The 56,647-nt window shown below is 59.4% G+C and carries 52 protein-coding genes and 1 pseudogene; 28 read left to right on the top strand and 25 right to left on the bottom strand.

What is annotated here, in order from left to right; all coding sequences use genetic code 11:
* Positions 1 to 289: 289 nt before the first annotated feature.
* The 3 genes and pseudogenes from IMW75_RS03020 to IMW75_RS03010 form a co-directional block, all read left to right on the top strand.
* Positions 290 to 1,126 (top strand): annotated as a pseudogene (locus IMW75_RS03020) (PA0069 family radical SAM protein); the annotation flags it as partial.
* Positions 1,127 to 1,368: 242 nt separating this feature from the next.
* Complete coding sequence (locus tag IMW75_RS03015) at positions 1,369 to 2,100, top strand: carbonic anhydrase (protein WP_045059094.1); 732 nt, start codon at positions 1,369 to 1,371, stop codon at positions 2,098 to 2,100.
* An 87-nt stretch (positions 2,101 to 2,187) separates the two neighbouring features.
* Positions 2,188 to 3,717 (top strand): SulP family inorganic anion transporter, encoded by a 1,530-nt coding sequence (locus IMW75_RS03010; protein WP_045059095.1) that lies wholly within the window; start codon positions 2,188 to 2,190, stop codon positions 3,715 to 3,717.
* 92 nt (positions 3,718 to 3,809) lie between these two features.
* Here IMW75_RS03010 and IMW75_RS03005 read toward each other — a convergent pair whose 3' ends face one another.
* Positions 3,810 to 4,460, bottom strand: coding sequence for a hypothetical protein (locus IMW75_RS03005; protein WP_205891835.1), 651 nt, complete (start codon positions 4,458 to 4,460; stop codon positions 3,810 to 3,812).
* 368 nt (positions 4,461 to 4,828) lie between these two features.
* On the opposite strand from IMW75_RS03005, the gene coxB reads away from it, so the two are divergent.
* The 4 genes from coxB to IMW75_RS02985 all read left to right on the top strand — a co-directional run bounded on the left by coxB (position 4,829) and on the right by IMW75_RS02985 (position 9,168).
* Positions 4,829 to 5,956: a cytochrome c oxidase subunit II gene (gene coxB / locus IMW75_RS03000; RefSeq protein WP_045059097.1), complete on the top strand. Its 1,128-nt coding sequence runs from the start codon at positions 4,829 to 4,831 to the stop codon at positions 5,954 to 5,956.
* An 82-nt stretch (positions 5,957 to 6,038) separates the two neighbouring features.
* Positions 6,039 to 7,625 (top strand): cytochrome c oxidase subunit I, encoded by a 1,587-nt coding sequence (ctaD, locus tag IMW75_RS02995; protein WP_045059098.1) that lies wholly within the window; start codon positions 6,039 to 6,041, stop codon positions 7,623 to 7,625.
* A 78-nt stretch (positions 7,626 to 7,703) separates the two neighbouring features.
* Positions 7,704 to 8,255, top strand: coding sequence for a cytochrome c oxidase assembly protein (locus tag IMW75_RS02990; protein ID WP_205891834.1), 552 nt, complete (start codon positions 7,704 to 7,706; stop codon positions 8,253 to 8,255).
* 25 nt (positions 8,256 to 8,280) lie between these two features.
* Entirely contained in the window at positions 8,281 to 9,168 is an 888-nt protein-coding gene (locus IMW75_RS02985) for a cytochrome c oxidase subunit 3 (RefSeq protein WP_205891833.1), read from the top strand.
* Between the two features lie 4 nt (positions 9,169 to 9,172).
* Here the strand turns inward: IMW75_RS02985 and IMW75_RS02980 are convergent, their stop codons facing one another.
* On the bottom strand, positions 9,173 to 9,376 hold the full coding sequence (locus IMW75_RS02980) for a twin transmembrane helix small protein (protein WP_008064738.1): 204 nt from the start codon (positions 9,374 to 9,376) through the stop codon (positions 9,173 to 9,175).
* A 70-nt stretch (positions 9,377 to 9,446) separates the two neighbouring features.
* Between IMW75_RS02980 and IMW75_RS02975 the strand changes: the two genes are divergently transcribed.
* Genes IMW75_RS02975 through IMW75_RS02955 form a run of 5 tightly spaced genes read left to right on the top strand, consistent with a single transcriptional unit; the run spans position 9,447 to position 13,355 of the window.
* Positions 9,447 to 10,187, top strand: coding sequence for an SURF1 family protein (locus IMW75_RS02975; protein WP_205891832.1), 741 nt, complete (start codon positions 9,447 to 9,449; stop codon positions 10,185 to 10,187).
* Positions 10,153 to 10,746 (top strand): hypothetical protein, encoded by a 594-nt coding sequence (locus IMW75_RS02970; RefSeq protein WP_045059133.1) that lies wholly within the window; start codon positions 10,153 to 10,155, stop codon positions 10,744 to 10,746. Before IMW75_RS02975 ends, IMW75_RS02970 begins: the two co-directional genes overlap by 35 nt.
* 10 nt (positions 10,747 to 10,756) lie before the next feature.
* The gene (locus tag IMW75_RS02965; protein ID WP_045059102.1) at positions 10,757 to 11,836 is read left to right on the top strand and encodes a COX15/CtaA family protein; all 1,080 of its coding nucleotides are present in this window, start codon (positions 10,757 to 10,759) and stop codon (positions 11,834 to 11,836) included.
* Positions 11,824 to 12,723, top strand: a complete 900-nt coding sequence (cyoE, locus tag IMW75_RS02960; protein ID WP_205891831.1) for a heme o synthase — start codon at positions 11,824 to 11,826, stop codon at positions 12,721 to 12,723. Before IMW75_RS02965 ends, cyoE begins: the two co-directional genes overlap by 13 nt.
* Complete coding sequence (locus IMW75_RS02955) at positions 12,720 to 13,355, top strand: SCO family protein (RefSeq protein ID WP_045059104.1); 636 nt, start codon at positions 12,720 to 12,722, stop codon at positions 13,353 to 13,355. The genes cyoE and IMW75_RS02955 overlap by 4 nt, the downstream gene beginning before the upstream one ends.
* A 115-nt stretch (positions 13,356 to 13,470) precedes the next feature.
* Here IMW75_RS02955 and IMW75_RS02950 read toward each other — a convergent pair whose 3' ends face one another.
* The 3 genes from IMW75_RS02950 to IMW75_RS02940 form a co-directional block, all read right to left on the bottom strand.
* Complete coding sequence (locus IMW75_RS02950) at positions 13,471 to 14,241, bottom strand: MetQ/NlpA family ABC transporter substrate-binding protein (RefSeq protein WP_045059105.1); 771 nt, start codon at positions 14,239 to 14,241, stop codon at positions 13,471 to 13,473.
* Positions 14,242 to 14,320: 79 nt separating this feature from the next.
* Entirely contained in the window at positions 14,321 to 14,995 is a 675-nt protein-coding gene (locus IMW75_RS02945) for a methionine ABC transporter permease (RefSeq protein ID WP_045059106.1), read from the bottom strand.
* Positions 14,995 to 16,002: an ATP-binding cassette domain-containing protein gene (locus IMW75_RS02940; RefSeq protein ID WP_205891830.1), complete on the bottom strand. Its 1,008-nt coding sequence runs from the start codon at positions 16,000 to 16,002 to the stop codon at positions 14,995 to 14,997. Before IMW75_RS02940 ends, IMW75_RS02945 begins: the two co-directional genes overlap by 1 nt.
* 262 nt (positions 16,003 to 16,264) lie before the next feature.
* Here IMW75_RS02940 and katE point away from each other — a divergent pair, with 262 nt between their 5' ends.
* Positions 16,265 to 18,403, top strand: coding sequence for a catalase HPII (katE, locus tag IMW75_RS02935; RefSeq protein ID WP_205891829.1), 2,139 nt, complete (start codon positions 16,265 to 16,267; stop codon positions 18,401 to 18,403).
* A 121-nt stretch (positions 18,404 to 18,524) separates the two neighbouring features.
* Here katE and IMW75_RS02930 read toward each other — a convergent pair whose 3' ends face one another.
* From IMW75_RS02930 to zur, 4 genes are read right to left on the bottom strand one after another with little or no spacing between them, the layout of a single operon-like run.
* Complete coding sequence (locus IMW75_RS02930; RefSeq protein ID WP_045059109.1) at positions 18,525 to 19,241, bottom strand: PA5502 family lipoprotein; 717 nt, start codon at positions 19,239 to 19,241, stop codon at positions 18,525 to 18,527.
* Between the two features lie 37 nt (positions 19,242 to 19,278).
* A complete protein-coding gene (gene znuB, locus IMW75_RS02925; RefSeq protein ID WP_045059110.1) occupies positions 19,279 to 20,067 on the bottom strand; it encodes a zinc ABC transporter permease subunit ZnuB in 789 nt (262 codons plus the stop codon).
* Positions 20,060 to 20,845, bottom strand: a complete 786-nt coding sequence (gene znuC, locus IMW75_RS02920) for a zinc ABC transporter ATP-binding protein ZnuC (RefSeq protein WP_205891828.1) — start codon at positions 20,843 to 20,845, stop codon at positions 20,060 to 20,062. Before znuC ends, znuB begins: the two co-directional genes overlap by 8 nt.
* Positions 20,845 to 21,327 carry a zinc uptake transcriptional repressor Zur gene (gene zur, locus IMW75_RS02915; RefSeq protein ID WP_045059112.1) on the bottom strand — a complete coding sequence of 161 codons (483 nt, stop codon included), beginning with the start codon at positions 21,325 to 21,327 and terminating at the stop codon, positions 20,845 to 20,847. Before zur ends, znuC begins: the two co-directional genes overlap by 1 nt.
* A 66-nt stretch (positions 21,328 to 21,393) precedes the next feature.
* Here zur and znuA point away from each other — a divergent pair, with 66 nt between their 5' ends.
* Complete coding sequence (gene znuA / locus IMW75_RS02910) at positions 21,394 to 22,314, top strand: zinc ABC transporter substrate-binding protein ZnuA (protein ID WP_205891827.1); 921 nt, start codon at positions 21,394 to 21,396, stop codon at positions 22,312 to 22,314.
* A 125-nt stretch (positions 22,315 to 22,439) separates the two neighbouring features.
* Here the strand turns inward: znuA and IMW75_RS02905 are convergent, their stop codons facing one another.
* Together IMW75_RS02905 and IMW75_RS02900 are read right to left on the bottom strand one after the other, a co-directional pair.
* A complete protein-coding gene (locus IMW75_RS02905; protein WP_205891826.1) occupies positions 22,440 to 23,390 on the bottom strand; it encodes a homoserine kinase in 951 nt (316 codons plus the stop codon).
* A gap of 58 nt (positions 23,391 to 23,448) precedes the next feature.
* Positions 23,449 to 23,739 carry a DUF2782 domain-containing protein gene (locus IMW75_RS02900; protein ID WP_045059114.1) on the bottom strand — a complete coding sequence of 97 codons (291 nt, stop codon included), beginning with the start codon at positions 23,737 to 23,739 and terminating at the stop codon, positions 23,449 to 23,451.
* A gap of 74 nt (positions 23,740 to 23,813) precedes the next feature.
* On the opposite strand from IMW75_RS02900, the gene polA reads away from it, so the two are divergent.
* On the top strand, positions 23,814 to 26,582 hold the full coding sequence (polA, locus tag IMW75_RS02895; protein WP_045059115.1) for a DNA polymerase I: 2,769 nt from the start codon (positions 23,814 to 23,816) through the stop codon (positions 26,580 to 26,582).
* A gap of 378 nt (positions 26,583 to 26,960) precedes the next feature.
* Here the strand turns inward: polA and yihA are convergent, their stop codons facing one another.
* Complete coding sequence (yihA, locus tag IMW75_RS02890; protein ID WP_045059116.1) at positions 26,961 to 27,605, bottom strand: ribosome biogenesis GTP-binding protein YihA/YsxC; 645 nt, start codon at positions 27,603 to 27,605, stop codon at positions 26,961 to 26,963.
* 191 nt (positions 27,606 to 27,796) lie between these two features.
* On the opposite strand from yihA, the gene IMW75_RS02885 reads away from it, so the two are divergent.
* From IMW75_RS02885 to IMW75_RS02855, 7 genes are all read left to right on the top strand, one after another.
* Positions 27,797 to 28,087, top strand: coding sequence for a c-type cytochrome (locus IMW75_RS02885; protein ID WP_045059117.1), 291 nt, complete (start codon positions 27,797 to 27,799; stop codon positions 28,085 to 28,087).
* Positions 28,088 to 28,133: 46 nt separating this feature from the next.
* Positions 28,134 to 28,745 carry a c-type cytochrome gene (locus IMW75_RS02880; RefSeq protein ID WP_045059118.1) on the top strand — a complete coding sequence of 204 codons (612 nt, stop codon included), beginning with the start codon at positions 28,134 to 28,136 and terminating at the stop codon, positions 28,743 to 28,745.
* A gap of 200 nt (positions 28,746 to 28,945) precedes the next feature.
* A complete protein-coding gene (locus IMW75_RS02875; protein ID WP_045059119.1) occupies positions 28,946 to 29,587 on the top strand; it encodes a thiol:disulfide interchange protein DsbA/DsbL in 642 nt (213 codons plus the stop codon).
* 14 nt (positions 29,588 to 29,601) lie between these two features.
* Positions 29,602 to 30,465, top strand: a complete 864-nt coding sequence (locus tag IMW75_RS02870; RefSeq protein ID WP_045059120.1) for an endonuclease/exonuclease/phosphatase family protein — start codon at positions 29,602 to 29,604, stop codon at positions 30,463 to 30,465.
* 12 nt (positions 30,466 to 30,477) lie between these two features.
* A complete protein-coding gene (locus IMW75_RS02865; protein WP_205891825.1) occupies positions 30,478 to 32,409 on the top strand; it encodes a GGDEF domain-containing protein in 1,932 nt (643 codons plus the stop codon).
* Positions 32,410 to 32,511: 102 nt separating this feature from the next.
* Complete coding sequence (locus IMW75_RS02860) at positions 32,512 to 33,291, top strand: N-acetylmuramoyl-L-alanine amidase (RefSeq protein WP_045059122.1); 780 nt, start codon at positions 32,512 to 32,514, stop codon at positions 33,289 to 33,291.
* Between the two features lie 76 nt (positions 33,292 to 33,367).
* Positions 33,368 to 34,981, top strand: coding sequence for an EAL domain-containing protein (locus IMW75_RS02855; RefSeq protein ID WP_045059123.1), 1,614 nt, complete (start codon positions 33,368 to 33,370; stop codon positions 34,979 to 34,981).
* A gap of 7 nt (positions 34,982 to 34,988) precedes the next feature.
* On the opposite strand, the gene IMW75_RS02850 is transcribed toward IMW75_RS02855, so the two are convergent.
* Positions 34,989 to 36,779, bottom strand: coding sequence for a KinB sensor domain-containing domain (locus IMW75_RS02850; protein ID WP_205891824.1), 1,791 nt, complete (start codon positions 36,777 to 36,779; stop codon positions 34,989 to 34,991).
* 10 nt (positions 36,780 to 36,789) lie between these two features.
* Entirely contained in the window at positions 36,790 to 38,136 is a 1,347-nt protein-coding gene (gene algB, locus IMW75_RS02845; RefSeq protein WP_045059125.1) for a sigma-54-dependent response regulator transcription factor AlgB, read from the bottom strand.
* Positions 38,137 to 38,569: 433 nt separating this feature from the next.
* Here algB and IMW75_RS02840 point away from each other — a divergent pair, with 433 nt between their 5' ends.
* The 5 genes from IMW75_RS02840 to IMW75_RS02820 all read left to right on the top strand — a co-directional run bounded on the left by IMW75_RS02840 (position 38,570) and on the right by IMW75_RS02820 (position 43,115).
* Entirely contained in the window at positions 38,570 to 38,857 is a 288-nt protein-coding gene (locus tag IMW75_RS02840) for a hypothetical protein (RefSeq protein ID WP_122840885.1), read from the top strand.
* Between the two features lie 82 nt (positions 38,858 to 38,939).
* Positions 38,940 to 39,104, top strand: coding sequence for a DUF1328 domain-containing protein (locus IMW75_RS02835; RefSeq protein WP_003177151.1), 165 nt, complete (start codon positions 38,940 to 38,942; stop codon positions 39,102 to 39,104).
* 2 nt (positions 39,105 to 39,106) lie between these two features.
* Entirely contained in the window at positions 39,107 to 39,571 is a 465-nt protein-coding gene (locus IMW75_RS02830) for an inhibitor of vertebrate lysozyme family protein (RefSeq protein ID WP_045059127.1), read from the top strand.
* Between the two features lie 713 nt (positions 39,572 to 40,284).
* Positions 40,285 to 41,616 (top strand): glutamate/aspartate:proton symporter GltP, encoded by a 1,332-nt coding sequence (gene gltP, locus IMW75_RS02825; RefSeq protein ID WP_205891823.1) that lies wholly within the window; start codon positions 40,285 to 40,287, stop codon positions 41,614 to 41,616.
* Positions 41,617 to 41,885: 269 nt separating this feature from the next.
* Positions 41,886 to 43,115: a nucleoside recognition domain-containing protein gene (locus tag IMW75_RS02820; protein ID WP_045059129.1), complete on the top strand. Its 1,230-nt coding sequence runs from the start codon at positions 41,886 to 41,888 to the stop codon at positions 43,113 to 43,115.
* Between the two features lie 128 nt (positions 43,116 to 43,243).
* On the opposite strand, the gene IMW75_RS02815 is transcribed toward IMW75_RS02820, so the two are convergent.
* From IMW75_RS02815 to IMW75_RS02770, 10 genes are all read right to left on the bottom strand, one after another.
* The gene (locus IMW75_RS02815) at positions 43,244 to 43,870 is read right to left on the bottom strand and encodes an ABC-type transport auxiliary lipoprotein family protein (protein ID WP_205891822.1); all 627 of its coding nucleotides are present in this window, start codon (positions 43,868 to 43,870) and stop codon (positions 43,244 to 43,246) included.
* Entirely contained in the window at positions 43,867 to 44,805 is a 939-nt protein-coding gene (locus IMW75_RS02810; protein ID WP_205891821.1) for an MlaD family protein, read from the bottom strand. Before IMW75_RS02810 ends, IMW75_RS02815 begins: the two co-directional genes overlap by 4 nt.
* 1 nt (position 44,806) lies before the next feature.
* Positions 44,807 to 45,610, bottom strand: a complete 804-nt coding sequence (locus tag IMW75_RS02805; RefSeq protein WP_205891820.1) for an ATP-binding cassette domain-containing protein — start codon at positions 45,608 to 45,610, stop codon at positions 44,807 to 44,809.
* Positions 45,607 to 46,755 carry an ABC transporter permease gene (locus IMW75_RS02800; protein ID WP_205891819.1) on the bottom strand — a complete coding sequence of 383 codons (1,149 nt, stop codon included), beginning with the start codon at positions 46,753 to 46,755 and terminating at the stop codon, positions 45,607 to 45,609. Before IMW75_RS02800 ends, IMW75_RS02805 begins: the two co-directional genes overlap by 4 nt.
* Before the next feature lie 54 nt (positions 46,756 to 46,809).
* Positions 46,810 to 47,838, bottom strand: coding sequence for a DUF5924 family protein (locus IMW75_RS02795; protein ID WP_045061644.1), 1,029 nt, complete (start codon positions 47,836 to 47,838; stop codon positions 46,810 to 46,812).
* Between the two features lie 85 nt (positions 47,839 to 47,923).
* The gene (locus IMW75_RS02790; RefSeq protein WP_205891818.1) at positions 47,924 to 49,303 is read right to left on the bottom strand and encodes a M16 family metallopeptidase; all 1,380 of its coding nucleotides are present in this window, start codon (positions 49,301 to 49,303) and stop codon (positions 47,924 to 47,926) included.
* A gap of 176 nt (positions 49,304 to 49,479) precedes the next feature.
* A complete protein-coding gene (locus IMW75_RS02785; protein WP_045061646.1) occupies positions 49,480 to 51,138 on the bottom strand; it encodes a Na/Pi cotransporter family protein in 1,659 nt (552 codons plus the stop codon).
* Positions 51,139 to 51,460: 322 nt separating this feature from the next.
* Complete coding sequence (locus tag IMW75_RS02780; protein WP_045061647.1) at positions 51,461 to 52,228, bottom strand: TerC family protein; 768 nt, start codon at positions 52,226 to 52,228, stop codon at positions 51,461 to 51,463.
* A gap of 84 nt (positions 52,229 to 52,312) precedes the next feature.
* Entirely contained in the window at positions 52,313 to 53,620 is a 1,308-nt protein-coding gene (locus IMW75_RS02775; protein WP_045061648.1) for a CitMHS family transporter, read from the bottom strand.
* Positions 53,621 to 53,945: 325 nt separating this feature from the next.
* Positions 53,946 to 54,272 carry a DOPA 4,5-dioxygenase family protein gene (locus IMW75_RS02770; RefSeq protein ID WP_205891817.1) on the bottom strand — a complete coding sequence of 109 codons (327 nt, stop codon included), beginning with the start codon at positions 54,270 to 54,272 and terminating at the stop codon, positions 53,946 to 53,948.
* A gap of 83 nt (positions 54,273 to 54,355) precedes the next feature.
* Here IMW75_RS02770 and IMW75_RS02765 point away from each other — a divergent pair, with 83 nt between their 5' ends.
* Positions 54,356 to 55,024 (top strand): NAD(P)-dependent oxidoreductase, encoded by a 669-nt coding sequence (locus IMW75_RS02765; RefSeq protein WP_205891816.1) that lies wholly within the window; start codon positions 54,356 to 54,358, stop codon positions 55,022 to 55,024.
* Positions 55,025 to 55,290: 266 nt separating this feature from the next.
* On the opposite strand, the gene IMW75_RS02760 is transcribed toward IMW75_RS02765, so the two are convergent.
* A complete protein-coding gene (locus tag IMW75_RS02760) occupies positions 55,291 to 56,646 on the bottom strand; it encodes a hypothetical protein (RefSeq protein WP_205891815.1) in 1,356 nt (451 codons plus the stop codon).
* Position 56,647: the final 1 nt, after the last annotated feature.

Raw genomic sequence — 56,647 nt, 5'->3', positions numbered from 1 at the left:
GCCAGGCTTCGCCATTCTTGTGCTGGCAAAATAGGAAGTGGGCTAATTGCCACAGATGAAGAAATCGGGAGCATAGCTTCGGGGGATCAGATGGTGGCTTTGAATGTGGGGTTCATGGAGCGGATACGATCTACCTCCAAGCCATGCTTGGACACGAAAGCGTCTATAAGCTCATTCTGGCGTGTTCTGGTGCTGCCATCCTCTTGACGTTTAGATGAGAATCGAACGTAGGGATAACATTTTTTGGTCATTTTTTGAACAGCCAGAGACTATGGAACGTATAGCCTAGCACGTCTGCATTTACTGCTATGCCCGGCCCAGCCATGCGTATTGGGACATGTCGCCCGGACTCGATTTCGAAACCCGGCTGATCGCCAAGACCAATGCCGCCGACGTGCTGGAAGAGCAGCTGTCACGACGGGGCTATCAGTGCGCCCCCATCAACCTGGGTTCCAACACCGACCCGTACCAGCCGATCGAACGCGAACACGGGATTACCCGAAAAACCCTGGAAGTTTTGCTGCGCTACCGCCATCCGGTCACCATCATCACCAAGGGTTCGCTGATTCTTCGAGACCTGGACCTGCTGACCGAACTCGCCCGGCAGCGGCTGGTGGCGGTGATGATCAGCCTGACCACGCTGGACGATGAGCTCAAGCGCATTCTCGAGCCACGCGCCGCAGCACCGAAGGCCCGGCTGCGGGCAATCCGCGTGATGCGTGACGCCGGTATTCCTGTAGGGGTGCTGTGTTCGCCGATGATTCCAATGATCAACGACAGCGAACTCGAAAGCCTGCTTACCGAAGCGCAGGCAGCCGGTGCCCAGAGTGCAGCCTACATGATGTTGCGCCTGCCTCTGGAGGTGGCACCTTTATTCGAGGAATGGCTGGCCGCGCATTATCCTCAGCGAGCTGCGCATGTATTGAGCCTGATCCGCCAAAGCCGTGGAGGGGAGCTGTACGACAGTCGATTCGGCGCTCGAATGCGCGGCGAAGGCCCCTTTGCCGACTTGCTGGCGCAGCGCTTCGCCAAGACCATCAAACGCCTGGGGCTCAATCGTCGGGAAGGTTTTGATCTGGACTGCAGTGCCTTCTGTCCCCCGGGTCGCCAAATGTCGCTGATTTAGGGAGAATTAGCCTATTGTTGAAGCGGAACAAAGCATGTGGCCACCACACCAGTCACGTTTTTTGTGACCTGGAACACATGTTCTAGAGCGGTTGATTCAGTTTGAGTTAAGTTTCGCGGGCTACCTTGTTCATCGAGTGACTGACGGGTCGAGATTTCTTGGCCTGGATGTTTTTAACAGCCACTGGCTTCACATCGGACAACACGGGACAATTCCCCCACTCCGCCCAAGAGGATGAATTTATGAGTGACAAGGATAAACAGCCGCTGGCTGCGTCGGCTTCCGCCCAACCCGAAGCGGAGTCTGCCGATGCAGCGCTGCAGCATATCGTTGATGGCTTCTTGCATTTTCATCACGACGTCTTCCCCCAGCAGGAAGAACTCTTCAAAAAGCTCGCGACGGCACAAAGTCCCCGGGCAATGTTCATCGCTTGCGCCGACTCGCGCATCGTTCCTGAACTGATTACTCAAAGCGCGCCCGGCGATCTGTTTGTGACCCGTAACGTAGGCAACGTCGTGCCACCTTATGGGCAAATGAACGGCGGCGTTTCCACTGCCATCGAATATGCGGTGCTGGCGCTGGGTGTACAGCACATCATCATCTGCGGACATTCCGACTGCGGCGCCATGCGCGCAGTGTTGAACCCCGATAGCCTGGAAAAAATGCCGACGGTCAAAGCCTGGCTGCGGCACGCAGAAGTGGCGAAAACCATGGTTCATGAGAACTGCAACTGCGCCGACGAAAACGAAAGCATGCATGTCCTCACTGAAGAGAACGTGATCGCGCAACTCCAGCACCTGCGCACGCACCCATCCGTGGCTTCGCGCATGGCCAACGGCCAACTGTTCATCCATGGCTGGGTCTACAACATCGAAACCAGCGAAATAAAAGCTTACGACGCGGACAAAGGTTGTTTCCTGCCATTGGATGGCAGCCATCCGATCCCCGTGGCGACGCCCAAAGCGCGCTTCTAACGCCTCCTAAACCCCTGTGTAGCAAAGCCGGCCGCTGAATAAGCAGCCTGGCTTTGCCACGCCTGAAGAAATGTCGGGAGAATCAACATGCGTGCTGCGCAACTCAAAGCTGCACTGCCGCGGGAGCTGCTGGCTTCGGTGGTCGTATTTCTGGTGGCCCTGCCCTTGTGCATGGGTATCGCCATCGCTTCCGGCCTGCCACCCGCCAAAGGCCTGATCACCGGGATCATCGGCGGCCTGGTTGTAGGCTGGCTCGCCGGCTCCCCCTTGCAAGTCAGCGGTCCTGCCGCCGGGCTTGCGGTACTCGTCTTCGAACTCGTGCGTCAGCATGGTATTGCCATGCTGGGGCCGATCCTGCTCTTAGCGGGTTTCCTGCAACTGGTGGCCGGTCGGTTGAAACTGGGCTGCTGGTTTCGGGTGACGGCACCCGCCGTGGTCTACGGCATGCTCGCAGGCATTGGCGTGCTGATCGTATTGTCCCAAGTGCATGTGATGCTCGACGCCGTGCCCAAACCTTCCGGCCTGGACAACCTGGCCACCTTCCCCGCAGCCGTTGCGCAAGCTTTGCCATCGGTGGGCTGGCAGGCTGGTTTGCTCGGCCTGGGGACGATTGCAGTGATGTGGCTGTGGGAAAAATTTCGTCCGCACTCACTGCGCTTCATACCTGGCGCCTTGCTCGGTGTAGGGCTGGCAACCGGGGCCAGCCTGGTGTTGGCCTTGCAGGTCAAACGAGTGGAAGTCCCGGCTAACCTCGCGGAAGCGATCGACTGGCTGAAACCGGCGGACTTGCTCAACCTGGCCGACCCCACCCTGCTGATCGCGGCGTTTGCCGTGGCATTTATCGCCAGCGCCGAAACCTTGCTCTCCGCCGCCGCCGTCGACCGCATGCACAGTGGCCAGCGCTCTGACTTCGATCGGGAGCTGTCTGCCCAAGGTGTGGGCAACATGCTCTGCGGCCTGCTGGGTGCGTTGCCAATGACCGGCGTGATCGTGCGGAGCTCGGCCAACGTGCAAGCCGGCGCGACCACGCGATTGTCGACGATTTTCCACGGGCTATGGTTGCTGGCTTTCGTCCTGTTGCTCTCCAGTGTGCTGCAGAGCATTCCGGTAGCGAGCCTGGCGGGCGTTCTGGTTTACACCGGTTTCAAACTGGTCGACCTCAAGGCGTTTCGCGGCCTGGGGCGTTACGGCAGGATGCCGATGTTCACCTATGCGGCGACCGCATTGGCGATTGTCTTCACCGACCTGCTGACCGGCGTGTTGATCGGCTTTGGCCTGACGCTGGCGAAGCTGGCGTGGAAAGCTTCGCGCTTGAAGATCAGCCTGATCGACCTGCCTGCCGATGGCGAGATGGAGTTGCGCTTGAGCGGTGCCGCGACCTTTCTGAAGGTACCGGCGCTGACGCAGGTGCTGGGGACTATCCCGCCGGGCGCGACTGTGCACGTGCCGCTCAATAACCTGAGCTACATCGATCACTCGTGCCTGGAACTGCTCGAAGAGTGGGGACGAGCCAATGCGGCGAAGGGTTCGAAGCTGCTGATCGAGGCGCGTGGGTTGAAGCGCAGGCTGGAAGGGCGTTTACGGACCACTACTGGCGTAGGGTCTGCAGGGGTCTAAAGCAAAAGATCGCAGCCTTCGGCAGCTCCTACATTGGACCTGCGTGCATTCCGTAGGAGCTGCCGGAGGCTGCGATCTTTCAAGTATTACGGTTAAGCCGCAGGCTGATCCAGGTCCAGGCCCACGCCTAACCGGCGCGACATGCACGGCCAGCGTTTCCACGCGGCGCCAGTGTGCGGGCTGCTGAGCTTCTCGCGATAGGCTTCAACCGACTCCAGTGCAAAACTCTGGTCGTCGAGCATTTCGTCGAGCGCGTGATGCACGGCCTCGTCCAGCTGGTTGGCAAATTCCTCACCGATCAACTGGTGGGCGATCAGGTTGGCAACAGTCATGTCCAATGGGATCAAGGGCTGGCCAAGATGCTTGATGTACAGGTCATTGACCTCTTCGACAAAGCGATGTGCCAGGTACGCTTCATCCAGCAGGCTGTCGAGCCCGATGTGGCCGGCCATGATGGCGGGCGGCTGGAGGAAATACTGCTCGGCGATTTTCAACACTGGGGTGATCTGCGACTGGATACCCGCTTCCTTGGCCACTTCGTTGGCTGCATCCAGCAGGTCAGGCACCTCGTCAATGTAGGCCGCAACAAAACGAGTGAGCACACCCTTGGCGTCCGTCTCCGGCAGCTGGATGGACGGGTGCAGATGTGGCAGTTTGCTTTCCAGCTGACGAGTCAGCAAGCCAGTCTCGCCTTCGTGCTGTTGGGCTTTTTGGATCTGCTCGCGCAATGCGGCGGTGTTCATGAAAACTCCAGGAAACAAGGCAAAGAAATAGGGAAGACATAACTTAGCTGGCGCAGGAAAATTCTTCAGACGCATTTGTCATAATTATTTCACCCTTAAGACATCAAAGTTATATCCATTTGCCACCACTCGTCTGCATCCTTCTCCATTCGTGCCCTTGAGCGCAAGTGCGTCCTGTCACGGTTCATTTACCCCATCGCATTGCGAGGTCTCAGTCGCTGTCTATACTCGGGTTGGAATGGAGTTAGCTGATGACGCCCGACTGCACACGCAGCAAGGCCCGGCAATCAAGTTCGTAGTCTGAAAAGCCGCTCCCTTGCCACTGGTGAAAGCCGGCGGGATAACAAGAACGATAAGGGGAACCCGCAATGATGCGACATCCACACGTCTGGATGGGCCTCCTGTTGTGGTCGATTTTCAGTCAGGCGCAAGCGGCCTGGACTGTGAATATGGCGCCTGGAGCGACTGAAATCAGTCACGCAGTATTTGACCTGCACATGACCATTTTCTGGATTTGTGTAGTGATCGGCATCATCGTCTTCGGCGCCATGTTCTGGTCGATGATCCTCCACCGCCGCTCAACCGGGCAGGTGGCCGCAAAATTTCATGAAAGTACGACCGTAGAAATCCTCTGGACCATCGTGCCCTTCCTGATCCTGGTAGCCATGGCGGTTCCCGCGACTGCAACCCTGATCAAGATGTACGACACCAGTGAGCCGGATATCGATATCCAGGTCACCGGTTATCAGTGGAAGTGGCATTACAAATACCTGGGCCAGGACGTCGAGTTCTTCAGCAACCTGGCCACCCCCGCCGAGCAGATCCACAACAAGGAAACCAAGGGCGAGCACTATTTGCTCGAAGTCGACAAGCCGCTGGTGCTGCCGATTGGCGCCAAGGTGCGTTTCCTGGTGACCTCCGCCGACGTTATCCACTCCTGGTGGGTGCCCGCCTTTGCGGTCAAGCGCGATGCCATTCCCGGTTTCGTCAACGAAGCCTGGACACGCGTCGACAAGCCCGGCATCTACCGCGGTCAGTGCGCCGAGCTGTGCGGCAAGGACCACGGTTTCATGCCGATCGTGGTCGAGGTCAAGGAAAAGGCCGACTATGAAAAATGGCTGGGCGAACGCAAGGCTGAAGCGGCGCAGCTCAAGGAGCTGACCAGCAAGGAATGGACGCTCGACGAACTCAAGGAACGCGGTGACAAGGTCTATCACACCACCTGCGTAGCCTGTCACCAGGCCGAAGGCCAGGGCCTGCCGCCAATGTTCCCGGCACTCAAAGGCTCGAAAATCGCCACCGGACCGAAAGAAGGGCACTTGGGCATTGTCTTCCACGGCAAACCAGGCACCGCCATGGCAGCGTTCGGCAAGCAGCTCTCGGAAGTCGACATAGCAGCGGTCGTGACTTACGAGCGTAACGCCTGGGGCAACAATAAAGGCGACATGGTCACGCCAAAAGAAGTGCTGGAGCTGAAACAGGCGGAAAGCAAATGACCCGGTCTATTGCGTACTCAAGGAACCGGTCGGGGCAGCGTGCCCCGGCCTGCCCAGCCCATCTGTTTGCAGGAGACACGCCATGAGCGCCGTCATCGATGACCATGGTCATGCCGACCACGCCCACGGCCCCGCCAAAGGCCTGATGCGCTGGGTGCTGACCACCAACCACAAGGACATCGGCACACTGTACCTGTGGTTCGCGTTTTCCATGTTCCTGCTTGGCGGTTCGTTCGCGATGGTGATTCGCGCCGAGCTGTTCCAGCCGGGGCTGCAAATCGTCGAACCGGCCTTCTTTAATCAGATGACCACCATGCACGGCCTGGTGATGGTCTTCGGTGCGGTGATGCCGGCATTCGTTGGGCTGGCCAACTGGATGATCCCGTTGATGATCGGCGCGCCGGATATGGCCCTGCCGCGGATGAACAACTTCAGCTTCTGGCTATTGCCAGCTGCGTTCATCCTGCTGGTATCGACCCTGTTCACGCCCGGCGGCGGGCCTAACTTCGGCTGGACGTTCTACGCCCCGCTGTCGACAACCTATGCACCGGAAAGCGTGACTTTCTTCATCTTTGCCATCCACCTGATGGGGATCAGTTCGATCATGGGCGCGATCAACGTGATCGCCACCATCCTCAACCTGCGCGCTCCAGGCATGACGTTGATGAAAATGCCGCTGTTCGTCTGGACCTGGTTGATTACCGCTTTCCTGCTGATTGCGGTGATGCCGGTACTGGCCGGTTGCGTAACGATGATGCTGATGGACATCCACTTCGGCACCAGTTTCTTCAGTGCGGCCGGGGGCGGTGATCCGGTGTTGTTCCAGCACGTGTTCTGGTTCTTTGGGCACCCCGAGGTGTACATCATGATTCTGCCGGCCTTCGGTGCCGTCAGCTCGATCATCCCGACCTTTTCACGCAAGCCTCTGTTCGGTTACACCTCGATGGTCTACGCCACGGCGAGCATCGCGTTCCTGTCGTTCATCGTCTGGGCGCACCACATGTTCGTGGTCGGCATTCCGCTGGTGGGCGAGTTGTTCTTCATGTACGCCACGCTGCTGATCGCGGTACCGACCGGGGTCAAGGTGTTCAACTGGGCCAGCACCATGTGGCAAGGCTCGCTGACCTTCGAGACGCCGATGTTGTTCGCTGTGGCGTTCGTGATCCTGTTCTCCATTGGCGGCTTCTCCGGCTTGATGCTGGCCATCGCTCCGGCGGACTTCCAGTACCAGGACACCTACTTCGTGGTTGCGCATTTCCACTACGTGCTGGTGCCAGGGGCGATTTTCGGGATCTTCGCCTCGGCTTATTACTGGCTGCCGAAATGGACCGGCCACATGTACGACGAAACCCTCGGCAAGCTGCACTTCTGGCTGTCGTTCATCGGCATGAACATGGCCTTCTTCCCGATGCACTTCGTGGGGCTGGCAGGCATGCCGCGGCGGATTCCGGACTACAACCTGCAGTTCGCCGACTTCAACATGGTGTCGTCGATTGGTGCATTCATGTTCGGCACCACTCAGCTGTTCTTCCTGTTCATCGTGATCAAGACGATTCGCGGCGGCCCGCCAGCACCGGCCAAACCATGGGATGGCGCGGAGGGCCTGGAGTGGAGCATCCCGTCACCGGCGCCTTATCACACCTTCACCACGCCGCCGGAAGTGAAATGAACACCCTCGGCCTTGCACGAATTCCTGTGGGAGCTGGCTTGCCAGCTCCCACAGGGGTCTCGGTATGGAGTTGGAATCATGGCTGACTCGATTTCGATGAAAAAACTGGTCACCCGCCTGCTGATGGTGGTGGTGGCAATGTTCGTCTTCGGGTTTGCCCTGGTGCCCATCTACGACGTGATGTGCAAGGCATTCGGTATCAATGGCAAAACTTCCGGACAGTACGAAGGTGAACAGACGGTGGATCTGTCTCGCCAGGTACGCGTGCAGTTCCTGTCGACCAACTCCGCCGACATGTCCTGGGACTTCTATCCCAAGCACGATGAGTTGACCGCCAACCCTGGCGCCGTGAACGAGATGATCTTCATCGCCCACAACCCTACCGATCGCCCGATGAGCGCCCAGGCCGTGCCCAGCATCGCGCCCAGCGCTGCGGCAGCGTACTTCCACAAAACCGAATGTTTCTGCTTTACCCAGCAAGTGCTGCAGCCCGGTGAACGGATCGAGATGCCGGTACGTTTCATTGTTGACCGTGACATGCCCAAGGATGTGAAGCACCTGACGCTGTCCTACACGCTGTTCGATATCACCGCCCGACATCCCCCGGTAGCTTTAAACACTGGCGGCTGAGCGTGCCCGATAAGGAGAACAATAAATGGCAACTCATGAGCACTATTACGTACCGGCCCAGAGCAAGTGGCCGATCATCGCCACGGTCGGCATGTTCGTCACCGTGTTCGGCCTGGCCACCTGGTTCAACGACCTGAAAGCGGCGCGCCCGGAATCCCACGGCCCGCTGATCTTTTTCGTCGGCGGCCTGCTGGTGGCGTACATGCTGTTCGGCTGGTTCGGTACCGTGATCAAGGAAAGTCGCAGCGGCTTGTACAGCGCGCAGATGGACCGTTCATTTCGTTGGGGCATGAGCTGGTTCATCTTTTCGGAGGTGATGTTTTTCATCGCCTTCTTCGGTGCACTGTTCTACGTGCGCCACGTCTCCGGCCCTGCGCTCGGCGGAGAAGGCGCCAAAGGCATAGCTCACATGCTTTGGCCTAACTTCGAGTTCGTCTGGCCATTGCTGAACAACCCTGACTCGAAACTGTTTCCGCCACCCAAGGAAGTCATCAGCCCATGGGGCCTGCCGTTGCTCAACACGGTGTTGTTGGTGAGTTCCAGCGTGACCGTCACCATCGCCCACCACGCCTTGAAAAAGGGCCATCGCGGCGCGCTGAAGCTCTGGCTGGCGATCACCGTGCTGCTGGGCTGCGCGTTCCTCTTTTTCCAGGCTGAAGAATACATCCACGCTTACAAGGAACTGGGCCTGACACTGGGTTCGGGCATCTACGGCGCGACGTTCTTCATGCTCACGGGGTTCCACGGCGCCCACGTGACCATGGGCACGATAATCCTGTTCGTGATGCTGATGCGGGTGATGCGCGGGCACTTCGACAACGAGCATCAGTTCGGCTTCGAAGCGGCGAGCTGGTACTGGCACTTCGTGGACGTGGTGTGGATCGGTTTGTTCGTCTTCGTCTACGTACTTTGAGGCATCACCAAGGCGCGTGAGACACCAGCTGGCCGCTGAAGAATCCCCAGGCGATCAAGCCGACGGTAATGGCGGCCAGGGCTACACGAACACTCAAGGCAATGACGAGACGGTTCGAGCTGCTGTCGTCCTTGACCAGAAAAAACAGGCCGCTGAACAGGCTGACAACCGTGGCAATCAGCATCAGGACGATGGCTGCTTTGAGCATGGTGAGACTCCAGGGGAAATGCGATGCACTTGAGTATAGCTATCGCGACTACCGACATTCTGGCGACGTCATGAAGCGCTTCCGGCCAGGCATCGTGCCGAGTTTGGTGGTGGCCTTGTTGCTGCCACTGCTGGTCTCGCTCGGTTTCTGGCAACTGAATCGCGGCGCGGAAAAAAGCGCGCTGCTGGACAGTTATGCCGAGCGCCGGCTGGCGGAACCGATGGCCAGCACTGCGTTACAGCACACCGAGGATCCTGCCTTCCGCCGGGTCGTGCTGCGTGGCCAGTTCGATGCCGCGCACAGCCTGCTGCTGGATAACCGCCAACGGGACGGCAAGGTCGGGGTCGAGTTGCTGCAGCCGTTTCAGGATCAAGCCAGCGGCCAATGGCTGCTGGTCAATCGCGGTTGGCTGCCCTGGCCGGACCGGCGCATCCCCGCGCAATTCACCACGCCTGGCGAAGTCTTGAACCTCACCGCCTGGGTCTACGTTGCTCCGGGCGCTACTTTCCAGCTTCACGCCGACCCGGCCACCACCACCTGGCCGCAACTGGTGACAGCGGTGGAACCGGCGAAGCTCTGGGCAGCATTGGAGCGTGATGGTTTCCCTTACGAATTACGTGCAGAACCGGGTCCCGGGATCTACCAGGCCGATTGGCCGGTGGTCGCCATGGGGCCAGAAAAACACATCGCTTATGCCGTGCAGTGGTTCGCCATGTCGATCGCCCTGCTCGGCCTGTTCATCTACCTCGGCTGGCACAACGCAAAGGAGAAACACCATGGGAGCGGCCATGAATCCACCCAGCATGTCTGAAGCGAAGTCGCCGGCAAGTCGGCGCAAAGGGCGTTTGCAGCTGCTGCTGATTCTGCTTGGGGTGATCGGTCCGATGATCCTCGCCACCGGCATGTACAAACTGCAGTTCTGGGTACCGGAGGGGCGCAGTTATCACGGCGAACTCATCGGCAATGGCCAGACCCGCGCCGATCTTGGCGTGCAGGCTCAGGAGCAACGCTGGCAAATGCTGGTGACTGCACCCAAAGACTGCTCGGTTGACTGCCAGCAGCTGGTGTACCTGGCGCGCCAGGTGCAGATCGGCCTCTCCCGCGATGCATCCCGGGCCAGTCACGCCCTGGCCGCCGCGCAGCCGCTCAACAGCGAGTACGAAGCCAAGCTCGCCCGCGAATACCCACAACTGCAACGTTATCCCATGGACCTGACCACGTTCAGCAAGACCACTGGTGACCACGCCGTGCCGCAGCTGTGGATCATCGACCCCCACGGCAACCTGGTGCTGCGCTACGACCCGACCGTCAAGGGCAAGGACCTGCTCAACGACCTGCGCCACCTGCTGAAACTGTCGAACATCGGATAAGGGCATCGTCATGGCCAAACCTGGATTTCGCCTCGCGCTGTTTGCCACCCTGCTGGCACTGATAGTGGTGCTGCTCGGCGCCTATACCCGCCTGACCCACGCCGGCCTTGGCTGTCCGGACTGGCCGGGCTGCTACGGCTTCATCAGCGTGCCAAAAAGCGAGGCCCAGCTGGCCCATGCCGAATTGCATTTCCCCGACACGCCCGTCGAAGCCCATAAAGGCTGGAACGAGATGATCCATCGGTACTTTGCCGGCACCCTTGGGCTGCTGATTGCCGTACTGGCCGGCCGTGCGTGGGTGCATCGTCGGCACCCGGGGCAACCGGTGAAGTTGCCGTTGTTTTTGTTGGCCGTGGTGATCGCCCAGGCCGCGTTCGGCATGTGGACCGTGACGCTAAAGCTCTGGCCGCAAGTGGTCACCGGGCATCTACTCGGCGGCTTTGCCACCTTGAGCCTGTTGTTTCTCCTGACCTTGCGCCTGTCCGGGGTATTGCCCGCACTGACCGTGCCACGACGCCTGCAGCATTGGGCGACGGCTGGCTTGCTGCTGGTGATCGGACAGATCGCCCTTGGAGGCTGGGTCAGTTCGAACTATGCCGCCGTAGCCTGTATCGACTTCCCGACCTGCCACGGGCAATGGCTGCCGCCGGCTGATTTTGCCAACGGCTTTCACCTCACACAGCACATCGGCCCGAACTACCTGGGTGGACAACTGGACAGCGATGCCCGCACCGCGATTCACCTGACCCACCGAATCGGCGCGTTGCTGGTAACGCTTGTATTGCTCGGCCTGGCGTGGCAACTCAAGGTCGTCGGCATGACCCGGCTGGCGGGGCTGGTGCTGGTGGCACTTGCCGCCCAGATCACCCTCGGCATCAGCAACGTGCTGTTCCACCTGCCATTGCCGGTGGCCGTCGCGCATAACGCCGGCGGCGCGGCACTGCTGCTGACGTTGGTGCTGGTCAATTATCACGCGCGAACCAGCCTGGTTCGGGTCAAGCAGCAATTCCCTGCACGCTGGCGGTTCAGCCCGCGTAAACATTCAGCCGGGCCCATAACAATAAAAGGAGAGATGCCATGGCGACTCTGATCGGCGAACGTCACAGCCAGGCGATCTGGCGTGACTATCTGGAGCTGACCAAGCCGAAAGTGGTGGTGCTGATGCTGATCACCTCACTGGTCGGCATGTTCCTCGCGACCCGCGCCGGGGTGCCCTGGACGGTGCTGATCTTCGCTAACCTGGGGATTGCGTTGTGTGCCGGCGGCGCGGCGGCGGTCAACCATGTGGTGGATCGGCGCATTGATGCAGTCATGGCCCGCACACACAAACGGCCCCTGGCCGAAGGACGGGTTTCACCGGCCGCCGCGCTGACCTTTGCCCTGGTGCTGGCCGTGCTCGGCCAGGCCCTGCTGTTGACGTTCACCAACCCGTTGACCGCCTGGCTGACCCTGGCCTCCCTGCTGGGTTACGCGGTGGTCTACACCGGTTTCCTCAAGCGCGCGACTCCACAAAACATCGTCATCGGCGGATTGGCCGGTGCCGCGCCTCCGCTGCTTGGCTGGACCGCTGCGACCGGCCATGTCAGCGCCGAACCGCTGCTGCTGGTCCTGATCATATTCGCCTGGACCCCGCCGCACTTCTGGGCGCTGGCGATTCACCGCAAGGAGGAATACGCCAAGGCCGACATCCCGATGCTGCCCGTGACCCACGGCGAGCACTACACCAAGGTGCACATCCTGCTTTACACCTTCGCGTTGCTGGCCGTCAGCCTGATGCCTTACGTGATCCACATGAGCGGCCTGCTCTACCTGGCCTGCGCGCTCGTCCTGGGCGCGAGGTTCCTGCAATGGGCCGTGGTGCTGTACCGTGGCACTCGGCCGCACGCGGCGATCAACACCTTCAAGTACTCTATCTGGTACTTGTTCCTGCTGTTTATCGCGCTGCTCGTAGACCACTACTTACTGTTGAACCTATGACTCGAACCCAGAAAACCGTCTTCATCCTCGTCGCCCTGATCGCGCTTGTGCTGGGCCTGACCATCAATAAAGTGCTGTCTGGCAAAGGCCAGGGGGACCCGACGGAGTTGATCGACGCCGGCATCATCCTGCTGCCGCAAAGCCGCAACCTGCCGGATCTGACCATGACCGACCAGGATGGCAAGCCGGTTGCGGTCGACGAGTTGAAAGACAAATGGTCACTGCTGTTCTTCGGCTACACCTTCTGCCCGGACATCTGCCCGACCACCCTCGCCCAACTGCGCCAGATCAAGAGTGAGTTGCCGGCGGACGTGGTGGACAAGCTGCAGATCATCCTGGTCAGTGTCGACCCCAATCGCGACACGCCCAAGCAGCTTAAGCAGTACCTGGGCTACTTCGACCCGCAGTTCATCGGCCTGACGCCGACCTCGATCGCCGACCTGCAAAAATTCGCCAATGCGGTGAGCATCCCGTTCATCCCGGCAGATACCACCAAGCCAAACTACACGGTGGATCACAGCGGCAACCTGGCGGTGATTGGCCCGGATGGGACGCAGCGCGGGTTTATTCGGGCGCCGTTGAATAATGTGAAGCTGGTGGCGCAGTTGCCGGTGATGCTCAAACGCCAATAGCTTTTTGAGGCACAAAAAAAGATCGCAGTCTGCGCCAGCTCCTACGGAATCGGGTCGTTACCGATGCTTGTGCAGGAGCTGCCGAAGGCTGCGATCTTGTGTTTTTATCGCTAGATCAGAACGCTGGCAATACCGCGCCTTTGTACTTTTCCAGGATGAAAGCTTTGACTTCAGGGCTGTGCAGGGCCGCGACCAGTTTCTTCATGTCTTCGCTGTCCTTGTCGTCCGGACGGGCCACCAGAATGTTCACGTAGGGCGAGTCGTTGCCTTCGATGACCAGCGCGTCCTTGGACGGATCGAGCTTGGCCTCCAGCGCGTAGTTGGTGTTGATCAGCGCCAGGTCGACCTGGGTCAGCACGCGCGGGATGGTCGCCGCTTCCAGTTCGCGGAATTTCAGGTCCTTGGAATTCTCGGTGATGTCCTTGACGCTCGACAGGATGTTGTTCGAATCCTTCAACTTGATCAGCCCAGCCTTCTGCAGCAGCAACAGGGCGCGACCGCCATTGGTGGCGTCGTTGGGGATTACCACGTTGGCGCCGCCTGGCAAGTCGGCCAGGGTTTTGTGTTTGCTGGAATAGGCGCCCAGTGGTTCCAGGTGCACGCCGGCAATGGCGACCAGGTTGGTGCCCTTGGCCTTGTTGAACTCATCCAGGTATGGCTGGTGCTGGAAGAAGTTGGCGTCCAGGCGCTTCTCGGCCACTTGCACGTTGGGCTGGACATAGTCGGTGAAGACCTTGACCTTCAGGTCCACGCCGTCCTTGGCCAGGGCTGGCTTGATGAATTCGAGAATCTCTGCGTGCGGGACTGGCGTGGCGGCAACGGTCAGGGTGTCCGCCTGGGCAGAGAACGCAGCAACGGCGGCGAACGCGACGAGTAGTTTTTTCATTCAGCTAACTCCATGTGAGGCGCCAGTTATGCGGCGCCTGCCAGCGAATGGCCGGCTCATTTGCAAAAGACGAGAGTATTTATTTCCGGGAAAAATGCACAACCAATTTGTCACCAACGGTTTGCAGCACCTGGACCAGCACCAGCAGCAACACCACAGTCACCACCATCACATCGGTCTGGAAGCGTTGATAGCCGAAACGGATCGCCAGGTCACCCAGGCCGCCAGCGCCGACGACACCGGCCATTGCCGTGTAGGACACCAATGTAATCGCTGTCACTGTAATCGCGGCGAAGATGCCCGGACGGGCTTCCGGCAGCAGGGCATTGGTGATGATCTGCCGAGTGGTCGCACCCATGGCCTGGGTCGCCTCGATGATGCCGCGATCCACTTCACGCAAGGCGGTTTCCACCAGTCGCGCGAAAAACGGCGTGGCGCCCACGACCAGCGGCGGAATCGCACCGCCTACACCCAGGGAGGTGCCGGTGATCAGCACAGTGAACGGAATCATCACGATCAACAGAATGATGAAGGGCAGCGAACGCAGGATGTTCACCACCAGCGACAGCAGGGCGTACAGCCCCTTGGCTTCGAGCAGTTGACGCGGGCTGCACAGGAACAGCAGCACACCCAGCGGCAGGCCCAACAGCACGGTGAACAACAGTGAACCGCCTAGCATCAGCAGCGTGTCGCCAGTGGCCAGCCAGATTTCGAACCAGTCGATGTTGGAGAAAAAACTTGTCAGGGCTTCCATCAGCGCAGCACCTCCATGTAAACGTCAGCCGCGGTGAAGCGGGCAAATGCCGCCTCCATGTCGCCACCGGTGACGGCCAGAGTGAGTTGCCCATAAGGGACGTCTTTGATGCGGTCGATGCGGCCGGCGAGGATGCTGTAGTCCACACCCGTTTCGCGAGCGACAGTACCCAGTAAAGGCGCGTAGGTCGCTTCGCCCTGGAATGTCAGACGCACGATGCGGCCTGGGACATGGGCGAAGTCGTCGCGTTGTTCGCCTTCATCGATCTGCTCGTCTTCCTGCACAAAGCGCTTGGTCGTCGGGTGCTTGGGATGCAGGAACACATCGGCAACCGAGCCCTGCTCGACGATCACACCAGAGTCCATTACCGCCACCTGGTCGCAGACCCGACGAATCACGTCCATTTCGTGAGTAATCAGCACGATGGTCAGCTTCAACTCGCGATTGATCTCAGCCAGCAACTGCAGGACCGACGCGGTGGTTTGCGGGTCCAGGGCGCTGGTGGCTTCGTCGCACAACAGGATTTTCGGCTTGGTGGCCAAGGCGCGGGCGATGCCAACGCGCTGCTTCTGCCCACCAGACAACTGAGCCGGGTATTTTTTGGCGTGATCGGACAGCCCGACCCGCGCCAGCAATTCGGCCACGCGCTGGTCGATCTCGCTGCGCGACAGCTCGCCGGCCAGGGTCAGGGGCAGCGCGACGTTATCGGCCACGGTCTTGGAGGCCAGCAGATTGAAGTGCTGGAAAATCATCCCGACCTGTTGGCGGAAGCGTCGCAGGCTGCTGGCGTCGAGCGCAGTGACTTCTTCGCCGTCGACGAAGATCTTACCGCCAGTGGAATTCTCCAGACGATTGATCAGGCGCAGCAGGGTACTTTTGCCCGCGCCGGAGTGGCCGATCAGGCCAAACACCTGGCCGTTCTCAATCGTCAGACTGGTCGGGTGCAGGGCGGGAATTTCCTTACCGGCGACGCGGTAGGTTTTGTGGACGTTTTGAAACTCGATCACGTAGCGAACCTTGTGGGGCGCGTTGGAAAAGGGTCAGCGGTTAGCCGGGCGCGCATTTTAGCCTGTCCGTATAGAGGTTCTTAGCATTTATTTCGCATTCAACCAGCGATTTGGCAATAACGCGATCAAAGGTCAGAAAAAAGGAACGGCTGAAACGGTCACCAGTCACTAATTAGGCAGCTCGAGAATCGCCAGGTGCCGTGCCTGGAACATTGCTCACAAGTCCGGCTAGGACGAGATCGCAACGAGGAGTTTACGACTGATGAGTACCAAGAAACCTGCCACACCTAAAAGCGAACTGGCCGGGACCGATACCCTGGACCGTAACAATACCAATACCAAGCTCGACAGCCTGGAAACATTCCGCTCCGACGCCACAGGCCAGGCCTTGCGCACCAATCAGGGCGTAAAGGTTTCGGACAATCAGAACACGTTGAAGGTCGGCGCGCGCGGGCCTTCGCTGCTCGAAGACTTCATCATGCGTGAAAAAATCACGCACTTTGACCACGAGCGTATTCCCGAGCGTATCGTCCACGCCCGCGGCACCGGTGCTCATGGATACTTCCAGGCCTACGAAAACCATGCGGCATTGACCAAGGCCGGTTTCCTCCAGGACCCGGGCAAGAAAACCCCGGTATTCACCCGCTTCTCCACGGTGCAGGGCCCTCGCGGCTCGGGCGATACCGTGCGCGATGTGCGCGGTTTTGCCGTGAAGTTTTTCACCGACGAAGGCAACTTCGATCTGGTGGGCAACAACATGCCGGTGTTTTTCATCCAGGATGCGATCAAGTTTCCCGACTTCGTCCACGCCGTGAAACCTGAGCCCCACAACGAAATTCCAACTGGCGGCTCTGCCCACGATACCTTCTGGGACTTTGTTTCGCTGGTCCCGGAGTCGGCGCACATGGTGATCTGGGCCATGTCCGACCGCGCGATTCCCAAGAGCCTGCGCAGCATGCAGGGCTTCGGCGTGCACACCTTCCGGCTGATCAACGCCGAAGGCAAATCGCGCTTCGTCAAATTCCACTGGCGCCCTTCCAACGGCACCTGCTCGCTGGTTTGGGATGAAGCACAGAAGCTCGCCGGCAAAGACACCGACTTCCACCGTCGAGATCTGTGGGAAGCGATCGAGATGGGCGATTACCCGGAATGGGAATTGGGCGTGCAGATTGTCGAAGAGGAAAACGAACACTCCTTCGACTTCGACATTCTCGACCCGACCAAGATCATCCCTGAGGAAATCGTGCCTATCACGCCACTGGGCAAAATGGTGCTGAACCGCAACCCGGATAACTTCTTCGCCGAAACCGAACAGGTCGCGTTCTGCCCGGGGCACATCGTGCCAGGCATCGATTTCTCCAATGACCCGCTACTGCAAGGCCGGCTGTTTTCTTACACCGACACGCAGATCAGCCGTCTTGGCGGCCCCAACTTCCACGAAATCCCGATCAACCGTCCGGTGGCACCGTTCCACAACGGCCAGCGCGACGCGCTGCACCGCACCACGATCGACAAGGGCCGTGCGGCCTACGAGCCTAACTCCATCGACGGCGGATGGCCGAAAGAGACGCCGCCGGCGGCACAGGACGGTGGTTTCGAGTCCTATCCCGAACGCATCGACGCCAACAAGATCCGCCAGCGCAGCGAGTCATTCAGCGACCACTTCTCCCAGGCGCGGCTGTTCTTCCACAGCATGAGCAAGCACGAGCAGGAACACATCATTGCGGCCTACAGCTTCGAGCTGGGCAAAGTCGAACGTGAGTTCATTCGTGCCCGTCAGGTGAACGAGATCCTCGCCAACATTGATCTTGAACTGGCCTCACGCGTAGCCGCTAACCTCGGTTTGCCGGCACCCAAGGCCGGCACGGTCGATGTGCCGAAGACGTCGCTGGATCGCTCACCCGCGCTCAGCCAGGCCAACCTTCTGCCCGGCAACATCAAGAGCCGCAAGGTGGCGATTCTGGCGGCCAACGGTGTCGATGGCGCAGCGATTGACGCGCTGAAAAAGGCGCTGGCAGCCGAAGGGGCGCACGCCAAGCTGCTGGGGCCGACTTCGGCACCGGTGAAGACCGCAGACGGCAAGACACTGCCGGTGGATGCGTCGATGGAAGGCTTGCCGTCAGTGGCGTTTGACGCGGTGTTCGTGCCCGGTGGCGCAGCGTCGATCAAGGCCTTGAGCACCGATGGGGTGGCGCTGCATTACGTGCTGGAAGCCTACAAGCATCTGAAGGCGATCGCCTTGCACGGCGAAGCCAAGCAGTTGCTGGACGTGCTGAAGCTAGAAGCGGATGCGGGATTGATCGTGGGGGCGGATACGAAGCTGTTCAAACCGTTTATTGCAGCGATCGGGCAACATCGGGTCTGGGATCGTGAGCCGAAAGCCAAGGCGGTTCCGGCTTAATATTTGTTGCGTTTGTAAGGATGCCATCGCGGGCAAGCCTTGCTCCCACAGGGTTTACGGCTGAACACACAGGCTGTGATCAGCGCTAACCACTGTAGGAGCGAGCTTGCTCGCGATGCTTTTAAGGTTTACGCGGAATCAAAACCATCTGCGCAGGAATATTGCGCAGAATCTGCTTCTTCAGCTTCAGATCAAAGCCCGAATCCAGCTTCTTCACTCGCTTGGTCAACAAAGTTGCCAACCATGGATAGTCCTGGGTGCGCGGCGCCTGAATGCTGACATCGCACTGATAATTCACTACATCGGCAGCGATCGCGTCCAACTGGCGGCGCAACTTGGCCATATCGGTCAGGTTTAGCGCCACCGTGGTGCTTTCGGCCGTAGGGTCGATGACTTTGGCCGGTGGCTTGGCTTCGGCCGCCATGAGCGCCGCTTCCGCTTTATCCAGTTCGGCCTTGCGTGCATTGACGATGGCATTGTTGACTCCGCCGGTCAGCGCGGGTGCCTTGGGCATCAGCGCCCGAGCCCGGCTGAGGGCCGTGGCGGCAGCATTCACATCACCTTTTTGCAGCACAATGCGGCTACGCAGCAGATAAGCCTCGGCCAATTGACGCTGGTACTGCTCGAGCGATTGGTCATTCGGGGCCTCGGCCTGCAAGGCAGCCAGTTGCCCTTCGGCAGTCGCCAGCTCACTGCTGGCGAGGCTTTGTTCCAGTTGCGCGACAGCCGCAGCTCGCGCATCAGTGACCTCGGGGGTCGCCGGTGGCGTACTTTGGCAAGCGCCCAGCAGCATGGAAAATGCGACAAGGAGCAGATAACGGGAGGTGAACGGCTTCATTCCTGCGACTCTCTATTTGCGCAAAAAACGAGCAAGTCTACACCCCTCGACGGGGCAGGACAAAACTCAGCAGAAACAGCGCGGCCGCCGTCACCACAATCGACGGGCCCGCCGGAGTGTCCTTGAACCAGGACAACGCCAGGCCGCCACACACGGCGAGCATGCCCAGCAGGCTCGCGCCCAGTGCCATCTGCTCCGGCGAGCGAGCGTGACGCTGCGCTGCCGCCGCCGGAATGATCAGCAGCGAAGTGATCAGCAACACCCCGACAATTTTCATCGCGACCGCAATGACCACGGCAATCAGCAGCATCAAGGTCAGGCGCAGAGATGCCACCGGCAACCCCTCAACCTTGGCCAATTCCTCGTGCACAGTGATGGCCAGCAAAGGTCGCCACATCGCCAACAGCACCACAAGAACCGCCGCACTTCCGCCGAGAATCCAGGCCAGATCGCCGGGACTGATGGCGAGCAGGTCGCCAAACAGATAGGCCATCAGGTCTATCCGCACTTCATGCATGAAGCTTAGTACCACCAGGCCCAATGAGAGGGTGCTTGGTGCAAGAATCCCCAATAGCGTGTCCGACGCCAGAGGCTGGCGTTGCTGCAAGGTCACCAGCAGCACCGCCAGCAACAGACACCCCACGGTGACCGCAACGGCAGGACTGACATCCAGCAGGAAACCCAAGGCTACCCCGAGCAGGGCGGCATGGGACAGGGTGTCGCCAAAGTAGGCCATGCGCCGCCACACCACAAACGAACCCAGCGGCCCCGCCACCAGCGCCAGGGCCAAGCCTGCAAGAAGGGCGTAGAGCAGAAAATCAGCCATGCTTGCAGCTATCTCCATGAACATGGGTAGAGGCCGGTGAGGCCGTACTGACCACCGAACCATGCAGGTCATGGGCATGGTCATGGTGGTGGTGGTAGATCGCCAGGCTTTGCGCGTTCTTGCCGAACAACTCGACAAAGGCCGGATCGCCGCTGACTTGCTCGGGGTGCCCGGAACAGCACACATGGCGATTCAGGCACACCACCTGATCGGTCGTGCTCATCACCAGGTGCAAGTCGTGAGACACCATCAGGACGCCGCAACCGTGGCGATCGCGCAATCGGGTGATCAGGCTGTAGAGCTCGGCCTGACCCGCCACGTCCACGCCCTGTGCCGGCTCATCAAGCACCAGCAGTTCAGGTTCGCGCAACAGCGCGCGGGCCAGCAGCACCCGTTGCATCTCGCCGCCGGAAACACTTTGCACCGGGCTGTCGATCACGTGCTCGGCACCGACTTCCTTCAAAGCAGCCAAGGCCCTGGCACGGTCTACACCCGGCACCAGGCGCAGAAAGCGCAGCACCGAGAGCGGCAGCGTCGGGTCGACGTGAAGTTTTTGCGGCATGTAACCAACCCGCAGCTTCGGCTTGCGCCAAACGCTGCCACTGTCCGGTTTCAACAGACCTAACACGGCCCTTACCAAGGTCGTCTTACCCGCACCGTTCGGACCGATCAAGGTAACGATCTGCCCGGGTTCCACGCCAAGTTCGATGTTATCGAGGACGTTTTGCCCGGCGAAGGTTACGGTAACCTGTTCAAGACGGATCAGCGCGTTGCTCATCAAGCCCCCTGGCAACCCGAGCACAGCCCGACGACCTCAACGGTCTGGCCTTCAACCACAAACCCGACATCACTGGCGCTGTCGATGATCGCGTCGCTGATGGACTTCTGTTCAAGCTCGATAGCTGCGTGACACTCCCGGCAGATCAGGAACTGGCCCTGATGCGCATGCTCGGGATGATTGCAGCCGATGAAAGCGTTGAGTGACGAGATCCGGTGCACCAGGCCGTTTTCCAGCAGGAAATCCAGGGCCCGGTATACGGTAGGCGGTGCGGCTCGTCGGCCGTCCTGTTCGCTGAGCACCGCAAGAATGTCGTATGCCCCCAGCGGCTTGTGGCTTTGCCACACCAGTTCCAGCACCCGACGGCGCAAGGCTGTCAGGCGCAGGCCTTGACGCGCGCACAGGGCGTCAGCCTCCGACAGAGCGCTGTGGACGCAATGAGAGTGGTCATGGGGACGGCTGGCTATCGGTGTTTTTGGCATGAGCGGCGACGAGTTTTGTGAGAGACGTTATTATGTTACCCCTTCTCGCCTCTTCGAGTGGTCATTGTGTCCCGACTTTTTTCTTTCTTTGTTACATTTCTCGCCAGTTTGATCATGATGGCCAGTGCCCATGCCGAGGTGCGGGTGTTGACCAGCATCAAGCCTCTGCAACTGATCGCTGCGGCCGTCCAGGACGGCGTGGCGATTCCGGAAGTACTGCTGCCGCCTGGCGCTTCTGCGCACAATTATGCCCTGCGCCCATCCGATGTACGAAAGGTGCAGGCCGTCGATCTCGTCTACTGGATCGGCCCCGATATGGAAGGCTTCCTGCCTCGCGTGCTGAAAGGTCGCACGCTGCCCAGCGTCGCCGTGCAGGACCTGCCGGGTCTGAAATTGCGCCATTTTGCCCAAGACAGTCATTCCCATGCCGAGGAAGCGGACGAGCATGATCATGATCATCGTCCGGGCAGCCTGGATGCGCATTTGTGGTTGTCCCCGGTCAACGCCCGGGTAATCGCCACGAAAATGGCCGCCGACCTCAGCGCTGCGGACCCCGCCAACGCTGCGCGTTACGAGAGCAACCTCAAGGCCTTCGATGAGCGCCTGGATGCACTGGACCTGCGTTTGAAAAAGCGCCTGGCAGCCATCGCCGACAAACCGTACTTCGTGTTCCACGAGGCCTTCGACTACTTCGAGGACGCTTACGGCCTCAAGCACGCGGGTGTGTTCAGCGTTGCCGCCGAAGTGCAACCGGGTGCCCAGCACGTTGCCGCCATGCGCACGCGACTGCAGGAAGTCGGCAAGACCTGCGTGTTCAGCGAACCTCCATTACGCCCGCGCCTGGCGGAAACCCTGGTGGCTGGCCTCCCGGTGAAACTGGCAGAGCTGGATGCGCTGGGCGGATACACGCCAGCGACCGCCCAGGGGTATGAGCAGGTGCTGGAGAAGTTGGGCAATGATCTGGCGGGGTGCCTGGAGTCACTGTAAGCAACACCATCCCCCTGTAGGAGCGAGCTTGCTCGCGAAGAAATCTGCAGCAATGTGGGGTGCCAGGCACCCCGCGTTATCGTTGACGACCCTCGCGAGCAAGCTCGCTCCTACACGTAATGTGGTTACAGGGCAAACGGCAGCGGTGTACTCACCTTCTGCCGCTGCGCCAGCCGACGCTGGAACTCCATCGGATCGTGAATCAACACATCCTGGCCGGCAAACGACTCGGCGGCGATCAACCGCGACAGCCAGAACCGCACGCACGCCACTCGCAGCATGGTCGGCCACAACTCAGCCTCCGCCGCGGTGAAGGGACGCAAGCCTGCATAAGCCCCCAATAGCGCCCGGGCCCGCGGCCCATCAATGACTCCGTCTTCGTCCGAACACCAGTCATTCAAGGCGATCGCGACGTCGTACAGCATCGGCCCGGAACAGGCGTTGTAGAAGTCGATCAATCCGGTCAGGTGCGTGCCTTCGAACATCGCGTTATCGCGAAACAGGTCGGCGTGGATATTCGCCCTGGGCAGCGCCAGAATTTTCGTCTTCTGCCGGTTGATTTCGTCCAGCGCGCGCTGCAGCAACTCGTTCTGCTCGGCATCCAGGTGCGAAAGAAACTGCGTGCCCTCCTCCAGCATCCAGTCCAGGCCGCGATCGGTCTTGCGCTTGATCATATTGGCCTGGGTGGCCAGGTGAAGGTGGCCGAGCAGCTCACCGACCTGAACGCAATGCTGCGCGTTGGCCTCCTTGATGTGCTTGCCCGCCAGGCGCGGCTGCAACAATGCAGGTTTGCCGGCCAGTTCACGCAGGGCCACGCCATCGGTGGTGCGCAAGGCATAGGGCACTGGCAGGTCGGCAGCGTGCAGCACGTCCAGCAGTTCAATGAAGAACGGCATTTCCTGCACCGGCCCACGCTCAACCAGGGTCAGGACGAACTCGCCCTGCTCCAGGCTGATGAAGAAATTGGTATTTTCGCTACCGGCGGCGATCCCCTGGAAATCAAGCAGGCGGCCGAGCCCGTATGGGGCGAGAAAGGTTTCCAGCTCGGGCCGAGCCAGGGGGGTGAACACAGACATGTTTTAACTGCCAGTACGGGCGCCGCCGGGTCAGCCAGCGCCAATTGAAATTAAGAAACTACTTCCACTCGAAGATCTTCCAGGACGGAATCAGCATATCTGGCTGATCCGAGCGGATGAAGTTTGCATCGGTCCCGTCTGCGCGCACCAGGAAATACGGCGGCGCTCCCTTCGGCGTGACCTTGATCGCATACAGGAAGCCGTTTTGGCGGTACTCCTGAATGACCTTGTCGCCTTCCGTGCGAATGGTGACATCCGGGTCCGAGGATGGCGCATCGTCCGCTGCCATGACGGCCAACGGTGTAATTGCAAACAAGCCAGCCAGCAACAGGCGATTTAGTGTGCGCATGATAACCTTGTCCCTTTGTCGTCAACGGTCCCGCTATTCTAGCGCCGGACCCGCCGAAAAGGTTGATCCTGCTCATGAGCCAAGCCCCCCTCGTCCTGGTGGACGGTTCTTCTTACCTGTACCGCGCCTTTCACGCGCTGCCGCCGCTGACTACTTCCAAAGGCCTGCCCACCGGCGCGGTCAAAGGCGTGCTGAACATGCTCAAGAGTCTGCGCAAGCAGTACCCGGACAGCCCCTTCGCTGTGGTGTTCGACGCCAAGGGCGGGACGTTCCGCGATGAGATGTTTGCCGAATACAAAGCCAACCGCCCAAGTATGCCCGACGACATGCGCGTGCAAATCGAACCGCTGCACCAGAGCGTGAAGGCTTTGGGCTTCCCGTTGCTGTGCGTCGAAGGCGTCGAGGCCGATGACGTGATTGGCACGCTGGCCCGCAGCAGTGCGGCGGCCGACCGTCCGGTGGTGATCTCTACCGGTGACAAGGACATGGCACAACTGGTCGACGGCCACATTACCTTGGTCAACACCATGACCGGTAGCGCGCTGGACGTAGAGGGCGTGAAGGAGAAATTCGGCGTCGCTCCCGAGCAGATCATTGATTACCTGGCATTGATGGGCGACTCCTCCGACAACATTCCAGGCGTGCCGGGCATTGGACCCAAAACCGCATCCGGGCTGCTGGTCGGCGTGAATGGCGGATTGACCGAGTTGTATGCGCAGCTCGACATCGTTCCGACCTTGCCGATTCGCGGCGCCAAGACCCTGCCGGCCAAGCTTGAAGAGCACAAGGAAATGGCATTCCTCTCCTATCGCCTGGCCACGATCAAGATCGACGTCCCTCTCGACATCGGGCTCGACGACCTGCAAATGGGCCAGCCGGACCACGACAAACTCGCCGAGCTGTACACGCTGCTCGAATTCAAGAGCTGGTTTGAAGACAACCAGCGTGAGGCCAAGCGCTCGGGCCAGGAGATTGTCGAAATTGCCCAGGAACAGCCGGGCGCCGTCGAGGCTCAATACGAAACCATCCTTGACCAGGCACGCTTCGAAGCCTGGCTGGACAAGCTCAACAAGGCTCCGTTGATTGCGTTTGTTACTGAAACCAATGGCGGCGATGCCCAGCACTCGCAACTGGTGGGCCTGTCCTTCTCCGTTGCCGCAAATGAAGCAGCCTACATTCCCCTGACCCACTCCTACATGGGCGTCCCGGAACAGCTGGATCGCGACAGTGTTTTACTGGCGTTGAAGCCGCTGCTGGAAAATCCGCACAAGCTCAAGGTCGGCCAGCACGCCAAGTTCGAAACCAACATCCTGGCCAACTGCGCTATTGGTGGCGATCAGAGCAACGGGATCACGGTTCGGGGCATTGCCTACGACACCATGCTCGAATCCTATGTACTGGACTCGACGGCAACGCGCCATGACATGGACAGCCTGGCGCTGAAGTACCTGGGCCAGAGCAAGACTGACATTCAGGAGATCGCAGGCAAAGGCGTCAAACAGCTGACTTTTGACCAGATCTCCCTGGAACTTGCCGGCCCCTACGCCGCCGAAGACGCCGATGTGGTCTTGCGTCTGCACCTCGCCCTGCAGGAAAAACTCGCAGCGACACCGAGCCTGTGCAAGGTCCTGGACGAAATCGAAATGCCGCTGATGCCGGTGCTGGCGCGCATCGAGCGTCAGGGCGCGCTGGTGGACGCCAATCTGCTGGGCATCCAGAGCGTTGAGCTCGGCGAAAAACTCGTCGCCCTTGAGCGCGAGGCGTTTGCCATCGCCGGCGAGGAATTCAACCTGGGCTCACCCAAGCAATTGGGGGTGATTCTTTACGAAAAACTGGGTCTGCCAGTCCTCAGCAAAACCGCCAAGGGTCAGGCCTCCACAGCCGAAGCGGTACTGGCCGAGCTGGCCGAACAGGATTATCCGCTGCCCAAGGTGCTGATGCAGTACCGCTCGCTGAGCAAACTGAAAAGCACCTATACCGATCGGCTGCCAGAGCAAATCAATGCGCGTACCGGCCGCATCCACACGTCCTATCAGCAGGCCGTGGCGGCCACCGGACGCCTGTCGTCGATCGACCCGAACCTGCAGAACATCCCGATTCGCACCGCAGAAGGCCGGCGAATTCGCCAGGCGTTCGTTGCGCCGAAGGGCTACAAGCTGCTGGCGGCGGACTATTCGCAAATTGAACTGCGGATCATGGCCCACCTGGCCAAGGATGAAGGACTGTTGCATGCCTTCCGCAATGATCTGGACGTGCACAGGGCCACCGCCGCCGAAGTGTTTGGCGTCGAGTTGGCCGATGTCACCACCGACCAGCGCCGCAGCGCCAAAGCGATCAACTTCGGCCTGATCTACGGGATGAGTGCGTTTGGCCTGGCCAAACAGATCGGCGTAGATCGCAAGCAGTCCCAGGCGTACATCGACCGTTATTTCGCGCGCTACCCGGGCGTACTGCAATACATGGAGCGCACCCGCGCCCAGGCAGCCGAGCAAGGTTATGTCGAGACCATCTTCGGCCGCCGCCTGTACCTGCCGGACATCAACGCGAAGAACCCGGCCCTGCGCAAAGGCGCTGAACGCACAGCGATCAATGCCCCCATGCAGGGCACTGCGGCGGATATCATCAAAAAAGCCATGGTGGCGGTGGATAACTGGCTGACCGCGTCCGGCCTGGATGCCAAAGTCATCCTGCAGGTGCACGATGAACTGGTGCTGGAGGTGCGTGAGGATCTCGTGGACCAGGTGCGCGAAGAAATCCGCACTCACATGAGCAATGCCGCGAAACTGGACGTGCCGCTGCTGGTCGAAGTCGGTGTGGGTAATAACTGGGATGAAGCTCACTGAGCCCCAATTCATCCCATACTGCAGGGGCGAGATCGCTCGCGAATAACCTGAGGGCGTCGAAGATGATCTGGCGCCCCGCAGAATCGCTAGACCATCGCCCGGAGCAAGTTCTCTACAGGAACCGCACCGCGGCAATTAGTCGCGGCCTCGCGGGTTAGACCGTAATGTTCTTGGGGTTATTCCAAACGCATTCGAAAATAATCTGAACTAAAGCGCCAAATCACCACTCAGAGTTACTGAATGGCTGGTGAAGCCCTTCGATGCTCCTATGTTGTGTTAAGTGTTGGCAGATATCTGGACCCCGCCCTAGCGGTCCAGAACTTGAACCCCGGAACTTCCCCCTCCCCATAGAAGTCCGGGGTTTTTTTTGCCCGCGATTTATTGCTCGGCCGTTTGCGCACCCTTGTCTGCCAGTTCCATCCAGCCCGCCAGTACAGTGTAGGCGTCTTCCAGGCCCAGGCGCTTTGGCGCCGAAAATAGCTGGATCGAGATCGCGTCGCCCCAGCCTTTACGGATGTCCGACTGCACTTTGAGCAGAACGTTTTTCGCCGCGCCGTAGGTCAGTTTGTCGGCCTTGGTCAGCAGGATGTGCATCGGCATGCCGCTGGCGACAGCCCAGTCGAGCATCAACAGATCGAAATCGGTCATTGGATGACGGATGTCCATCATCAGGATCAGACCTTTCAAACTCTCGCGACCACCCAAATACGCTTCCAGGTGACGCTGCCAGTGCAGCTTCAGCGGGATGGGTACTTTTGCATAACCGTAGCCCGGCAGGTCGACCAGACGGCGATCATCGTCTAGCTTGAAGAAGTTCAAGAGTTGCGTGCGACCGGGCGTTTTCGAGGTCCGCGCCAGGCTGGCATGCGTCAGGGTGTTCAACGCGCTGGATTTACCGGCGTTGGAACGGCCGGCAAAAGCCACTTCGAAGCCTTCGTCGTCGGGACATTGATCGACTTTGGCAGCGCTGAGCATGAAGGTGGACTGTTGGCACAGGCCGAGGATGGGGTTCTTGAGTTGCATGGGATTTCCGATGTGGGCGGCGCCGGGAATGGACGCGGCGAGCAGTGTCGTTTCCGTTTCAGTGACGCCAGTATATAATGCCGCAGATTTTGTGTGCGCTTTGTCCCAGCGTAGGATGAAGAACACGAGAGCGATAGACCTTGATTGCGCATCAGAACGCAGCACGCTCTCAACCCTGAAAAGGTCGTTTTATGACGAAATGGCTGCTAGCTGCCGGTATCTTGATGCCGCTTTACAGCGCTCAGGCTACACAGGATCCGGAAGCTGTGTACAACCGTGTTTGTGGTGCCTGTCATTCCGGCCAACTACCCATGGCGCCCAGAAAGGGCGATCAGGCAGCTTGGACGCCGAGGTTGGCGAAAGGTATGGAGACGCTGGTGCAACACGTGACCCAGGGTTTCAAGGCGATGCCGCCGCGTGGTTTGTGCATGGACTGCAGTGCCGAGGATTACCAAGCCATCATCCAGTGGATGAGCGAGTGATCCCGGTCCATAACTCTTTAACCCTTAGCCGTAGTTGGATTAGCTGATGAACAAATTGATCGTGAGTCTGCTGTTGACCGTGGGGATCTCCGGCATTGCCCATGCTGCAGGTGATGCGACTGCTGGTCAGGCGAAAGCCGCAGTATGTGGCGCCTGTCATGGCCCGGATGGCAACAGCATGGCGCCTAACTTTCCGAAACTGGCAGGCCAGGGCGAACGTTATCTGAACAAGCAGTTGCACGACATCAAGTCCGGCAAGCGTGTCGTACTGGAAATGACCGGCCTGCTGACCAACCTGAGCGATCAGGACCTGGCTGATATTTCCGCCTACTTTGCCAGCCAGAAAGGCAGCGTTGGCGCCGCCGACCCGAAAGTGGTGTCTCGCGGTGAAGCCTTGTTCCGCGGTGGAGACCTGGCCAAGGGCCTGCCGGCCTGCACCGGTTGCCACTCGCCTAACGGCGCCGGCAACGCTGCTGCCGGCTTCCCGCACCTGGGTGGCCAGCACGCTCAATACATTGCCAAGCAACTGACCGACTTCCGCAAGGAAGAAGGCGGCCGCACCAACGACGGCGACACCAAGACCATGCAGACCATTGCCAAACGCCTGAGCGATGAAGATATCGCCGCGGTGTCGAGCTACATTCAGGGCCTGCACTAAGGCCGGCTGATGGAGCATCACGGGGGACGGACATCTCCTGCAATGTTAACGCTCCATTAATCCGTCGCAGCAAGTATAAAAAGGGTGGCTCTGGCCGCCCTTTTTTGTGGCCGCTGCCGTTACACTACAGAACTCAAGCCCGCCATGACCTGTCTCAATACAGGTCGCGCGAGGCGACCAAAATTGTCCAGGAGTAAAGCATGCGTAATCTGATCATCAGCGCCGCTCTCGTCGCTGCCAGCCTGTTCGGCATGACTGCACAGGCAGCCGAAGCACCTGCCGCCCCCTATGTCGAACTGAGCAACCCGGTTCAGGTCGCCGTGCCCGGCAAGATCGAGGTGGTAGAGCTGTTCTGGTATGGCTGCCCGCATTGCTACAAATTCGAGCCAGTGATCAACCCTTGGGTTGAAAAATTGCCATCCGATGTGAACTTCAAGCGCATCCCGGCGATGTTCGGCGGCCCTTGGGACGCCCACGGCCAAATGTTCCTGACCCTGGAATCGATGGGTGTCGAGCATAAGGTTCATGCCGCCGTGTTCAAGGCGATTCAGGAAGAACACAAGAAACTGGTAACTCCGGAAGAAATGGCCGAGTTCCTGGCAACACAAGGTGTCGACAAGGATAAATTCCTCGCTACTTTCAACTCCTTCGCCATCAAGGGCCAGGTCACTCAGGCTCGCGAACTCGCCAAGAAGTACGAGATTACTGGCGTGCCAACCATGGTCGTCAATGGCAAGTACCGTTTTGACATCGGCTCTGCCGGCGGCGCCGAACAAGCACTGCAACTGGCCGATAAGCTGGTCGAACAAGAGCGAGCGGCTAACAAGGCTGCTGCCAACTAAGCGCGGGGCCTGCCATGCGCCGCTGGGGAACTGAACGAGTGGTTGGCCTGCATGATCCGCGGGTCAACGAACATCACCTGGAATCGACCGGGTTGCCCGCTGACAGCCGTCTGCGGCTACTCAGTTTTAATATCCAGGTGGGCATCAGTACCGAGCGTTATCGGCACTACCTGACCCGGGGGTGGCAGCATTTGCTGCCCCACACCGGGCGCGCCACCAATCTGCAAAAGATCGGCGACCTGCTGGGTGACTTCGATCTGGTCGCCTTGCAGGAAGCCGATGGTGGCAGCATCCGGTCGGGCTACGTCAACCAGGTCGAACACCTGGCCCAGCTCGGGGCCTTCCCCTACTGGTACCAACAGCTCAATCGCAATCTCGGTCGCCTCGGCCAGCACAGTAACGGCGTGCTCAGCCGCCTGCGCCCCTGGGCGATTGAAGATCATCCGCTGCCGGGGCCCAAGGGTCGCGGGGCAATTCTGGTGCGTTTCGGCGAAGGCCCGGAGGCCCTCGTCGTGGTGATGATGCACCTGGCGCTCGGGGCGCGGACGCGTAGCCTGCAACTGGCCTACATCCGCGAACTGATTGGCGGGTACAAGCACCAGGTGTTGATGGGCGACATGAACACCCACGCCAGCGACCTGCTGCAGAATTCGCCGCTGCGCGATCTCGGCCTGCTCGCCCCGCAGCTGGAAGCGACCTTCCCCAGCTGGCGTCCACAACGCTGCCTGGACCATATTTTGCTGAGCCCGACCCTGACCCTTGAAAAGGTCGAGGTCCTGGCACAACCCATTTCCGATCACCTGCCGGTCGCGGTAGAGATTCGTCTGCCGGGTTCGCTCACGGCTGATGCATTCCCCGCATTGAGTCCTGCCCCCTAGCGGATCCCATGAATGAGCGACGAAGCCCAGCGCTGGAAAGAGAAATACCTTCAGAGCATCGAACATCAGGAAAAACTCGAACGGCGCTGGGAGGCCCGGCTCGATTTGCTGCGCCGTGGACTGGTGCGCAGCACGCTGGCGGCCGAGGGCACTGATCGGACGGTCGATGAATGCATGAAGGAAATGCGCGATGTGGTGCGTACCGATGACATGGACGCCGGCCTCGCCGCATTGTTGCCGCGCCTGGAAAAAGCGGTGCTCGATTCCGAGCAACGCCGCGAGACCCGGGTCAATCAAACCAGCGCCGCACTGACGGCACTGGTCGCCCAGTTGCAAACACTGCCGCTGCCGCGAGAAGTGAGTCGCCCCCTCAAGCAGTTTGCCAAGCAACTGGATGCACGGGTTGGCCAGGCTCGGGAGATGCCGCTGCTGCTTAGCGAGTTGAGCGGGCTGCAGGGTAAAGCGCTAAGTCGGCTTGAAAGCCCAGAGGAATCGGGACGACCAAGCCTGTTGCAACGCCTTTTTGGCAACCGTGAAGCGGAGGACACCGCTCCCGCGCAGGTGCCAGCAGCGATGGCGCCAGTACGCGCACCGGTGATTGAGGCGCCCGCTGCCGAGCCCCCCCCGCAACCACCTGCAGCTACTGAACAGCAACCCCCGCTGGCTACAGTGCCAGTGCCAGTGCCAGCGGCGCCGCCGCAAGAGCCTGGGCAACCTGAGCAACCGGAGCAACCGGAGCAACCCGCAGTTGCCACCGAAGCGTCTGCGCCGACCAGCGCTGAAACGCCCACCGTCGAAGACGTGCCCACGCCTCCAGACACGCTCGACACTCCGGTCGCCGAGGCGCAACCTCCCGAGCAAGACACGCTCTACGCGCTTCCGGACTCGCCAGAGCCCACCTACAGCTCGGTGGCCAGGCACATTGAAGACACGTTACTGGGCCTGCTTGACGACCTGACACTGCCCGAACGTCATCGTCCGCAAGCCGAGGCCATGCGCCTGCGCCTGCAAAATGGTCTGAACTGGTATGAGCTGATCCCGATCCTCGACGACCTGGCCACCTTGATGCTGGCGATCACCGGTAGCGGCCAGCATGAATTCGAAACCTACCTGCAGCAGCTCAACGAACGCATGGAGGCTTTCCAGAGCAACCTGAGGGCGGCCAGCGACGGGCATGCCGACAACCGGTCTGCTGCGCGCGAGATGGACTCGCAAATCCGCGAACAGGTCGATGGCTTGCAGAGCAGCATGCAGGACGCCGCAGACCTGGACGGGCTCAAGCATGCCCTGGAGAACCATCTGGAGGGCCTGCTGGGCACCCTGGACCATTTCCAGAAACAGCGTGACGAGCGTGAACAGGAAGTGGCGAGTCGCCTGCAAGGCCTGGCTGATCGGGTGGCCCACATGGAACACGAAGCCCTGGGCTTTCGCGAACACCTTGAAGAACAGCGCCAGAAAGCCCTGATCGATCCGCTGACCGGCCTGCCCAACCGCGCTGCCTGGAACGAGCGCCTGGATGAGGAAATCAGCCAATGGCGCCAACAGGGAAACAGCCTGTTGTTGGCCATGCTCGACCTCGACCATTTCAAGCGGATCAACGACAACTACGGCCACCTGGCGGGCGACAAGGTCCTGAAGATCATTGCCACCGTCCTGCGCAAGCGCTTGCGCGGCTCGGACTTCATTGCCCGATTTGGCGGCGAAGAATTTGTCCTGCTGATGCCCGCGACCTTACCGGCGACAGGTGCCAGTCTTCTCGAAAAATTGCGCGCAGCCATCGAAGGCTGCCCTTTTCACTTCAAAGGTGAACCGGTAACGGTGACCCTCTCGATGGGCATGACCGCCTTCCGGCCTGGCGAGCACAGTGACGCGGCATTAAAAAGAGCCGACCAGGCGCTCTATCGGGCCAAACATGCGGGGCGCAACCGCATCGAATTGGGGTAAGGCCAATTGTTCCTTTTTGTTTAAATCAGCGCTTTGGCCTTCGACCCGCCCGGCATTACGTTACACTGTTGCATTATCATCCTACGTGTATCGTCACTCGCCATGAAATATTTCGCCCTTCTTGTGTCGCTCGTCCTGCTGGCAGGTTGCGCCAGTGGCCCGCGCATCGACACCAGTCATCCCTCAGCCAACCACGACAGCCGCATCCAGTTCGTGGTCGTGCACTACACCTCGGCGTCGCTTGAGCGCTCGCTGCAACTGCTGACCCACGGCGAAGTCAGCAGTCATTACCTGATCGGCGATGACAACAAGGCGACCATCTACAAGTTGATGGATGAAGGCCTGCGCGCCTGGCACGCCGGCGAGAGCGAATGGCAAACCCGTACCTGGCTGAACTCCAGCTCAATCGGCATTGAAATCGTCAATCCGGGCTTCAAGGACACGCCGACCGGCCGCCTGTGGTATCCCTACAGCGACGCCCAGATCCAGTCCCTGGTCTTCCTGCTCAAGGACATCAGCAAGCGCTACGGTATCAATCCTCACAACATCATCGGGCACAGTGACATTGCTCCGGGACGCAAACTCGACCCGGGCCCGCTGTTCCCGTGGAAGCGCCTGGCGGAGCAAGGGTTGGGCGTGTGGCCGAACGAACAAGCCGTGGCACGCCAGCAAGCGCAGTTCAATGTGCAGCTGCCGAGTATCAGCTGGTTCCAGGGGCAACTGGCGCGCCTAGGTTATGCCACACCGCAAACCGGTGAACTGGATGTTTCCACTCGTCACGTGTTGTCGGCGTTCCAGATGCATTTCCGGCCCACCCGGTTCGACGGCACGCCGGATGCGCAGACTGCGGCACTGCTACAAGTCTTGAATCAGACAAAATAATGACGCCCGCCCGACGGTCGGGCGTTTTACTCAACCAGCAGCTATAACTCATTGGTAATTCTTCGGATGTTACTGGATGCGACCTGGCCGAGAGACACTACGTAGCTGGTTCTATCGCCCATGGTTTTTGGCGACGCTGGCGGCTGTCTTCAGTGCAACGTTATTGCTGACAGGCAGTTTATTCGTCGCCGTCCACCACATTGATAAAAACGAAAGCGAAGAGATGAATGCCCAGGGCGAACGCTTTCTTGCACGCCTGGAGCAGTTGTTCGGCCAATTGCGAGAAAGCCTCGACGACCTTGAAGCCCAGCCTTTGCGCACCTGCGACGATGAAATGATCGCCACCTTGCAGCAGGTGACATTCAACTATCGCTTCGTTTACGAAGCCGCCTACATGGACTCCTCGCGCATCTGCTCCAACCGGCCTCGCCAGGAAGGCCTGTCGTTGAGCCGCGCCCCGGACATCAAGGGGCCCACCTACAGCTACTGGCTGAACACCACCACCGAACCGGACGAAAATCGCGCGGCGCTGATGCTGGGGCGCGGCAATTTTCGGGTCGCCACTTCGCGTGGGCATTTGACCGACATGGTCGACCTGACGCCAGGTAGCAGCCTGCTCGTGGTGCTCGACCATGGCAAACGCGCCATACCCGTCCTCGGTGCTGAGCAGGCCTGGCCGCCGCTGGAAGTCTGGTCGCCAAAAAGCCGCGATGCCTTGCAGATTACCCAAACACACCTGATCTACCGCATGCCCACCAATAACCCCGCCTATCAGTTGGTGCTGATATCACCGCGCACGGGAATCCACGTGCCGCCGGTCTGGTGGTGGCTGGTCCCCGCCAGCCTGGTCTTGGGTGGTTTTGTCGGATTTCTGGTCTTCCTGCTGGTGCGGCAGCGCCAGTCGATGGATGCCGAGCTCAGCGGCGCTATCCGCCGGGGCGAACTGCAAGTGTTGTATCAACCGATTTTCGACCTCGACAGCCGCAACTGCGTCGGCGCCGAAGCCTTGCTTCGATGGCGCCGACCGGACGGCACGCTCACCAGCCCCGACCTGTTCATCCCCATGGCTGAGAATACCGGCCAGATCCGCCAAATGACTGATTTTGTCCTGCAACGATTATTGGAGCAGTTGGGCCAACTGCTGCGCGCCAACCCCCAGCTGTACATCTCGGTCAATCTCGCGGCATGCGATGTGATGGTGCCGCGCGTTGGCCAGGTCATGGCCCGCTTGCTGACCTTGCACCGGGTCGCCGCCAAGCAGATTGCCTTTGAAGTGACCGAGCGCGGATTGATCGACGTAGTCGTCGCCCGGGAAAACCTGCAAGCCTTGCGGGACGTCGGGCACCAGGTGCTGATTGACGACTTCGGCACTGGCTATTGCAGCCTCGCCTATCTGCAAACGCTGCCAGTGGACTGCCTGAAGATCGACAAGGCGTTTATCGACGCCCTGGGACATGACGCTGCCAGCAGCGGCGTGGCGCCGCACATCATCCACATGGCCCAGGCCCTGCAACTCAAGGTGATTGCCGAAGGCATCGAACATGAAGCCCAGGCCGCCTTCCTGAGCAGCGAAGGAGTGAAGTTCGGTCAGGGTTGGTTATTCGCTCGAGCATTGAGCGCAGTGCAGTTCATCGAACTGATTACCCGTGGCCGACGCCTGGCAGGCCGTCGTCTGGACGACGAGGCCTGACCTCGCTTCAGACCGCCAGGGCCATGTAAAACTGTGTGCCCTGCCCCGGTCGCGAGTAAACCCCCATTCGCCCACCGTGCAGTTGCACGATCTCCTTGCACAGCGCCAGGCCGAGGCCCGCGCCGCCTTTCTTGCGACCGACCTGCACGAAAGGCTCGAAAATCCGCCCCTGCTGGCCGTAGGCAATGCCTTCGCCGTTATCCTCTACGCTGATGATCACACGTTCGCCGTGGCGTCTTGCCTGCAGGCGAATCTGCCCGCCCGGGGAGGTGTGGCGCAGCGCATTATCAATAAGGTTATCCAGTACACGATCCAGCTGCGCCTGGTCGGCCTGCAGCCGGGGCAACGGTTCCTGCACTTCCACCACCAGATCGATATTGCTCGCCAGGGCGGTCCCGCAGAAACGCACCCGGGCCTGTTCCAGCAAATCTTCGATGGAGCACGGCGCCAACGTGAGCTTCTGCAGACCGTTCTGGTAACGAGAAAAATTCAACAGATCGTTGATCAACTGCATCAGCCGCTGCATCTCTTCGTTTACCGTATCCAGCAGATCGGCTTCACGAGAATCCTCCGGGAATTTGGCCCTTTCCCGGAACAGGCCGAACGCCATATGCATGCCGGTGACCGGTGTGCGCAACTCATGGGAAGCCCGCAGCACGAACTCGCTGCGCACCCGTTCGAATGCACGCTGTTCGGTCACGTCGTGCAGCACCATCACCGCGCCGAGGATATGCCCCTGGGTGTGGCTCACAGGCGTCAAGCTGTAGGTGAGCAACCGCGATTCGCCGTCGACCTCAATGCTCAGGTCTTCGGGAGCCCGCTCCAGGGTGCCGCCGCGCAACACCAGCTGCAGCTGCCCATCGAGCTCCGGACGTTCGAGGGCCGAACCCAACCCCTGCCCCAAGCGGTCCGAGTCCCAGCCCAGCTGCCGTTGGGCCACTGGGTTCAAATGCTCCAGGTGTCCTTCGCGGTCAATCATCAACAAGCCGTCATCGATGCTATCGAGCACCGCTTGCAGGCGCTGTTGGCCGGCGAGCAATTCGTCAACATTGGTTGCCTGATGCTCGCGCAGGGCCTCGGCCATGATGCCAAACCGCTTGGTCAGCAGATTCATCTCCGCAGCTGACGATATCGGCAGGGTGACTTCAAAATTGCCCTGGCCAATATTGTCAGCCGCCTGGGCCAGCGCCTCGATCGGAGCACCAAAACGCCGGGCAATGGCATGGGCAGTGACAAAGCCGATAATCAGCACCGCGAGGCCAACCAGCCCGATCAGACCGGCTACCAACAAGGCACGGTCTCGCGCTGAGCGTTCAGTTGCATAGATGGCATCCAGGGCGCGCTTGTGCTCGGAAAGCAGACCATTGCGCAGTTTGTTGAATTTTTCCGTGAGCTCTTCGTTTCCGCTCAACACATGGGAGGGGCTACGCGTATCCGCGTAGGCCTGCAAAAAATCCTGGTAGTCAGCCTTGGCCTGCTTGAAACCGTACTTGAAGCCGTCACTCACCCGTTCGTTGGCAATGCCTTCGTCGAGCAACTGCAGGTAGTGATCCCTGGATTTATCGAAAGCCGCGCGGTCAGGGTTCTCGCTGAGCATGACGACCAACTGGTCACCCAGGGTCTGGCGCAGCTTCAGCCCCAGATCCAGGGTGGCGAAATTGTTGCGAACCAGCGACTGCTGGGAACTGGCCATCTGCATCACGCTGACCAGCCCGAGCAACAGCCCAAGCAGCGCGACGGTGATCAGCGCGGAAATGCTCAGAAAGAGCCGGGTGCGCAACTTCATCGCCAGTTTCATCGGGGATGACTCACAGGTTGTACTGCTTGCGTTTGCGATACAACGTCGAGGCGTCGATACCCAAGGTCTTGGCAGCCTGGTCCAGCGTGTCGGCAGTGGCCAGGACCGCGCCGATGTGAGCCTTTTCCAGCTCGTCCAGACTCAGTGCCGCGCCAATACGCGGCGCGTTGTTCACCGGCGTTTCCGCCATGCCCAGGTGGCTGATCTCGACTCGTTCCTGCGGACAAATGATGCTCGCACGCTCCACTACGTTACGCAGTTCGCGGATGTTGCCCGGCCAGCGATACCCGAGTAACGCCTCGCGGGCCTCCTCGCTGAAACCCCGCGCCGGTCGCGCATACTCCTTGACGAAGCGGGCCAGGAAGCGATCAGCCAGATTCAGGATATCTTCACGCCGCTCGCGCAAAGGCGGCAGATGCAACGTGATGACGTTCAACCGATAAAGCAGGTCTTCGCGAAAACGCCCATCGCGCACCATGTCTTCGAGGTTGAGGTTGGTCGCCGCCAGAATCCGCACATCGGCACGGCGAGTGACAGGGTCGCCGACTCGCTCATATTCCTTGTCCTGAATAAAACGCAGCAACTTTGGTTGTAACGTGAGGGGAAAATCGCCGATCTCATCAAGAAACAAAGTTCCGCCATCCGCCTGGTTGACTCGACCCAAGGTACTTTCGCTGGCGCCGGTAAAAGCACCCCGACTGTGACCGAACAGTTCGCTCTCCATCAACTCGGCGGTCAGCGAAGGACAGTTAATAGTGACGCAAGATTTTTTCGCGCGCTTGCTCCAGCCGTGAATGGCATGGGACAACTCGCCCTTACCCGTCCCTGACTCGCCGAGAATAAGGATGTTGGCGTCGGTACCGGCGACTTGGCGGGCAGTTTCCAGCACCACTTTCATGGCCGGGCTATGGGAGTCCAGGCCGTCCTTGGGCTTGCGCACTTCACCTTCCAGCGCTTCAAGACGCGCCGACAGTTGCCGCACTTCCAATTGCTTGGCCGTGGCCAGACGCAACTGGTCGGGGCTGCACGGCTTGACCAGATAATCGGCAGCACCGGCCTGGATGGCATCTACAGCCGTATCCACAGCCGAATGAGCGGTGACTATGACGACACGCATCCATGGCGCCTGAATGCGCATCTGTGCGAGTACGTCGAGGCCGTTGTCTTCTCCCAGGCGCAAATCCAGAAAGCACAGGTCAAACACCTGGCGTTGCAACAAGGCATCTGCCTGGGCAGCGCTGTTGGCAGTGGCGACACTGTAGCCTTCGTCTTCAAGGCAATAACGGAAAGTTCGCAGGATGGCGGATTCGTCGTCCACCAGCAGAATGCGGCCTTGATGCTCAGTGGCTGACTCCATTTTCCTACGCTCCATAAAGAATGATCTTAGGTTAGTCCCGGAAAAATCGGGCAAGTTGCATGGTCAATTCTGTGCCTTTTCATCAAGGGAAGGGTAGCTATCTACCGCCTCGTCAGACAAAGGCTTGATTTAACAGGATTTTTTGTGAAATACGGTGTTTAGGGCAATTGCCCACGTCCATTTCTGACATCCGCGCCCTCCTCTCAATTCAAAAAGAATGAAAGTTCCTACGGCATTATCGTGCATTACGCACGACCGTAGAGAGCCCATCGTGCAGGATGCGTTCAATGTGATTTTCAACAATCTTTTAAGTCATTGTTTTTAAACACTTTTTTCTTATTAAAAAGCTGGCATGCAGGCTGCAATACTCTGGGTAATCAGGGCAAAAGATCGCCCACAACAAGATCACCACCGAAGTGGGAGGAGTTTCCGGATGAATCGCCAACGTGCCGCCCAATTGCGCATCTCGCCCCTGCACATCCAGCAAGGTCTGTTCGCTGTACTTGCGCTTTTGATCACATTGATTGGCGGCCAGCAATTCCAGCGTTGGGAGCAGAGCCAGCAGCAGGAAGCGCCGCAGCTGTCATTCAAATATCCGACTCAAACCCACTTCAGTGCCGCCAGCAGTCAAGCGGCAGATAGCACCCCCCTGCGGATGATGGACGTCGACCAGGCACAGCCTGCGAATGAGATGCCTCGTCAGGAGCGCTGGGTGTTCTGATCACCAGACTTGGCGCGCTGCTTGCGCCGGGAAAAGCACCACAAAGCATCACCTCTAAAATAGAAGCGTAAGGAGAATCACCATGTTGAGCTGGGCAATCACATTCTTGATCATTGCCATCATTGCCGCCGTACTGGGTTTCGGTGGTATCGCGGGCACCGCCACGGGTATCGCCAAGATTCTCTTTGTCGTGTTCCTGGTGATGTTCATTGCGTCGTTCTTCTTTGGCCGTCGTGGTCGAGGCTGAACATGAACGTCTCGTTGAAGACACTGGCAGCCGCCCTGCTACTGGGCGGCAGTGCCATGGCGATGGCGGCCAATGATGGCCAGACGCGGGTCAACGAGCTGTTGAATTCCGATCCGCAGTATCGCGAAACCTGGCAAGGCGTGGTGAAGAAGGAAGAACGCCTGCCGGAATGGGTGATGAACCTGTCCGGAGACGCCGAGCAAATGAATGCAGTGGAAGAGGATGGCGACAAGTACCTTGTAGGACCGCTATGCGAATCGCAGGCGACCTGTCTGAACAAGCGTCTGATCGTTGCTGTCAGCTTCGACAAGGATGACGCCTACGGGATGCTGGTTGAAGTGCCAGCCGGGCTGCCGGCTGACAAGTCGCCGACCCGACATGCTACTTACCGGTTCCTCGGCAAGCCCGATGAGGGCATGCAGAACCTGTTGATGGAACAACTGAAAAAAGATCCAAAGTGGTACTGAGTTTGAAATAGAAAGAGGCCGCCAGGCGTCTTTCCGATGCACTGCCCGATGACGGCAGGCGCATGACCAGGGGGCCGGGACGCTCTGCCTGTTTCAGGGGCGCAGTGACCTACGGGTACAGGGAGTACCTGCGCAAGGGCCGGGTCAGGAAAAAAGCTGCGACGCAGGTTCGCGATATTCAATGTCGACGAACCTGCGAAGAGCTTATGCAATCGAGGCATTCGGTTAGCACTCAATCCTCGTTTGCACCTTCCTCTCTACAATTCGAATCAATTTCACCGGAAAAATACATTTCCCGGTGTTTCCTGGCGACCGTACATCGAGAAAAATAACCTGATTTTTCAAGGCTATTTGACTTTCTGATCAGCGAATTTTGCGCCAAAAATCCCTTTCTACGATTGATCAAAAAACACTCAATACCCGCTGTAATGGCCGGTTCACGGCACTTTTGCCTGCCGAAATGTCGTATTCGAACCGGTTGGGACGCCAGTTTCGATTAAAAAAGCTCATGCCGATTCGGCATAGGGTAGGCGTTTACGGCATTAGACGTCGCTGCCTTGCATCGGAATAGTTGCGCCTTTTTTCGCCTGCCAGAGAGCTACCAACAAGCGCTCCGGGGCACCTTATACGGAGGCCGATGCACAAGACTTTTTCGCCATGAGCGTTCCTGTTCCGCGCATCTGCCTGAGTCAAACGCAAGTAAGGGTAAAGATATGAAGAAGGCAAAGCTTAGCCTCGCCTGGCAGATCCTCATCGGTCTGGTATTGGGGATTGCAATCGGTGCGCTGCTCAACCATTTCGGTGCCGAAAAAGCCTGGTGGATCAGTAACGTTCTGCAACCGGCAGGCGATATCTTTATCCGTCTGATCAAGATGATCGTGATTCCGATCGTAATCTCTTCGTTGATCGTCGGCATTGCAGGCGTCGGTGACGCGAAAAAGCTCGGCAGCATCGGCCTCAAGACCATCCTCTACTTCGAAGTGGTCACCACGATCGCCATCGTCGTCGGGCTGGTACTGGCCAACCTGTTCCACCCGGGCTCCGGCATCGACATGAGCACCCTGGGCACTGTGGATATCTCCAAGTACCAGGCCACAGCTGCCGAGGTCCAGCATGAACACGCGTTCATCGAGACCATTCTCAACCTGATCCCGTCGAATATCTTCGCGGCCATTGCTCGCGGCGAGATGCTTCCGATCATTTTCTTCTCGGTATTGTTCGGCCTCGGTCTGTCGAGCCTGAAACCGGAATTGCGCGATCCGCTGGTCACCCTGTTCCAGGGCGTGTCGGAAAGCATGTTCAAGGTCACCCACATGATCATGAACTATGCCCCGATCGGCGTGTTCGCACTGATCGCGGTGACCGTGGCCAACTTCGGCTTCGCGTCCCTGCTGCCACTGGCCAAACTGGTGCTGCTGGTTTACTTCGCTATTGCCTTCTTCGCCTTCATGGTGCTGGGCCTGATTGCTCGCCTGTTCGGCTTCTCGGTGATCAAGCTGATGCGCATCTTCAAGGATGAGCTGGTACTGGCCTACTCCACCGCCAGCTCCGAAACCGTGCTGCCGCGGGTTATCGAGAAAATGGAAGCGTACGGCGCGCCGAAAGCCATCTGCAGCTTTGTGGTACCGACCGGCTACTCCTTCAACCTCGACGGCTCGACGCTGTATCAGAGCATCGCGGCAATCTTCATTGCCCAGCTGTACGGCATTGACCTGTCGATCAGCCAGCAACTGCTGCTGGTGTTGACCCTGATGGTAACCTCCAAAGGCATCGCCGGCGTGCCGGGCGTGTCCTTCGTGGTGCTGCTGGCGACCCTGGGCAGCGTGGGTATTCCATTGGAAGGCCTGGCTTTCATCGCCGGTGTCGACCGCATCATGGACATGGCCCGTACCGCACTGAACGTGATCGGCAACGCTTTGGCGGTCCTGGTCATCTCCCGCTGGGAAGGCATGTACGACGATGCCAAGGGCCAACGCTACTGGAACTCGTTGCCGCACTGGCGCAGCAAGGAAAAACTGCCGGCAGGTGAAGTTTCCAAAAACTGACGCACGCTGGTCTGCCCCCAAAATGTTGAACATTCATCATGACTTTTGGGGGGCAGATCACTCTGTAGGAGCTGCCGAAGGCTGCGATCTTTTGATTTTTTTTAAAAGCCAGATCAAAAGATCGCAGCCTTCGGCAGCTCCTACAGTAGGTTGAGGCCATCCATGTAAATGGGCCGCCAGCAGTTCCAGACAACCCCCGGAGAAATCCGGGGTTTGTCGTTTCTGGCTACCCCGCTATCATTCGCCGCATTCTTTGGGGGATTTGACTGATGCTTAATGGCCTGTGGCTTGGCTTCTTCATCGTGGCCGCCGTATCAGCGCTGGCGCAGTGGTTGATTGGCGGCAACGCCGGGATCTTTGCCGCGATGGTGGAGAGCATTTTCGCCATGGCCAAGTTGTCGGTCGAGGTCATGGTCCTGTTGTTTGGCACCCTCACCCTTTGGCTGGGCTTTCTGCGGATCGCCGAAAAAGCCGGCATCGTCGACTGGTTGGCAAAAGCGTTGGGGCCGCTGTTCCTGCGGCTGATGCCGGAAGTCCCGGCGGGTCACCCGGCGATCGGCCTGATCACCCTCAACTTCGCCGCCAACGGCCTGGGCCTGGACAACGCTGCCACACCAATCGGCTTGAAAGCCATGAAGGCACTGCAGGAGCTCAACCCCAGCCCGACCATTGCCAGCAACGCGCAAATCCTCTTCCTGGTGCTCAATGCCTCTTCGCTGACGCTGCTGCCGGTGACGATCTTCATGTACCGGGCGCAGCAAGGTGCGCCGGATCCAACCCTGGTGTTCCTGCCGATCCTGCTGGCCACCAGCTGTTCGACTCTGGTTGGGTTGCTATCCGTGGCATTCATGCAACGCCTGCGTCTGTGGGATCCGGTGGTGCTTGCCTACATGATCCCCGGTGCCCTGGCACTCGGCGGCTTCATGGCACTGCTGGCGACGCTGTCAGCCACCGCATTGGCCGGCCTGTCTTCCATTCTCGGCAACCTGACGCTGTTTGGCCTGATCATGCTGTTCCTGGTGATTGGCGCGCTACGCAAAGTTAAGGTCTATGAAGCGTTCGTCGAAGGTGCGAAGGAAGGCTTCGATGTAGCGAAGAATCTGTTGCCGTACCTGGTGGCGATGCTCTGCGCGGTCGGCGTGTTGCGGGCCTCGGGCGCGCTGGATTTTGGCCTGGATGGCATTCGGCACCTTGTGGAGTGGGCGGGTTGGGACACGCGGTTCGTTGACGCGCTACCGACCGCGATGGTCAAGCCCTTCTCCGGCAGCGCCGCCCGCGCCATGTTGATCGAGACCATGAAAACGTCTGGGGTCGACAGCTTCCCGGCGTTGGTGGCGGCGACGATACAGGGCAGCACTGAAACCACGTTTTATGTGTTGGCGGTGTACTTCGGCGCGGTAGGAATTCAGCGTGCGCGGCATGCTGTTGGCTGCGCTTTATTGGCGGAGTTCGCCGGAGTAGCCTGCGCAATCGGCGTTTGCTACTGGTTCTTCGGCTAACAAGGGCCCCTTGTAGGAGCGAGCTCGCTCGCGATGGTCGTGAACGATAACGCTGGCAACCTGACCCCCAGCGGCCCCCTCAAGCGCTTCGCGATCTAGCTCGCGCCTGGAGAGGGAATGTGCCGGATTTATGGGCGCGGCAGCGGGGCTGCTTTTTGGCCTTGCGCCACCGCCCAATCCACCACCTGCGCCGTCAGCTGGTCGCTCGCCAGGCCAAACCCGGCCACCACGGCCGGCACCTGCACGTCGGTCAGCGGCTGGCGCACTTCAAAGCGACGACTGGCGAGAATCCGCTGGTCATACCCGCGCACCAACAACGCATCCAGACGCACCACCACGGTAGCTGCCGTACCCTGATACTCGGTCTGGAACGCCTGCAAATTGCCACCGAGCTCCAGGTCCGCCTGGAAGTTGCTGTCGTCAGTGCTTAGCAGCGTTACCCGGCCGTCACGCTGAAAGCCATCCAGCAGGCGATTGCGCAGCAACACGGGAGCAGGGTCACTCCAGCGCGAGGCTTTGTAACTGCTGATCAGGTCGCCCTGGGGAATGACGGCGATGTTCGGGCTGTTCAGTGCCTGACTTGCTTGGGGTTTGGCCAGACGCAACGACCACGGCTGAACGGCGTCGTGCCTGACCGGAGCAGCGCCTTGAGTCGATGGCAGTCGGTACACATCCGACGGATCCGCCTTGGGCAGGATCGAGCAGGCACTGATCAGCGCAAAACCGGTGAAGAGCAGGGCGCGGGTCAGCTTCATGGGGTGAATTCCTTGTTCTTGTCGTTGCCCAGCAGATATCCGCTGGGATTGGCTTCCAGGCGCTGGGAGATGGCGCGCAGCGAGGTCAGCGTATCGCGCAGTTCTCGCACAGCGGGTGCGAGCCCGTTAAGACCCTGCATGCCATTGTTGAGCGAGTCCTGGTTGCTGGACAGCAGCTTATTGATGGTGGCGCTGCTTTGTTCCAGCGACTTCATGGCCTGCTCGGCGCTGCCGAACATCTGCTTGCCCTGATCATTGAGCAGGCCGTTGGCATTGCGCATCAGCGCAGAGGTCTGTTCCAGCATCGCGCCCGCCTGCTTGCCCACCGATGCCAGTTGTTGCATGGCCTGGCGGATATCGCCGCGCTGGTCTGCGATGGTGCCAGTCGTCTGCTCCAGGTGCTCCAGAGTCTTGCTGATGCGCTCGACGTTTTCCGTGGAGAACATCAGGTTGGCGTTGTGCATCAGCGTGTTGACGCCCGCCATCAGGTCGTTGCTGTCGTTCAGCAGGCGAGCGATGGGCGACGGCGCCGCTACGATCACCGGCAGTTTGCCGTCCTTGCCCTTGAGCGTCGGGCTCTGGGGCGTGCCGCCGCTCAGCTGGATGATCGACGTGCCGGTGATCCCGGTCAGCGCCAGTTTGGCCTGGGTGTCTTCCTTGATCGGCGTCTCGCCGCCCAGGCGAATCCGCGCCAATACCCGACGCGGATCGTTCGGGTCCAGGCGCAGGGTCACCACGTCGCCGACCTTGATCCCGCTGTATTGCACGGCGCTGCCTTTGGACAGGCCGCTGACCGCCTCGTTGAACACGATTTCGTAGTCCTTGAACTCGGTATCCACACTGGACTTGGCCAGCCAGAGCCCGAAGAGCAGGGCGGCTGCCACCACAATTACCGTGAACAGGCCGATCAGTACGTGATGGGCTCGGGTTTCCATGTCAGACCTCGTTGAGCTGTTGAGCGGCAGTCAGCGCCGCGCGGCCGCGAGGGCCGTGGAAATATTCGTGAATCCACGCATCGTCGGTTTCCGAAACCTCGTCGATGGCATCCGCCACCAGCACTTTTTTCTGCGCCAGCACCGCCACTCGATCGGTGATGGTGTAGAGGGTGTCCAGGTCGTGGGTGACCAGAAACACACTCAAGCCCAGCGCATCACGCAGGGTCAGGATCAATTGGTCGAAAGCGGCAGCGCCGATGGGATCAAGGCCGGCGGTGGGCTCGTCGAGAAACAGGATGTCCGGATCCAGCGCCAGCGCGCGAGCCAGTGCGGCGCGCTTGATCATCCCGCCGGACAGCGAAGCGGGGTACTTGTCCGCAGCAGACAGCGGCAAGCCCGCCAAGGCCAGCTTTACCGCCGCCAGGTGCTCGGCGTCATTGCGGCTCAACCCCGCGTGCTCGATTAGGGGCAGGGCGACGTTCTCGGTCACGGTCAGCGAGGAGAACAGGGCGCCTTTCTGGAATAACACGCCAAAACGGCGCTCCACCAGCGAGCGCTCGTGCTCGGGAAGGGCCGGCAGGTTTTTCCCGAAGACCTTCACCATGCCCTCGCTGGGCTGGCGCAAGCCGACGATGCTGCGCAACAGCACCGATTTGCCGCTGCCGGAACCACCGACCACGGCGAGGATCTCGCCTTTGTACAAGTCCAGGTCGAGATTCTCATGCACGCTCTGGCTGCCGAAACGATTGCACAAGCCGCGGACTTCGATCACCGCCTCGGAGGACGCTCGGGGTTGACGACTCACCAGCCCATCTCCATGAAAAACAGCGCGGCCACGGCATCGAGCACAATCACCACAAAAATCGACTGGACCACACTCGACGTGGTGTGTGCCCCAACGGACTCGGCGCTGCCGCTGACCTTGAAGCCCTCCAGACAACCGATGGCGGCAATCAGGAAGGCGAAGATCGGCGCTTTGACGATGCCCACCAGGAAGTGCTGAACGCCAATATCCGATTGCAACAGCGAGAGGAACATCGCCGGGGAGATATCCAGCGAAACCGCGCACACCACACCGCCGCCGATAATCCCGGAGAGCATCGCCAGAAACGTCAGCATCGGCAGCGCGACCAGCAGCGCAAGGACTCGCGGCACGACCAGCAGCTCCATGGGGTCCAGGCCCAATGTGCGAATGGCGTCGATTTCTTCGTTGGCCTTCATCGACCCTATCTGGGCGGTGAAGGCGCTGGCGGTGCGGCCGGCCATCAGGATCGCGGTGAGCAGCACGCCGAACTCGCGCAGGAACGAGAACGCCACCAGGTCCACGGTAAAGATACTCGCACCAAAACTCGCCAGCACCGTCGCCCCCAGAAATGCCACCACAGCACCGACCAGGAAGGTCAGCAGGGCAACAATCGGCGCAGCGTCCAGACCGGTTTGCTCGATGTGCGCCACCATTGGCGTGATGCGCCAGCGTTTAGGGCGAAACAGGCTGCGGGCGATGGTTTCCAGGATCAGGCCGACAAACCCGAGCAACTGCAGGGTGTCTTGCCAGACCGCGTCCACCGCGCGCCCGATGCGCGTCAGCAGTTGGATGCCGACGCTGACTTCGGGCTCCTTGATCGGCACGCAGAAATCAGTCATGGAACAATAGACGGTTTGCAGCAGTGCGCGATCGGCGCCGGACAAGGTGCAGTCCGGGTGCTCGGCGGACTTGCCAAGCCGCTCGGACCCCAACAACTCCACCAACAACGACGCGCCGGCCGTATCGAGGGCGCCCAGGCCATTGAGGTCGATGTGGGTGCTGTCGTCGTATTGGCCGCGAATGGTTTCGCAAAGGCCGTTGAGGTTGGTGTAATGGGCAAGCGTCCAGTCACCCGTGACCCGCAATTGTGCAGGAGAGTGAGAGGCGTCCAGTTGGGCGTTGCCGGCCGTTGTACTGCTGGTCATAAGCTCCATGCTTGTTCGACTCAATGACTGTGGTACGTAATATCACGCAGCGTATTACTTTTCTTTGATCGGTGTGCTGTCTGTGATCTTGAAACGTAACACGCCAATGACCTGGCCATCCTCGGTGAGCACCCGCACCTGCCAGTTACCGGCCGGATTGCCCGGGAAGTTCTGCTTGTGAGTCCACGCGCGATAGCCTTCCTTGCGCCCGCCATGGATATCCAGCGGGATGCGATCGACCTCTTTGCCGTTGAACTTCCACACGTGGTAAATCCGCTCGTCCAGCCCGCGTGGCGCGTTGATCGCGGTGTAGGCATACAGCCCGCCACCACGGATCTGCTCGACCGTGACTTCATCCAGGCTGTCGCCAGGGGTGCGGTCCTGCAGTTGCGTGCTGATGGCAACATCGGTCATCCACAGTGTCGCCGGCGGCACCCAGGAACGCAGCACCCAGCCGACGCCACCGATCCCCACGGTGATACTCAGGATCGCCACCGCGTTGCGTACCGTGCGAATGGGAAAGATCGACGCCAGGCTGGGGAACGACAGGACCACCGCAGTGCCCAGGGCCAGTTTGAAGCTCTGGGCTGTAGTCAGGTGCAGAATGACGGGCAGGGCGGTCAGCAGCGCAGCGAACAAAGTCAGCGTATGCAGGGCCAGGAACGCCCAGCGGCGGGGAGCCAGCCACTTGTAGTAGAGCGGGTCGATGATCGATATCAGCGCGGCGATACACAGCAGCCCGGTAAAGAACAACTGCCCGCTGTTCCAGGTGGTGGTGATGAAAAAGAACGGCAGGACGAAGAACAGGCTTTCCTGGTGGATCATCTGCGTGGCATAGCGCAGCAAGGGCTGGGGGATCTCGCGCTTGAAGATTTTGGCAAACAGCTTGGTCAGGCTGTTTTCCAGCATCAGCCAGATCCAGCTGAGAACCATGATGATGGTGATCCAGGTCGCCAGCCCTTGCTGGCGATCGACCAGAATGAAACTGCCGACCCCGGAGATAAAACCACCGAGCGCAATGACCCCGGGGTAGCGCTTCATCAATTCCAGTATGCGCTGCACGTACAGGGTCAGGGTTGGCATTCGGCGGTTCGCACTAGTCGTTGGAAAAATCCTCGACAGATTACCGCCCGGGAGGGCGGTGTGGCGAGCAGGCTCGCCCCCGTCGTCATGAAATCTTTCGGCGCAAACGCCACGCCCACAATCCAAGTACCAGCAGGCCCAACATCCCGGCCACCAGCCAGATCAATTCATCATCACTGACCAACGGCTTTTCAATGCGCAGATACCCCGGCTGCAACAACAACGAGCGCATGGCCCGGTTGGCTTCTTCCAGGGTGACGCCCTGCAGATCCCTGGCCGGGTCAGCAAAGCGCCCGTTCTGGAAGTCACCCAGCGCGCCCCAGTAATAATCGGCCAGCGCACTGTTGCCCTGCACGGCCCAGGCCTGGCGGGCGATGGCGGCCTGTTTGAGGCGGTTGAAAGTCTCGACGTTTAGACCGTCCTTGAGCAGGCCGGCCTTGAGCTCTTCCAGGACCTGCTTGGCTGCGGGCAAATCATCGCGCTCCAAGTCCGCATTGAGGCTCATGAAACCGACCCCGCCGAACACCTCGCGCTCGGCCGAGGGCCCGTAGGACAGGCTATGTGCCAGGCGCATCTGGCGGTAGAGCGCCCAGTCCAGGTAGTCCTTGAGCAAATCAAAGGTCTCGTCGTGCTGGTCCTCCAGTACCGGCTCGGGCACCAGCCAGTGCAGCTTGGCGCCGTTGCCAACCAGGCCGTGGCTCAACGTGCGCTCGTGGGCAGCCGTTGCCTTGATTTCCGGCAGGGGCGGGTGATCGGTCGGGTCAACTGGTTCGATCTCGCCATAGGCCCGCTCCAGATAGGCTGGCAGCAGGCGATCAAGGTCGCCGACCACGATCAACGTCATGTTGTTGGGGGCGTACCAGGCGTTGCGCACGTCCTCGAGCTGCTCGCGGGTCAGGTGATCGACTTGCGCGCGCTCAGGGCATTTGAGGCCCAGTTCCACTGCCAGCTGGTTACTCGCGGTGTGGCCCAGATCCTGACGATCGAGCCAACGCTGCAGGTGAGAATAGTGGCCACCGTCCTCACGCTCCACCACCTGCTTGGCGGCATTGATCGCGTTGTCGTCAAAACGGGTCTGGGTCAACAGGGCCAGCAACAGATCCAGCACTTTGCGCTGGTTTTTCGCCGGCGCCTCTATGACGAACGTGGTGTCGGCGTTGCTGGTGTAGGCATTCCATTCGCCGCCCAGGGCCTGCATGCGCTCTTCCAGCCCACCTTCGCCGGTGGCGTCGATGCCGCTGAACAACAGATGTTCGAGCAGGTGCGGCAGCTCCTTGTCGGCGCAACCGAAGTCATCCAGACCGACGCCCACCACCAGGCGAATCGCCACATGACCACGGTCCATGCCGGGCTTGAGCAGCAATTGCAAACCGTTGGGCAGCGTATAACCCTCGACCTGGAAGCGATCCAGGGCGAATGAGGGTAATGAGCCAAGCAGTAGACAGGCGAACAACAGGCAACGCATAACGGGCTTCCAGGCAACCTAATCGGAGATCCATGTCGTCAGTCAGGCCGCTTTCGCGGGCAAGCCGCTCCCCCAGTAGATTTTTGGGGCTCACAACCCCCTGTGGGAGCGGGCCTGCTCGCGAAAGCGGTCTTGAGGCTGAACCAACGTTACTGACTCACCACCTTGGCAGACGTTCAAGGCGAATGTGTGATGTCCGCCAAATCGTCCACCGCCAGCGCACCTGTGTCGGACGTTTCCAGCACTGCATAGGCACTGCTGCAAAACAGTGAGTTGAGGCGCTTCATGTCGGCAATCAGCTCCAGATGCAAGGAACTGGTCTCGATACTCTGCACAATCTTGCGCTGCAAACGGCTCACATGCGCATGCGCCAGGCGCCGTTCCTGCGCGCGAAAACGACGTTTCTCACGCAACAACTGGCGGGCGCTTTCCTTGTCGGAACTGAGGTACACCGACAACCCCAGGCGCAGGTTGGAGATCAGCTGGCTGTGCAGCCCCGCCAACTCCTCCAGGCCCACTTCGGAAAATGACCGACGCTGCGAAGTCTTCTGTTGCTGGACCTTGCGCAGCATGCGTTCGATCAGGTCGCTGGCAAGCTTTAGATTGATCGCCAGCTCGATGGTCTCCGCCCAGCGTCGACTGTCCTGCTCGCTCAAGTCTTCACGGGGCATTTGCGCCAGGTACAGCTTGATGGCGCTGTAGAGCGATTCAACATCATCCGTCAGGCGGCGCATTTCCTGAGTCACGGCCGTCTGCTTGCCGTGCAGCACATCAAGCATGGCTTCGAGCATGTTATCGATCAGGTCGCCGATGCGCAGGGTCTCCCGTGCCGCATTGGCCAGCGCCAGGCTGGGTGTGACCAGCGCAGTCAGGTCCAGGTGGCGAGGTCTGGCCGTGCCATTGATCTCCGGACGTTCCGGCAGCAACCAGGCACACAACCTGGCCATCGGCCCCACGCTGGGCAGCAGGATCAGGCAGCGCACGGTGTTGTAGAGCAAATGGAAGCCGATGACCATTTCCTGCGGGCTGAAGTCGAGGCTGTCGATCCAGTGCACCAAAGGGTCCAGCACCGGAATGATCAGCAATAGTCCTATCAGTTTGTACAACAGGCTGCCGAGCGCCACCTGGCGGCCTGCGGCGTTTTGCATGCTGGTGCTGAGGAAGGCCAGCACGCCGCTGCCGATGTTCGCGCCAATCACCAGGCCGATAGCCACCGGCAGGCTGATCACTCCCGCGCCGGCAAGCGTGGCGGTGAGCAGCACGGCGGCGAGGCTTGAGTAGGAGACCATCGCAAACAGCGCGCCGACCAGGGCGTCGAGCAGGATATCGCCGGTCAGCGAGGCGAAAATCACCTTTACGCCTTGGGCCTGGGTGATCGGCGCGGCGGATTCAACGATCAGCTGCAGCGCCAGAATGATCAGGCCCAGACCAATGCTGACCCGTCCCATCTGCCCAAGTCGCGTCTGCTTGCGGGACAGGAAGAAAATCACCCCGACAAAAATCAGCAGCGGCGACAACCAGGACAGATCGAAAGTCAGTACCCGGGCCATCAACGCCGTGCCGACGTCTGCGCCAAGCATGGTCGCCAGTGCCGGGGTCAGTGCCATCAGGCCCTGTCCAACAAAAGAAGTGACGAGCATGGCCGTGGCGTTACTGCTCTGGACCATGGCCGTCACGACGATGCCGGAAATAAACGCCAGCCAGCGCCTGGACATGTTCTGGCCAATCACATGGCGCAGATTGGACCCGTAGACCCGCAGGATGCCGGTTCGGACGATGTGCGTGCCCCAGATCAGCAGGGCCACGGCAGATAACAAATTGAGCAGGGTGAGCATAAAGGCCCCCTGTGGTGGTAGCGCCCCAAAGGAGCAAGTTGACGTGCCGCGCGTTTTTCTACGTTCTGTACTTAAGCTGTAGTTGGCTAACGGTCTGCGCGCCAGCATCGCATAGCTAAACAGATGATTGAAACAAAAGTGTCATAAAAACAGCTGGATGGAAAAACAAAATAGGGACCCTGAGGTCCCCATTCATGCCCTGTGGGAGCGAGCCTGCTCGCGATGGTATCGAGGACAACGAGTTGACTTAGTCAGTACGCGTTATCGTTGACGACCATCGCGAGCAGGCCCGCTCCCCCAGGTTTCATGCAGGTTAGCGATATTACTGGCCAGGAATATCCTTGCGCAGTTTCACCGGGTCCTGCTGCTTGCGCTTTCTTGCCATGGCAGTGCGCATCTTGATGTTGAACGCTTCCACCGCCAGCGAGAACGCCATGGCGAAGTAGACGTAGCCTTTGGGTACGTGGACTTCGAACGACTCGGCGATCAACACGGTGCCGACTACCAGCAGGAACGACAACGCCAGCATTTTCAACGACGGGTGCTTGTCGATGAACGAGCTGATGGTACCGGCCGCCAACATCATCACCAGTACGGCGACAACAATGGCCGCGACCATGACCGGTACATGGGAGACCATGCCCACTGCCGTGATCACCGAATCCAGGGAGAACACGATGTCGATGATCGCGATCTGGATGATGGTGTACAGGAAGTTGCCACCCTTGCCGGTCGGTTCCTCACCGGTCTCGTCTTCGCCTTCCAGCGCGTGATACATCTCTTGCGAGCTTTTCCACAGCAGGAACAGGCCGCCGAAGAACAGGATCAGGTCACGCCCGGAAATGCCTTGGCCGAAGACCTCGAACAGGTCTGCGGTGAGCTGCATGACCCAGGTAATCGACAGCAACAACAGGATTCGCGTGACCATGGCCAGCGCCAGGCCGAAGATCCGGGTACGCGCCTGCATGTGTTTGGGCATGCGGCTGACCAGGATCGAAATCATGATGATGTTATCGATACCCAGGACGATTTCCAGGGCGGTCAGGGTAAAGAAGGCAACCCAGATCTCAGGGTTGGTCAGCCATTCCATGTGTATTCCTTTGAGGATGTGTTGAACCACGAAGGGTCCGGGCTTCGATCAAAAAGCCAGGACCCTTCACGGTGAGTCTTGGGCTTATAGAGTGCTGAACAGCGGAAAAATCCCCATCAGCAATGCTGCAACAAGTATGCACATGCACACCAGAACTGCCCACTTCAGGGTAAAGCGCTGGTGGTCACCGAAGTCGATACCGGCCAGGGCCACCAACAGATAAGTCGAGGGTACCAGCGGGCTCAACAAGTGGACGGGCTGACCGACGATCGAGGCACGTGCCATTTCAACCGCGGTTATACCGTAATGACTCGCCGCTTCGGCAAGTACCGGTAAAACGCCGTAATAAAATGCATCGTTCGACATGAAAAATGTGAACGGCATGCTCACCAGCGCGGTAATCACTGCCAGGTACGGGCCGAGGAAATCCGGAATCACCGCCAGCAGGCTTTTCGACATCGCATCGACCATGCCGGTGCCCGACAGGATACCGGTGAAAATACCGGCCGCGAAGATCAAACCGACCACTGCCAGCACGCTGCCGGCATGGGCCGCAACGCGATCTTTCTGCATTTGCAGGCAAGGGTAGTTGACGATCATCGCGATACTGAACGCCACCATGAACAACACCGGCAGTGGCAACAAGCCGCCAATCAGGGTGCACATCAGCACCAGCGTCAACGCGCCGTTGAACCAGATAAGCTTCGGACGGCGGGCATCCGGGAATTGCGAAACGCTGATCTCACTGTGGTCAATTTCATCGCCCGCCAGGTGCAGTTCACCCAGACGAGCGCGTTCGCGCTTGCCGTAGAAGTAGGCAATTGCCAGGATCGCCACCACACCCGCCAGCATCGCCGGAATCATCGGCACGAAGATGTCGGACGGGTCCACGTGCAGCGCGCTCGCGGCACGGGCGGTCGGGCCACCCCACGGGGTCATGTTCATCACGCCACCGGCGAGGATGATCAGGCCGGCCATGATGCGCGGGCTCATGCCGATGCGGCTGTAGAGCGGCAGCATGGCCGCCACGCAGATCATGTAAGTGGTCGCGCCGTCACCATCAAGGGAGACGACGAGCGCCAGTACGGCGGTGCCGACCGAAACTTTCAGCGGGTCGCCCTTGACCAGTTTGAGGATCTTGCGCACAGCCGGGTCGAACAGGCCGGAGTCGATCATCAGGGCGAAGTACAGAATCGCGAACATCAGCATCACACCGGTCGGCGCGAGCTTGGTGATGCCTTCGAGCATCATCGGACCGATCTTCGGCGCAAAACCACCGAACAGGGCGAAAACAATCGGGATGATGATCAGGGCAATCAGCGCGGACAGGCGCTTGGTCATGATCAGGAACATGAACGTGATGACCATGGCAAAGCCAAGGAAAGTCAGCATGGGAATACTCCAGGCGTGGCGCGGCTAGGGGAAATGAGCGAACCGGGTGAGGTCAGCGCAGAACGGGAAGCACGAGTCGAGCGGGCGGAGTTACAGCGCAGGGGCGGATTGAGAAGGACATCAGGATCACCATTGTTGTTGTTAAATGGGCCGTGCGAGCAGCAAAACACTCGCGTGGGCCAACCGGTCTGTTGCCGGGAGTGAGGCGATCCTAATCGGGGAAGCTTTCAGCCAGCTTTCGCCAGTGAAAGCAATGACCGGATGTTTAACCGGTCGTCGGACAGCATCGATGTGCGCGTAGAGGACCGAGGGTGAATCTCGCTGATCAAAAAATGCTCAAATCCAGGGGTCGAATCGCCCCCATCCAGATTGCATGCTCGGTGTGGTCCAGCAGATCGTTGCCGGTATCGGGATGCAGGAACACCACCAGGCCCTTGCGGTTGAGCGCCAGCCACGGCAGCACCTCGCCCAGGTAGTGTGGCTCGAAGGCCAACTGGCAGCTCCAGTCCGGGTGCGGACCTACCGGACGTTCGTGCACGCGCCCCATCCTTAAGGGAAACCGCTGCGCCGCCTGCTCGCACAGTGCCCGCGCCTGATCGATGTTGCTCGCGTTGAAGTACACGTGGGCGTGATAGCCCTTTATCCCTTGCATCTGAAACCCTCCAAACCCGGTCGAACCCTGAACGATTGCCGCGGGTCACACGCCATATACGTTGCAATCAAGGGACCCCAGCCATGAAAAATGCCGAAACCCCCGTTGTGAAAGTGGTGCTTTATGGTGCCATGAGTAGCCTGGGCAGTGCGCTGATGGCTGAAATGCTGCGGCGTCAGCATGAAGTGATCGCGATTCTCGACGACCTCACAGCGCTCCCACCGCGTCCGGGGCTGCGCACCAAGAGCGGCGACCTGTTTGACGCCGAGCGAGTAAAGCAGAGCGTGGCCGGCAGCACGGCCGTGGTCTGCCTGTTAGACGCGCCAGGGCTGCCTTACAACAGCGAATACGTGGAAAAAAGCATTATCCCGGGGCCCGTGGAACAAGTGTTGGCTGTGGATGCGCTGATCGAAGGCATGCAGGCATCCCGTATTGCGCGACTGTTCCTGGTGGGTGATTTCGAGGTATTGGACGAACCGGAAATAGAGGATCGCCTGCAACGCCATGCGGCTGAAGAAATTCGCGAGGCCCTGCAAAGCAGCGATTTGCAATGGACAATGGTTAACGCACCGCGGGGTGTTCCGGGGCTGACCATCGAACACTTTAGCCAGGTCAGCAGTAGCCTTGAGCCGGGTCTGAGAGAGCCGCTTGAGCGATTGAGCCGGGTGGCGGTGGGAATCGCCGATGAGCTGCAGTTACGTTTACATGTCGGCGAGCACGTGAATTTTATCGCGAGTGGCGTTGCAAAGTGAGGGGGACGAGTGTCGAGGTACAGTATCAATCGAATCGGTCAGTTCAAATGTTCAATGAACAACCCATGTTTGTTCTTGTACACTTTTAACCGGAGCGGTCCATTGTCCTGGAATAGCCGGATGATGTCCAACGACTATCAACGCCAGGATTGATGACTGCGAAGTTCATCGCAAAGTTAGGTACAATACAGGACTACATCAGACCTGCGGCTACGATACTACACTCGGTTTTTTGTGGCCGTCAGGTCTGTTTATCGCATACTTTATCAGAACCCTACTGAATAAAAAATCCCGTTGATCAAGTCCGCGTTTCGCTGCATCGAGGGAATCATAAACCTCATAGCGATGATATCGGTCGTTTGATCGCCAAACACTTTCCAGACTTTATTATCTGACTTAAGCACTTTCGCGAGGTCTTCTAGTTTATCAAAACTTGTCATCCCTGGATTTTTGCCCACCTGCTTATCATAAAACTCTACCAGACGAATCTTCATTGAGTCGGGCGCATCATTAATTTTATAACGAATGTCCTTCCTGAGCTCTTTATGCTTTTTCCGGTAAGCCTCTTCTTGTTGTTCCGGAGGGAGCGCCATTATCGCCACGTCAACACCGGCATAAAGGAGATCGATATAGCCAGCATAATGAATCATCTCATGGAGCATGATATGAGTGAGGAGCGTCGGGTAACTGGTCAGGTTAAAGACCTCCTTTGTGAAGTAAATAGGAAGTTTGCTTTCAATTAATGTCATGATCGGATGCGCTGTAGCAGCGTAGGTCGGAGGCCTATTATCAGCCTGATCGTTTTGTATACCCTCAGGCGTTTGCTCTACAAGGAAAAAATCAAGACATTGCCGTGCGGAATCTCCTGCATCTCGTGCGTGGCATGGATTTTCTGCCAACGCACGAAGAAATTCTATCAAGCCCGTGTAAGGGGCGATATGGGATGGAACTCTATCGAGCGCTTCCGGGGACTGCCCCCTCTCGGACAAAAGATTGCCATATACTTTCTCCACTTGCTTGGGCTTCTTCTTTAGATCTTCCATCATATAGCCTATATAATCTTTTAACATTTGAGTTGCGTTAAATTCCCCTGCCGTTGGTAATGGAGGGCTGCACGGTTGCTCACAGCTTTCTTCAAATACATCCAGAACGTGGACTACGTGACGTCGAGACTCCTCTAAACAGTTGAACATTCGCGGGAACTTTTCCTTTATCTCTCCACCCCGAGCCACTACTTTTGCATCCATACCACCGATTGTCAGGTAACCCAAAAACTCCGCCAGGCCACGCTGGGGAGCATCAATGAAGTTATCAAGGAGTGCGGTTTCATTTCCAAACGGAATACTTTCAATCATGGACTGATGTTCGGGGGACATTGTGAGTCGATTTGCTACAGGTCGGCTCTGAAGATCAAAGGCGTCAGGGCGACGGGTCATCGCGCTTGCTATTCCACTGGCCGCTAGTGCCACCCCCCCCACCACCGTAATTAACAACTTCACTACCCGTTTAACTGATGTCCGCGAACCATTGGACGCTTGTGGTGGTCTGGCGCTTTCAATATCCCTCACGGGCCGCGCAGTATAGGATGTTGGCTCATTGCCTCCAATTATGAGCTTTTCCATA

Origin of the sequence: Pseudomonas gregormendelii (assembly GCF_017114825.1) — a bacterium.
Classification (GTDB): domain Bacteria; phylum Pseudomonadota; class Gammaproteobacteria; order Pseudomonadales; family Pseudomonadaceae; genus Aquipseudomonas; species Aquipseudomonas gregormendelii.
The sequence above is the reverse complement of the archived record's forward strand: the minus strand, read 5'-3'. Positions and strand labels throughout refer to the sequence as shown.

Coding starts and splice junctions, on each gene's coding strand:
- IMW75_RS03015 (WP_045059094.1), top strand. CDS start 1,369: ATGAGTGACAAGGATAAACAGCCGCTGGCTGCGTCGGCTTCCGCCCAA.
- IMW75_RS03010 (WP_045059095.1), top strand. CDS start 2,188: ATGCGTGCTGCGCAACTCAAAGCTGCACTGCCGCGGGAGCTGCTGGCT.
- IMW75_RS03005 (WP_205891835.1), bottom strand. CDS start 4,460: ATGAACACCGCCGCATTGCGCGAGCAGATCCAAAAAGCCCAACAGCAC.
- coxB (WP_045059097.1), top strand. CDS start 4,829: ATGATGCGACATCCACACGTCTGGATGGGCCTCCTGTTGTGGTCGATT.
- ctaD (WP_045059098.1), top strand. CDS start 6,039: ATGAGCGCCGTCATCGATGACCATGGTCATGCCGACCACGCCCACGGC.
- IMW75_RS02990 (WP_205891834.1), top strand. CDS start 7,704: ATGGCTGACTCGATTTCGATGAAAAAACTGGTCACCCGCCTGCTGATG.
- IMW75_RS02985 (WP_205891833.1), top strand. CDS start 8,281: ATGGCAACTCATGAGCACTATTACGTACCGGCCCAGAGCAAGTGGCCG.
- IMW75_RS02980 (WP_008064738.1), bottom strand. CDS start 9,376: ATGCTCAAAGCAGCCATCGTCCTGATGCTGATTGCCACGGTTGTCAGC.
- IMW75_RS02975 (WP_205891832.1), top strand. CDS start 9,447: ATGAAGCGCTTCCGGCCAGGCATCGTGCCGAGTTTGGTGGTGGCCTTG.
- IMW75_RS02970 (WP_045059133.1), top strand. CDS start 10,153: ATGGGAGCGGCCATGAATCCACCCAGCATGTCTGAAGCGAAGTCGCCG.
- IMW75_RS02965 (WP_045059102.1), top strand. CDS start 10,757: ATGGCCAAACCTGGATTTCGCCTCGCGCTGTTTGCCACCCTGCTGGCA.
- cyoE (WP_205891831.1), top strand. CDS start 11,824: ATGGCGACTCTGATCGGCGAACGTCACAGCCAGGCGATCTGGCGTGAC.
- IMW75_RS02955 (WP_045059104.1), top strand. CDS start 12,720: ATGACTCGAACCCAGAAAACCGTCTTCATCCTCGTCGCCCTGATCGCG.
- IMW75_RS02950 (WP_045059105.1), bottom strand. CDS start 14,241: ATGAAAAAACTACTCGTCGCGTTCGCCGCCGTTGCTGCGTTCTCTGCC.
- IMW75_RS02945 (WP_045059106.1), bottom strand. CDS start 14,995: ATGGAAGCCCTGACAAGTTTTTTCTCCAACATCGACTGGTTCGAAATC.
- katE (WP_205891829.1), top strand. CDS start 16,265: ATGAGTACCAAGAAACCTGCCACACCTAAAAGCGAACTGGCCGGGACC.
- IMW75_RS02930 (WP_045059109.1), bottom strand. CDS start 19,241: ATGAAGCCGTTCACCTCCCGTTATCTGCTCCTTGTCGCATTTTCCATG.
- znuB (WP_045059110.1), bottom strand. CDS start 20,067: ATGGCTGATTTTCTGCTCTACGCCCTTCTTGCAGGCTTGGCCCTGGCG.
- znuC (WP_205891828.1), bottom strand. CDS start 20,845: ATGAGCAACGCGCTGATCCGTCTTGAACAGGTTACCGTAACCTTCGCC.
- zur (WP_045059112.1), bottom strand. CDS start 21,327: ATGCCAAAAACACCGATAGCCAGCCGTCCCCATGACCACTCTCATTGC.
- IMW75_RS02905 (WP_205891826.1), bottom strand. CDS start 23,390: ATGTCTGTGTTCACCCCCCTGGCTCGGCCCGAGCTGGAAACCTTTCTC.
- IMW75_RS02900 (WP_045059114.1), bottom strand. CDS start 23,739: ATGCGCACACTAAATCGCCTGTTGCTGGCTGGCTTGTTTGCAATTACA.
- polA (WP_045059115.1), top strand. CDS start 23,814: ATGAGCCAAGCCCCCCTCGTCCTGGTGGACGGTTCTTCTTACCTGTAC.
- yihA (WP_045059116.1), bottom strand. CDS start 27,605: ATGCAACTCAAGAACCCCATCCTCGGCCTGTGCCAACAGTCCACCTTC.
- IMW75_RS02885 (WP_045059117.1), top strand. CDS start 27,797: ATGACGAAATGGCTGCTAGCTGCCGGTATCTTGATGCCGCTTTACAGC.
- IMW75_RS02880 (WP_045059118.1), top strand. CDS start 28,134: ATGAACAAATTGATCGTGAGTCTGCTGTTGACCGTGGGGATCTCCGGC.
- IMW75_RS02875 (WP_045059119.1), top strand. CDS start 28,946: ATGCGTAATCTGATCATCAGCGCCGCTCTCGTCGCTGCCAGCCTGTTC.
- IMW75_RS02870 (WP_045059120.1), top strand. CDS start 29,602: ATGCGCCGCTGGGGAACTGAACGAGTGGTTGGCCTGCATGATCCGCGG.
- IMW75_RS02865 (WP_205891825.1), top strand. CDS start 30,478: ATGAGCGACGAAGCCCAGCGCTGGAAAGAGAAATACCTTCAGAGCATC.
- IMW75_RS02860 (WP_045059122.1), top strand. CDS start 32,512: ATGAAATATTTCGCCCTTCTTGTGTCGCTCGTCCTGCTGGCAGGTTGC.
- IMW75_RS02855 (WP_045059123.1), top strand. CDS start 33,368: ATGCGACCTGGCCGAGAGACACTACGTAGCTGGTTCTATCGCCCATGG.
- IMW75_RS02850 (WP_205891824.1), bottom strand. CDS start 36,779: ATGAAACTGGCGATGAAGTTGCGCACCCGGCTCTTTCTGAGCATTTCC.
- algB (WP_045059125.1), bottom strand. CDS start 38,136: ATGGAGTCAGCCACTGAGCATCAAGGCCGCATTCTGCTGGTGGACGAC.
- IMW75_RS02840 (WP_122840885.1), top strand. CDS start 38,570: ATGAATCGCCAACGTGCCGCCCAATTGCGCATCTCGCCCCTGCACATC.
- IMW75_RS02835 (WP_003177151.1), top strand. CDS start 38,940: ATGTTGAGCTGGGCAATCACATTCTTGATCATTGCCATCATTGCCGCC.
- IMW75_RS02830 (WP_045059127.1), top strand. CDS start 39,107: ATGAACGTCTCGTTGAAGACACTGGCAGCCGCCCTGCTACTGGGCGGC.
- gltP (WP_205891823.1), top strand. CDS start 40,285: ATGAAGAAGGCAAAGCTTAGCCTCGCCTGGCAGATCCTCATCGGTCTG.
- IMW75_RS02820 (WP_045059129.1), top strand. CDS start 41,886: ATGCTTAATGGCCTGTGGCTTGGCTTCTTCATCGTGGCCGCCGTATCA.
- IMW75_RS02815 (WP_205891822.1), bottom strand. CDS start 43,870: ATGAAGCTGACCCGCGCCCTGCTCTTCACCGGTTTTGCGCTGATCAGT.
- IMW75_RS02810 (WP_205891821.1), bottom strand. CDS start 44,805: ATGGAAACCCGAGCCCATCACGTACTGATCGGCCTGTTCACGGTAATT.
- IMW75_RS02800 (WP_205891819.1), bottom strand. CDS start 46,755: ATGACCAGCAGTACAACGGCCGGCAACGCCCAACTGGACGCCTCTCAC.
- IMW75_RS02795 (WP_045061644.1), bottom strand. CDS start 47,838: ATGCCAACCCTGACCCTGTACGTGCAGCGCATACTGGAATTGATGAAG.
- IMW75_RS02790 (WP_205891818.1), bottom strand. CDS start 49,303: ATGCGTTGCCTGTTGTTCGCCTGTCTACTGCTTGGCTCATTACCCTCA.
- IMW75_RS02785 (WP_045061646.1), bottom strand. CDS start 51,138: ATGCTCACCCTGCTCAATTTGTTATCTGCCGTGGCCCTGCTGATCTGG.
- IMW75_RS02780 (WP_045061647.1), bottom strand. CDS start 52,228: ATGGAATGGCTGACCAACCCTGAGATCTGGGTTGCCTTCTTTACCCTG.
- IMW75_RS02775 (WP_045061648.1), bottom strand. CDS start 53,620: ATGCTGACTTTCCTTGGCTTTGCCATGGTCATCACGTTCATGTTCCTG.
- IMW75_RS02770 (WP_205891817.1), bottom strand. CDS start 54,272: ATGCAAGGGATAAAGGGCTATCACGCCCACGTGTACTTCAACGCGAGC.
- IMW75_RS02765 (WP_205891816.1), top strand. CDS start 54,356: ATGAAAAATGCCGAAACCCCCGTTGTGAAAGTGGTGCTTTATGGTGCC.
- IMW75_RS02760 (WP_205891815.1), bottom strand. CDS start 56,646: ATGGAAAAGCTCATAATTGGAGGCAATGAGCCAACATCCTATACTGCG.